Origin of the sequence: Flavobacterium dankookense (assembly GCF_004362665.1) — a bacterium.
GTDB classification, from domain to species: Bacteria; Bacteroidota; Bacteroidia; order Flavobacteriales; family Flavobacteriaceae; genus Flavobacterium; species Flavobacterium dankookense.
The window spans coordinates 346,030-403,700 of the sequence record NZ_SNXR01000011.1 but is presented as its reverse complement, the minus strand read 5'-3'; the positions used below and the strand labels follow the sequence as shown (position 1 = coordinate 403,700).

The 57,671-nt window shown below is 31.3% G+C and carries 51 protein-coding genes (2 of these 51 only partly in view); 19 read left to right on the top strand and 32 right to left on the bottom strand.

What is annotated here, in order from left to right:
• Positions 1 to 379, top strand: the 3' portion of a protein-coding gene (locus tag BC748_RS03050; RefSeq protein ID WP_133531986.1) for a DUF4199 domain-containing protein. Its footprint begins 194 nt before the window's first position; the window shows 379 of its 573 coding nt (coding positions 195–573); its start codon lies beyond the left edge, outside the window; its stop codon occupies positions 377 to 379.
• A gap of 57 nt (positions 380 to 436) precedes the next feature.
• Here BC748_RS03050 and BC748_RS03045 read toward each other — a convergent pair whose 3' ends face one another.
• The 12 genes from BC748_RS03045 to BC748_RS02990 all read right to left on the bottom strand — a co-directional run bounded on the left by BC748_RS03045 (position 437) and on the right by BC748_RS02990 (position 11,365).
• A complete protein-coding gene (locus BC748_RS03045) occupies positions 437 to 1,951 on the bottom strand; it encodes a S8 family peptidase (protein ID WP_133531985.1) in 1,515 nt (504 codons plus the stop codon).
• A 93-nt stretch (positions 1,952 to 2,044) separates the two neighbouring features.
• Positions 2,045 to 2,521, bottom strand: coding sequence for a 4'-phosphopantetheinyl transferase family protein (locus BC748_RS03040; RefSeq protein ID WP_133531984.1), 477 nt, complete (start codon positions 2,519 to 2,521; stop codon positions 2,045 to 2,047).
• Positions 2,518 to 2,772 (bottom strand): acyl carrier protein, encoded by a 255-nt coding sequence (locus BC748_RS03035; protein WP_133531983.1) that lies wholly within the window; start codon positions 2,770 to 2,772, stop codon positions 2,518 to 2,520. The genes BC748_RS03040 and BC748_RS03035 overlap by 4 nt, the downstream gene beginning before the upstream one ends.
• Before the next feature lies 1 nt (position 2,773).
• Positions 2,774 to 2,953: a hypothetical protein gene (locus tag BC748_RS03030; RefSeq protein WP_133531982.1), complete on the bottom strand. Its 180-nt coding sequence runs from the start codon at positions 2,951 to 2,953 to the stop codon at positions 2,774 to 2,776.
• Positions 2,954 to 2,957: 4 nt separating this feature from the next.
• Positions 2,958 to 4,232: a beta-ketoacyl-[acyl-carrier-protein] synthase family protein gene (locus BC748_RS03025; RefSeq protein ID WP_133531981.1), complete on the bottom strand. Its 1,275-nt coding sequence runs from the start codon at positions 4,230 to 4,232 to the stop codon at positions 2,958 to 2,960.
• A 6-nt stretch (positions 4,233 to 4,238) separates the two neighbouring features.
• Positions 4,239 to 4,667, bottom strand: a complete 429-nt coding sequence (locus BC748_RS03020) for a 3-hydroxyacyl-ACP dehydratase FabZ family protein (RefSeq protein WP_133531980.1) — start codon at positions 4,665 to 4,667, stop codon at positions 4,239 to 4,241.
• Between the two features lie 3 nt (positions 4,668 to 4,670).
• Entirely contained in the window at positions 4,671 to 5,723 is a 1,053-nt protein-coding gene (locus BC748_RS03015; protein ID WP_133531979.1) for a type III polyketide synthase, read from the bottom strand.
• Positions 5,720 to 6,433, bottom strand: coding sequence for a methyltransferase domain-containing protein (locus tag BC748_RS03010; RefSeq protein WP_133531978.1), 714 nt, complete (start codon positions 6,431 to 6,433; stop codon positions 5,720 to 5,722). The genes BC748_RS03015 and BC748_RS03010 overlap by 4 nt, the downstream gene beginning before the upstream one ends.
• The gene (locus tag BC748_RS03005) at positions 6,434 to 7,567 is read right to left on the bottom strand and encodes an NAD(P)/FAD-dependent oxidoreductase (RefSeq protein WP_133531977.1); all 1,134 of its coding nucleotides are present in this window, start codon (positions 7,565 to 7,567) and stop codon (positions 6,434 to 6,436) included.
• Between the two features lie 107 nt (positions 7,568 to 7,674).
• Positions 7,675 to 9,582 (bottom strand): acetate--CoA ligase, encoded by a 1,908-nt coding sequence (gene acs, locus BC748_RS03000; protein ID WP_133531976.1) that lies wholly within the window; start codon positions 9,580 to 9,582, stop codon positions 7,675 to 7,677.
• 17 nt (positions 9,583 to 9,599) lie between these two features.
• Positions 9,600 to 9,815, bottom strand: a complete 216-nt coding sequence (locus BC748_RS02995; RefSeq protein ID WP_133531975.1) for a DUF6814 family protein — start codon at positions 9,813 to 9,815, stop codon at positions 9,600 to 9,602.
• Between the two features lie 11 nt (positions 9,816 to 9,826).
• Positions 9,827 to 11,365: an MFS transporter gene (locus tag BC748_RS02990; RefSeq protein ID WP_133531974.1), complete on the bottom strand. Its 1,539-nt coding sequence runs from the start codon at positions 11,363 to 11,365 to the stop codon at positions 9,827 to 9,829.
• A gap of 182 nt (positions 11,366 to 11,547) precedes the next feature.
• Between BC748_RS02990 and BC748_RS02985 the strand changes: the two genes are divergently transcribed.
• Together BC748_RS02985 and BC748_RS02980 are read left to right on the top strand one after the other, a co-directional pair.
• Positions 11,548 to 12,996 (top strand): MBOAT family O-acyltransferase, encoded by a 1,449-nt coding sequence (locus tag BC748_RS02985; RefSeq protein WP_133531973.1) that lies wholly within the window; start codon positions 11,548 to 11,550, stop codon positions 12,994 to 12,996.
• Between the two features lie 3 nt (positions 12,997 to 12,999).
• Positions 13,000 to 14,142, top strand: a complete 1,143-nt coding sequence (locus tag BC748_RS02980; RefSeq protein WP_133531972.1) for a hypothetical protein — start codon at positions 13,000 to 13,002, stop codon at positions 14,140 to 14,142.
• A 7-nt stretch (positions 14,143 to 14,149) separates the two neighbouring features.
• Here the strand turns inward: BC748_RS02980 and BC748_RS02975 are convergent, their stop codons facing one another.
• From BC748_RS02975 to BC748_RS02965, 3 genes are all read right to left on the bottom strand, one after another.
• Positions 14,150 to 14,809, bottom strand: coding sequence for a response regulator (locus tag BC748_RS02975; RefSeq protein ID WP_133531971.1), 660 nt, complete (start codon positions 14,807 to 14,809; stop codon positions 14,150 to 14,152).
• 5 nt (positions 14,810 to 14,814) lie between these two features.
• Positions 14,815 to 15,579 (bottom strand): sensor histidine kinase, encoded by a 765-nt coding sequence (locus tag BC748_RS02970; RefSeq protein ID WP_133531970.1) that lies wholly within the window; start codon positions 15,577 to 15,579, stop codon positions 14,815 to 14,817.
• 669 nt (positions 15,580 to 16,248) lie between these two features.
• Positions 16,249 to 16,830 carry a hypothetical protein gene (locus tag BC748_RS02965; RefSeq protein ID WP_133531969.1) on the bottom strand — a complete coding sequence of 194 codons (582 nt, stop codon included), beginning with the start codon at positions 16,828 to 16,830 and terminating at the stop codon, positions 16,249 to 16,251.
• A 626-nt stretch (positions 16,831 to 17,456) separates the two neighbouring features.
• Here BC748_RS02965 and BC748_RS02960 point away from each other — a divergent pair.
• The 3 genes from BC748_RS02960 (at position 17,457) to BC748_RS02950 (ending at position 22,816) form a co-directional block, all read left to right on the top strand.
• On the top strand, positions 17,457 to 19,439 hold the full coding sequence (locus BC748_RS02960; RefSeq protein ID WP_133531968.1) for a hypothetical protein: 1,983 nt from the start codon (positions 17,457 to 17,459) through the stop codon (positions 19,437 to 19,439).
• A gap of 631 nt (positions 19,440 to 20,070) precedes the next feature.
• Complete coding sequence (locus BC748_RS02955) at positions 20,071 to 20,409, top strand: transcriptional regulator (RefSeq protein ID WP_133531967.1); 339 nt, start codon at positions 20,071 to 20,073, stop codon at positions 20,407 to 20,409.
• A gap of 331 nt (positions 20,410 to 20,740) precedes the next feature.
• A complete protein-coding gene (locus BC748_RS02950) occupies positions 20,741 to 22,816 on the top strand; it encodes a hypothetical protein (protein WP_133531966.1) in 2,076 nt (691 codons plus the stop codon).
• Between the two features lie 107 nt (positions 22,817 to 22,923).
• On the opposite strand, the gene mdh is transcribed toward BC748_RS02950, so the two are convergent.
• The 7 genes from mdh to BC748_RS02915 form a co-directional block, all read right to left on the bottom strand.
• Positions 22,924 to 23,859, bottom strand: coding sequence for a malate dehydrogenase (gene mdh / locus BC748_RS02945; protein WP_133531965.1), 936 nt, complete (start codon positions 23,857 to 23,859; stop codon positions 22,924 to 22,926).
• A gap of 137 nt (positions 23,860 to 23,996) precedes the next feature.
• The gene (gene gyrB, locus BC748_RS02940; protein ID WP_133531964.1) at positions 23,997 to 25,937 is read right to left on the bottom strand and encodes a DNA topoisomerase (ATP-hydrolyzing) subunit B; all 1,941 of its coding nucleotides are present in this window, start codon (positions 25,935 to 25,937) and stop codon (positions 23,997 to 23,999) included.
• A gap of 216 nt (positions 25,938 to 26,153) precedes the next feature.
• On the bottom strand, positions 26,154 to 27,845 hold the full coding sequence (asnB, locus tag BC748_RS02935) for an asparagine synthase B (protein WP_133531963.1): 1,692 nt from the start codon (positions 27,843 to 27,845) through the stop codon (positions 26,154 to 26,156).
• Positions 27,846 to 28,054: 209 nt separating this feature from the next.
• A complete protein-coding gene (locus BC748_RS02930) occupies positions 28,055 to 28,498 on the bottom strand; it encodes a hypothetical protein (RefSeq protein WP_133531962.1) in 444 nt (147 codons plus the stop codon).
• A gap of 94 nt (positions 28,499 to 28,592) precedes the next feature.
• The gene (locus tag BC748_RS02925) at positions 28,593 to 30,362 is read right to left on the bottom strand and encodes a TonB-dependent receptor (protein WP_162846393.1); all 1,770 of its coding nucleotides are present in this window, start codon (positions 30,360 to 30,362) and stop codon (positions 28,593 to 28,595) included.
• Positions 30,363 to 30,364: 2 nt separating this feature from the next.
• Positions 30,365 to 30,730, bottom strand: a complete 366-nt coding sequence (locus tag BC748_RS02920) for a four helix bundle protein (protein ID WP_133531961.1) — start codon at positions 30,728 to 30,730, stop codon at positions 30,365 to 30,367.
• A gap of 58 nt (positions 30,731 to 30,788) precedes the next feature.
• Entirely contained in the window at positions 30,789 to 33,803 is a 3,015-nt protein-coding gene (locus tag BC748_RS02915; protein WP_133531960.1) for a tetratricopeptide repeat protein, read from the bottom strand.
• Between the two features lie 190 nt (positions 33,804 to 33,993).
• Between BC748_RS02915 and BC748_RS02910 the strand changes: the two genes are divergently transcribed.
• Positions 33,994 to 34,677: a cell division ATP-binding protein FtsE gene (locus BC748_RS02910; RefSeq protein WP_133531959.1), complete on the top strand. Its 684-nt coding sequence runs from the start codon at positions 33,994 to 33,996 to the stop codon at positions 34,675 to 34,677.
• Between the two features lie 10 nt (positions 34,678 to 34,687).
• Here BC748_RS02910 and BC748_RS02905 read toward each other — a convergent pair whose 3' ends face one another.
• Positions 34,688 to 35,512, bottom strand: coding sequence for a 2OG-Fe(II) oxygenase (locus tag BC748_RS02905; RefSeq protein WP_133531958.1), 825 nt, complete (start codon positions 35,510 to 35,512; stop codon positions 34,688 to 34,690).
• A complete protein-coding gene (locus tag BC748_RS02900; RefSeq protein WP_133531957.1) occupies positions 35,502 to 36,620 on the bottom strand; it encodes a glycosyltransferase family protein in 1,119 nt (372 codons plus the stop codon). Before BC748_RS02900 ends, BC748_RS02905 begins: the two co-directional genes overlap by 11 nt.
• A gap of 72 nt (positions 36,621 to 36,692) precedes the next feature.
• Between BC748_RS02900 and BC748_RS02895 the strand changes: the two genes are divergently transcribed.
• Positions 36,693 to 37,520: a hypothetical protein gene (locus tag BC748_RS02895; protein ID WP_133531956.1), complete on the top strand. Its 828-nt coding sequence runs from the start codon at positions 36,693 to 36,695 to the stop codon at positions 37,518 to 37,520.
• Here BC748_RS02895 and BC748_RS02890 read toward each other — a convergent pair whose 3' ends face one another.
• From BC748_RS02890 to BC748_RS02880, 3 genes are read right to left on the bottom strand one after another with little or no spacing between them, the layout of a single operon-like run.
• Positions 37,521 to 38,618 (bottom strand): glycosyltransferase family 4 protein, encoded by a 1,098-nt coding sequence (locus BC748_RS02890; protein WP_133531955.1) that lies wholly within the window; start codon positions 38,616 to 38,618, stop codon positions 37,521 to 37,523.
• A complete protein-coding gene (locus BC748_RS02885) occupies positions 38,615 to 39,007 on the bottom strand; it encodes a sugar 3,4-ketoisomerase (protein WP_133531954.1) in 393 nt (130 codons plus the stop codon). The genes BC748_RS02890 and BC748_RS02885 overlap by 4 nt, the downstream gene beginning before the upstream one ends.
• A gap of 6 nt (positions 39,008 to 39,013) precedes the next feature.
• Positions 39,014 to 40,105: a glycosyltransferase gene (locus BC748_RS02880; protein WP_133531953.1), complete on the bottom strand. Its 1,092-nt coding sequence runs from the start codon at positions 40,103 to 40,105 to the stop codon at positions 39,014 to 39,016.
• A gap of 122 nt (positions 40,106 to 40,227) precedes the next feature.
• Here BC748_RS02880 and BC748_RS02875 point away from each other — a divergent pair, with 122 nt between their 5' ends.
• Positions 40,228 to 41,124, top strand: coding sequence for a glycosyltransferase family 2 protein (locus tag BC748_RS02875; RefSeq protein WP_133531952.1), 897 nt, complete (start codon positions 40,228 to 40,230; stop codon positions 41,122 to 41,124).
• On the opposite strand, the gene BC748_RS02870 is transcribed toward BC748_RS02875, so the two are convergent.
• The 4 genes from BC748_RS02870 to BC748_RS02855 all read right to left on the bottom strand — a co-directional run bounded on the left by BC748_RS02870 (position 41,121) and on the right by BC748_RS02855 (position 45,546).
• Positions 41,121 to 42,155, bottom strand: coding sequence for an acyltransferase family protein (locus tag BC748_RS02870; RefSeq protein ID WP_342772700.1), 1,035 nt, complete (start codon positions 42,153 to 42,155; stop codon positions 41,121 to 41,123). The genes BC748_RS02875 and BC748_RS02870 overlap by 4 nt on opposite strands.
• Positions 42,156 to 42,250: 95 nt before the next feature.
• Positions 42,251 to 43,525 (bottom strand): O-antigen translocase, encoded by a 1,275-nt coding sequence (locus BC748_RS02865; RefSeq protein ID WP_133531950.1) that lies wholly within the window; start codon positions 43,523 to 43,525, stop codon positions 42,251 to 42,253.
• On the bottom strand, positions 43,526 to 44,605 hold the full coding sequence (locus tag BC748_RS02860) for a DegT/DnrJ/EryC1/StrS family aminotransferase (RefSeq protein WP_133531949.1): 1,080 nt from the start codon (positions 44,603 to 44,605) through the stop codon (positions 43,526 to 43,528). It lies immediately after the preceding gene.
• Positions 44,602 to 45,546, bottom strand: a complete 945-nt coding sequence (locus BC748_RS02855) for a FemAB family protein (protein ID WP_246013990.1) — start codon at positions 45,544 to 45,546, stop codon at positions 44,602 to 44,604. The genes BC748_RS02860 and BC748_RS02855 overlap by 4 nt, the downstream gene beginning before the upstream one ends.
• A 118-nt stretch (positions 45,547 to 45,664) precedes the next feature.
• On the opposite strand from BC748_RS02855, the gene BC748_RS02850 reads away from it, so the two are divergent.
• Positions 45,665 to 47,479 carry a T9SS type B sorting domain-containing protein gene (locus BC748_RS02850; protein WP_133531948.1) on the top strand — a complete coding sequence of 605 codons (1,815 nt, stop codon included), beginning with the start codon at positions 45,665 to 45,667 and terminating at the stop codon, positions 47,477 to 47,479.
• Here BC748_RS02850 and BC748_RS02845 read toward each other — a convergent pair whose 3' ends face one another.
• Complete coding sequence (locus BC748_RS02845; RefSeq protein WP_133531947.1) at positions 47,480 to 48,223, bottom strand: RDD family protein; 744 nt, start codon at positions 48,221 to 48,223, stop codon at positions 47,480 to 47,482.
• Between the two features lie 20 nt (positions 48,224 to 48,243).
• Here BC748_RS02845 and BC748_RS02840 point away from each other — a divergent pair, with 20 nt between their 5' ends.
• The 9 genes from BC748_RS02840 to BC748_RS02800 all read left to right on the top strand — a co-directional run.
• Positions 48,244 to 49,206 (top strand): stage II sporulation protein M, encoded by a 963-nt coding sequence (locus tag BC748_RS02840; protein WP_133531946.1) that lies wholly within the window; start codon positions 48,244 to 48,246, stop codon positions 49,204 to 49,206.
• 2 nt (positions 49,207 to 49,208) lie between these two features.
• Positions 49,209 to 50,144 (top strand): hypothetical protein, encoded by a 936-nt coding sequence (locus BC748_RS02835; RefSeq protein ID WP_133531945.1) that lies wholly within the window; start codon positions 49,209 to 49,211, stop codon positions 50,142 to 50,144.
• On the top strand, positions 50,137 to 50,898 hold the full coding sequence (locus BC748_RS02830; protein WP_133532175.1) for a DUF4129 domain-containing protein: 762 nt from the start codon (positions 50,137 to 50,139) through the stop codon (positions 50,896 to 50,898). Before BC748_RS02835 ends, BC748_RS02830 begins: the two co-directional genes overlap by 8 nt.
• Positions 50,895 to 52,103 carry a DUF4350 domain-containing protein gene (locus BC748_RS02825; protein ID WP_133531944.1) on the top strand — a complete coding sequence of 403 codons (1,209 nt, stop codon included), beginning with the start codon at positions 50,895 to 50,897 and terminating at the stop codon, positions 52,101 to 52,103. Before BC748_RS02830 ends, BC748_RS02825 begins: the two co-directional genes overlap by 4 nt.
• Positions 52,103 to 53,116 carry an AAA family ATPase gene (locus BC748_RS02820; RefSeq protein ID WP_133531943.1) on the top strand — a complete coding sequence of 338 codons (1,014 nt, stop codon included), beginning with the start codon at positions 52,103 to 52,105 and terminating at the stop codon, positions 53,114 to 53,116. The genes BC748_RS02825 and BC748_RS02820 overlap by 1 nt, the downstream gene beginning before the upstream one ends.
• A 98-nt stretch (positions 53,117 to 53,214) precedes the next feature.
• Positions 53,215 to 54,546: a DUF58 domain-containing protein gene (locus BC748_RS02815; RefSeq protein WP_133531942.1), complete on the top strand. Its 1,332-nt coding sequence runs from the start codon at positions 53,215 to 53,217 to the stop codon at positions 54,544 to 54,546.
• A 98-nt stretch (positions 54,547 to 54,644) separates the two neighbouring features.
• Positions 54,645 to 55,433 (top strand): TrmH family RNA methyltransferase, encoded by a 789-nt coding sequence (locus tag BC748_RS02810; protein WP_133531941.1) that lies wholly within the window; start codon positions 54,645 to 54,647, stop codon positions 55,431 to 55,433.
• Between the two features lie 124 nt (positions 55,434 to 55,557).
• Complete coding sequence (locus BC748_RS02805; RefSeq protein ID WP_162846392.1) at positions 55,558 to 56,223, top strand: L,D-transpeptidase family protein; 666 nt, start codon at positions 55,558 to 55,560, stop codon at positions 56,221 to 56,223.
• A gap of 91 nt (positions 56,224 to 56,314) precedes the next feature.
• Positions 56,315 to 57,671: the 5' portion of a serine hydrolase gene (locus BC748_RS02800; RefSeq protein WP_133531939.1), read on the top strand. Its footprint extends 185 nt past the window's final position; only the first 1,357 of its 1,542 coding nucleotides appear in the window; its start codon is at positions 56,315 to 56,317; its stop codon lies beyond the right edge, outside the window.

Genomic DNA, 57,671 nt, shown 5'->3' with positions numbered 1-57,671 from the left:
TTTTGTTTTTTTGGGAATTAAAAACTTCCGAGACAAACATAATAACGGTATAATATCCTTCGGAAAAGCTTTGAAGATTGGCTATTGGATTTCGTTTATTGCTGCAACAATATATGTTGGTGTTTGGCTAATAGAATACTACTGTTTCTTTCCAGACTTTATGGATAAATTTGTTGAGGGAAGTTTGAAAAAACTAGACAAAGCCACAATGACTGCTGCTGAAATAAAAGCCAAAACAGACGAAATGAACATGTACAAAGAATTATATAAAAATCCAATTTGGGTTATTCTACTTACCTATATGGAAATTTTAGTTCCTATTGGTTTATTAGTTCCTTTAATTTGTGCCTTAATTTTGAAGAAAAAAGAAACAGTATAAAAAATAAATAAAAACGCCCAATCAAATGATTGGGCGTTTTTATTTTATATTGATATATTACTGAACTGCTAAAAGCGCATTTATATTTCCATATCCAAATTCTGGATGTTTGTTTGGGTAAAAAGTAGCTGATTGACGCATTTTTGTCAAAACTTGATCTCTTGTCCAAGTAGGATTTTTTGACCAAACCAAAGCAGCAATACCAGCAGTTGTTGCTGTAGCCACTGATGAACCGCCAACATAATCATTTTCATTATTATAATATCCATTAACTGGAACAGTATTTCCTGAACCAGAACGTTGCATAACCACTGTAAAATCAATTTTACTTCCTGTATGACAAACATCACATTTTTGATAAGATGCACCTTCTTTTACACCCGTAACTGCAACAGCTTCGGCCATTGATGCTGGGAAAATAACACCAACAAATGTTGTGAAACTTGTAGAAGTTCCGCCAGCGCAAAATATTAATTTTCCTTTGCTATAAGCATATTTTATACCATCAGAAATTTTACCTACTGAAAAAATATGTCCCATTGACATAGAAATAATTTTTACCGAATTAGTATTTCCTAAAGCAGTAAATGCATTTTTTACGCCATTTTGTTCGTGATAACCATCTACAACTACATTTGATGCTGCACGATAAGTTATTAAATTAGCATTATATGCAACACCAACAGGAAAACCATTGTCATTTCTTGGTGCTGCAGCTACTGATGCCATACTAGTTCCGTGACCACATTTATCCGCTGAACCATCAGTTCCTGTGCTCCAAGGCCAAATAGAATCCACATAAACACCATATTTTTGTATACTTCTTCCTGAAGAAAATCCGTCATTAAAACTTGAACCTAACAACGTTTGACTTGAAGATGTTCCTGTGTCAACAATTCCTATTGTTATTCCACTTCCTGTGCTGTAATTCCAAGCATTAGTAATATTGTGTTGATAAAAAGTCCATGGTGCTTTTGCATTTGGCGTTACAGTTGTATAATCAACAGCATTTAATGTAGTTCCATCAAAACCACATCCAGAACTAGTCGAAGAAGAATCGGAACGTTCTAAATTATTTCCAACACTGAAATACTTAAAATCACCAGGTTCAATATATCGTATAAATTTACTTTTTCTTAGTGCAATAATAGTCTCTTGTTTTTTAACAACAACATCTATAATATTTAAATATTCATCTGCATTAATCAAAACGTTTTCAATATCTTGACCTTCATATTTAAAAATAATATCTAGCAATTGTTTTTGTAAACTAGCTTGATTTCTACTTTTAGTTCTATCAAAATCATTTTTAGAATTACCAAAACCAATAGTCAAAACATTTTGACCATGAACACTTGCGCTCCAAAGCATGTGTGATGATGACTCGCTCCAATCAAAACTTCCTTTGGTTTCTATAGCATTATCAATGCTGTTCTTAACTTCCTGAGCCGAAAGTGGAAGTTTATAGGCTTCATCAATAGTAATAGTTTGTTCATTTAAACTGTCATCCTTTGAACAAGAAGTAGTAATTAGTAATAAAACAAGGGCTAATTTGAGTAATTTATTTATCATATTTTTATAATTTTAGTAAAGTTATTACGAATATACTAAAATGAACTCGCGATAAGTAAAAAACTTATAAACAAATAGCCAACAAATTGAGGCTTACTTTTCTAAAGAAATCAATTTCTCAAAACGACCATGATGTGTTATCGATGCTGGATTTATTTTGTTTTTAAAATAACAATTCCAAAAAGGAAAGCCATCAATTTTAGTAATATTATCTCTATTATCAAGATGAAAAACACAGTCAAAATCATCAGGTGAAGTTGTGGCTATTGTGTAAATGAAATCAGAAGTAAGTTGTGTTTTAGTATAAAAAACTATGTCTTCAAAAGTTACCGTATTTTGAAAACATTCATATTGAATTGGGTTAAAAATACGTTCGCCACTTCTTCGATTTTGGATTTTATAACAAGATTCTTTCATAGTCCAAAATTGCCAAACGATGTGTTCAGGATTTCTAGAATTTTGAATGCGTTTTTGTTCCAAAGGAGTAAAAACTTTATCTAAAAAGCGTTGTCTATTCCAATTACTTTCTTTTTTTGCTAATGCCAAATCGACTATGTCGTTACCTATCATTTTTGAGCTAATTTGGTTTCAATAATATCCAATGTAGCTTGAATATTCAACATTTTTTCCATTGATTGGTTGTCTATTTCAATTCCAAAAGCATCTTCAATATCAAGAACAATATCCACTAAATTAGCTGAATTTATCTTCAAATCGGTCAAAAAATCAGTAGATTCAGTTAAGTTTTCAAAAGCATTTTGGTCTTGAACAAATGGCTTAACAATCAATTTTAATTTTTCTATAATTTCTGAGTTTGTCATATTATTTTTTTTCTAAATGAAATTGTATAGTGTTTTTTATAAACTGCTTTTCATAATGACGATCGCGTCTTGACTTTTTCTCATCGGCACGTTTTGCATTTCGCTTGTCGTGAACAATATCTTGAAGCCGATTTAAATCGTCAAGTTCTTTTATATCTTTTGGTGAATTTCTCCTAGGCATAACATTACTCTCTAAATTTCTTAAAAACAACACAACCATTAACATCTCCAAATCCGAAACTGGCTTTTACTAGAATATTAATCTCTTTATTGATTATTTTTTGAGGAATACATTCAGCATAGATAATCTGAGTAATTTCAGGATTCAAATCTTCACAATTGATGTTTGGAAAAATAAAATTATGATATAATTCTAAAATGGAAGCCACACATTCAACGCTACCCGAAGCTGACAAACAATGTCCAACCATTGATTTTAAAGAATTGATATAGGGGAAATTTTTTCCACTTAATTGCAAAGCTTCACTCCAATTGGATATCTCCAAAGCATCTTTTGAAGTAGCTGTCAAATGACCGTTTATAGTATCAATTTCGTTTGGTTCAATCTTCGCATTTTCAAGTGCAGTTGTAATGCATCGTTTTACTGCAGTTGCGTTTGGAGCTGTCATTGTTCCACCATTTCGTTGTCCGCCAGAATTCACATTACCGCCCAAAACCTCAGCATAAATTCGTGCGCCACGTGCTAAAGCTGTTTCTAAATCTTCTAAAACAAAAGCTCCTGCGCCACTTCCTGGAACAAACCCCGAAGCAGTTGCCGACATTGGTCTTGAACCACTTTCTGGTGTTGAATTGTGTTTAAAAGTGCATACTTTTATGGCATCAAAACCACCCCAAATATAAGGTCCAGAGTCGCTTGTACTTCCTGCTAAAATCCTTTTCGCTAAACCCGATTTAATTCGTTCATAAGCCATTAAAATGCTTTCTGTTCCTGTGGTACAAGCTGATGAATTAGTGGTTACTTGATTGCCTAACCCAAGTTTTCCACCAAGATAAGCACTTACACCGCTATTCATTGTTTGCGCTACAGCTGTACTTCCTAATCTTCGGGTTTGAAAATCGTCTATCAAATAAATACTTTCCCGAAATTTATCAATTCCCGAAGTTCCAGTTCCAAAAATGGTTCCGCTATCCCAATCTGGATTTTCTTGAATTTCAGTGGATAATCCAGCATCCTTCCAAGCATCCATTCCAGCAATAACTCCATATAAAATTCCTGTTGAGTTGAAATTACGTAACTCTAACTCAGAAAAATAATGCAGTGAAAGTTCGGCAGAGATTTTAGGTTTTCCTGCTATTTGACATGAAAACTGCAAACGTTCCAACTCAGAATCGTGTTCAACACCCGAAATACCATTTTGAATTGCATTTGTAAACGCTTCAAGTCCTACTCCATTTGGAGCAACAATTCCTAAACCCGTTATAACAACTCTCCTATTCATTACTTTTTATTTTATCATTCCAGAGATGAAACCTCTACAAACTTCTTCTTTATTCTGATTCATCATGGACACTTTACACTTTAATTTTCCAAAACGAAAATAGATTTTTTGTGAAAACACAGTTACTTTTTCATTAGGAAAAACTGGTTTCAAAAATTCTATTTCACTTGATGTTAAAGCAATTAGATTGTTTTTTGAAATGGTATCATTAGTGAGATAAATTCCTAAACAAACTACTCCAATTTGTGCCATAGTCTCAATTAAAATAACTCCTGGCGTTATTGGATTGTCAATAAAATGTCCTTTGTAAAAATCCAAATCATCACTAAAAGTATAATTTCCTTCGACACCATTTTCATTGATAGCAACTAGTTCATCAACAAACAAAAAGGGTTTTGAATAAGGAAGAAATGCTATAATCTCGCTTGAACTCATGGTTTAAAATTCTAATAAAATTCGTTGAGCCGAAAATCCTGGACCAAAACTGAGCATCAATCCTTTTTCACCTCTACTTGGTTTCTTTTCCATAATGCGTTCTAAAACATACAGCACTGTTGCGCTGGACATATTACCATACAATCGTAAAACTTCCTTAGTGGCATCGATGTTTTTACCTTGTTCTGCAAATAATTCTTCCACCGTTTGGATTATTTTTTTTCCTCCAGGATGAAAAATTAAATGCTGAATATCGTCAATTTTTAAATTATTTTTTTCTAAAAAAGGATGAATGATTTCAGGGAAATGGGCGGCAATCGTCTCTGGAACTTCAATATCTAAAACCATTTGCAAACCCATATTGGTTAATTTAAAACCCATCATGTGCGTGTTGTCATAAAAATGATACATGGCTTCATCTATGATTTTTGGTCCATTATCATTCTCCTCTGACGATAGCAAAACACAAGCAGCACCATCTCCAAAAATGGCTGCACTCACAATATTTGCCATGGAATAATCGTCAAGCAAAAAAGTAGCTGTTGGACTTTCAACTGCAATTACTGCTGCACGTTTTCCGGGATTGGCTTTTAAAAAGTTTTTGGCATAAATTATTCCAGAAATTCCAGCGGCACAACCCATTTCTGTTACGGGAAGTCGCACTATGTCTTGTCGTAAACCAACTTTATTAATTAGATATGCATCCAATGATGGTATCATAATTCCTGTGCAACTGACGGTAATTATAAAATCTAAATGAGTTGGTTTCCAATTGGATTTTTGAAGGGCTTTAACCAATACTTTTTCGCCCAAATCAATCATTTCTCTTGCATAAATATCGTTTCGTGCCTCGAAAGAGTTAGTAGAAAAAACTTCTATTGGATCCATGATAGAATATCTTTTATCGACCATTGCTCCTTCAAAAATTTTCTTTACTTTCCGAATAAAACGCTCTTCTTTTCCATTGAGCCAAACATCAAGAAATGGCAGAATTTCATGCGTTTCTCTTGAATATTGTGGCAACTGTTTGGCTACTGAAATAATTTTTACACTCATATTTTTTGAATAATCCATTGATAACGGAAAGCCCATTTCCACTGAATTGTATATTTTTTTAAATGACTATTTTTTGAGAATGCTTCCAATTCGCTTTTTTTAAAACCCCGAAGTATAGAAACTAACCCATCACTTTTCGACATTGGATTTAATTGAAAAACAAAACACAATAATTGAAACAATCGATAAGCAATGCTACTTCGCTGTAAATCATTAATAACAACACCTATTTTTGCATTTTTAGTAAAGGTAGTTAACAAATTGGTAATTTGATTGTCATCAAAGTGATGCAAAGTCAAAGTACATAACAGTATGTCATATTGAAATGATTTAAAATTTTCATCAAAAATATCCTCACAACTATAGCTAATATTTGTGAATTTTTCGGATAACTTTTTAGCATGATTTATCGTAAATTCATTGGCATCTATACCAATCAAGTTAAAATTATATTTTCTTTTTTGCCCATATAATGCGACCTTTCGAAGCATATCACCATTACCACAACCAATGTCAACTATTGTAATTTGCTGATTTTTTGGAACCTTTTTTAGCAATTCATTAATACCATCGAGTGTTATTTTATTTCCTCCCAAAAGTTGATTTATTGACGCTATTTTATCCAATGCATCTCTCAAAACTTCACCTTTCATCTGAAAATCATCCATGATTTCGGGCTCAGTGGTTCTATGTTTTGTATTTATAAACATTTAGTTGTCAATTTCGATAGTTTTCCCATGAGTTTTAGCAATGATTATTGGTAATAAAAATGGCGTTTTAGTTAAGATTTTAAAAAGAAAATTAAACGACTTTGGTTGTAGCAAAATGGTTGCCAAAAATCGGCCAAATCGTAATCTGTTTTTAAATAATGAATTCCATTTTTGACTGTATTTTTTTTCCATTTCAATCCGATTGATGTTTTCATTTGAAAAGAAATCATGAATAACTTCTGAAGCAATTTTTGCACTATGAATAGCCATTGCCATTCCGTTTCCACAAAGGGGATGAATTAATCCAGCAGTATCGCCAATCATTAATATATGATTTTCGACTGCTTGTTTTTTTTCAAATGAAATTTGACCAATAGTTAACGGTTTTTCAAAAAGAGGTTTTATATTTTGAAAAATAGCTTTTAAAATCGGGTTTTGCTCTAGAACATTTTTCTGGAATTCATCACTATTTTTATACTTCTTAAATTCGTCATAACTTACTAAATAACAAATGTTAATCTGATTATTTTCTACTTTTGAAATCCCACAATAACCACCTTTAAAATTATACAAACCAACCAAATCATCTGTAAAATTCCCTTCAAAATGCGCTTTAACGGCTAACCATGAAGATTTCTTTTGAATAAAATCTCTTTTTATTTGAATGTCTAAATTCGATCTTTTCCCAAAAGCACCAAGAACTAAATCGGCTTGATATTTAATAGCATTGGCGGTTTCAACGGTAAAGATTTCATTATCAAAATAAATATTCTCTACCGTTTCCTGAACCATTTGACAACCATCATTTTGTGCTTTTTCAAATAAATAATTATCTAAAGTATAACGACTTATTCCAAAACCTCCTAAAGGTAATTTAGTCGAAATTGTTTTTCCAGTTTCTGAAGAAAGTGTGAGATTTTTAATTTTTGAAGGTGTTAAATCTTCTATAGAAATGTTTAACCACTCAAGATAAGGAAGTACTTCATTTGATATATATTCTCCACATACTTTATGCTTTGGATACTGATTTTTTTCGATTAATGTAACGGAGAAAAGAAGCTTACGTAAATGAATTGCAGCTGTTAAACCTGCTAAACCACCGCCAATAATGATTATTCTTTTTTTCTCGTTCATAACAAAGTAAATTTAATGAAATGAACCTAATAAATGTTATATAATTCTGTTAAAGTGATTAAATAAAAAATCCAATTCAATGAATTGGATTTTTTATCTGTACTTCTCTAAATCTTTCCCTGTTTTATTTCCTCTACAATTTCTGGATTTAATAATGTGGAAATATCGCCAAAATTGGAATAATCTCCTTCAGCGATTTTGCGAAGAATTCTACGCATAATTTTTCCAGATCGAGTTTTAGGCAAACCAGAAACAAATTGTATTTTATCTAATTTGGCAATTGGTCCAATTTGATCCGAAATTAATTGATTGATTTCTTTACGTAAATTTTCTTGGTTTCTGCTTTCACCTATTTCTTTTAGGATAACATATCCATACAAAGCATTTCCTTTAATATTATGAGGAAAACCTACAATGGCACTTTCTGCAATAGCTGGATGTTCGTTGATAGCATCTTCAATTGGTGCCGTTCCTAGATTATGACCAGAAACTATAACAACGTCATCTACTCGACCTGTAATTCTGTAGTAACCAACTTCATCGCGCAAAGCACCATCACCAGTAAAATATTTTCCCGGAAATGCTGTAAAATAAGTTTCTTTAAATCGTTGATGATCGCCCCAAATTGTTCTTGCCATACTTGGCCAAGGAAACTTAATACATAAACTTCCTGTTACTTGATTTCCCTCGATTTCGTTTCGTAATTCGTCCATCAAAACTGGCTGAACTCCTGGCAATGGCAATGAAGCATAAGTCGGTTTTGTTGGAGTTACAAATGCAATTGGTGAAAGCATAATTCCGCCAGTTTCCGTTTGCCACCAAGTATCAACTAGTGGACAACGTTTTCCTCCAACGTGATCATTATACCAATGCCAAGCTTCTTCATTTATTGGTTCACCAACAGAACCTATTACTTTTAACGATTTCAACGGAAATGGTTGAACGAAATCAATACTTTCTTTAGCAAGCGAACGAATAGCTGTTGGCGCTGTATAAAATTGAGTGATTTTGTGCTTTTCGATTACTTCCCAAAAACGACTAAAATCTGGATAAGAAGGAACGCCTTCAAAAATAACAGTTGTAGCTCCGTTTAGTAATGGTCCATAAAGTATATAAGAATGTCCTGTTATCCAACCAATATCGGCAGTACACCAAAAAATATCATTCTCTTCATAGTTAAAAACATTCTTAAAAGTGTAAGCAGTATAAACCATGTAGCCAGCAATAGTATGAAGCATTCCTTTTGGTTTTCCTGTTGAGCCAGAAGTATAAAGAATAAACAACGGATCTTCTGCGTCCATAATCTCAGCAACATTATTAGGTATTGCGTCATCTAATAATGGTTGAAGCCAGAAATCACGACCTGATTTCATAGTAACTTCGGTGTTAGTTCTTTTTACAACTAATACTTTTTCAATAGTTGGACATTTTTCCAAAGCTTCATCTACGATTCCTTTTAAATTTATGGTTTTATCACCTCTAAAACCGCCATCAGAAGTAATGACCATTTTACATTCGCAATCGTTAATTCTTGCGGCAACTGCTGATGCGGAAAATCCAGCAAAAACTACAGAGTGAACAGCACCAATTCGAGCGCAAGCTAAAACAGCTACTGCCAATTCAGGAATCATGGGAAGATAAATACAAACCCTATCGCCTTTTTTTACACCTTCATCTCTAAGAACATTTGCCATTCGTGCAACTCTGTCATAAAGTTCGTTGTAAGTTATGTGCAATGCAGCTTCGTTTGGATTATTTGGTTCAAAAATGATAGCCGTTTTATCGCCTCTTCTAGCTAAATGTCGGTCGATACAGTTTTTAGTGATGTTCACTTTTGCATCAATAAACCATCGGAATTTAGCCTCTTGAAAATCAAAATCAAATACTTTTTCCCATTTTTGATACCAAGTAAAATGTTCATCGGCTATCTTATCCCAAAATTTTCTTGGTTCACGCACCGATTTTTTGTACATTTTAAAATAATGCTCCAAATTCAATATTTTGTAATAGCTCATTTTTTTTTGATTTATAATTAATCTTCGTATTCGTTTGTAATGGCATACCATCCAAAGATAGTTAAACCTGTTACCACCATTGGTAAAAGTATAAAGAAAACAATGATACCAAACACTAAATCTTCTTGTTTATCGGAATATAATTTATTACCAAATATTTGAATGGTATAAAATCCAATGGCAATGGCTACTGCCATCCAAACTATTCCTAAATATTTTTTTAATGCGTTCATAGTTTTATTTTTTAGTCGTGTAGTGTATTAATTTTTCTATCGATGTATATCATTCCGATTACAAAACAGAGTGCTGCAATCCCAATTGGATACCATAATCCTTCGAGGTAATACTCTGGTGTTCCATTGTCTTTAGCACTAGTTACAAAATAAGTTGAGATAGCTGGAAGTAAACCACCAAAGATTCCATTTCCTACGTGATAAGGCAACGACATTGATGTATATCTGATTTTTACGGGGAACATTTCTACAAGGAAAGCTGCGATTGGTCCATAAACCATGGTAACAAAAATCACCTGTATAAATACCATAAAAACTAAAAACCATTTATCCGAACTATTGATTGTCTTAGTTACTTTAGTTTCTATTTTATCCTTTCCCCTATCATCCAGCATTATTTTACCATTTTGAAAATGCAGTGTTTTTATTTCTTCAACTGCTGTTCCATCAGTATATATTTTAGTTGTTGTATAAATAGAATCTAATTTGCCAGCATCAATCTCTTTCAGACTAGGAACAACTTTTGTTTGCTCAACAATTTCTACTTTATTAGCTAAATCTGTAGAATTATACATAGCACGATAAATAGGTCTGTAGAGCAAAATAGCCAACAACATTCCTGTCATCATGATTGATTTTCTACCAATTTTATCGCTCAACCAACCAAAAACTACAAAGAAAGGCGTTCCTAAAATCAATGCAATACCCAATAACATATCCACTTGCGAAGAATCTATATTTTGAACGGTTTTCAAGAAATTCATGGCGTAAAATTGTCCTGTGTACCAAACAACTCCTTGTCCCATCGTTGCTCCAAATAAAGCTAAAAGCACAAACTTTAAATTGTATTTATTTCCAAAACTTTCTTTTAATGGATTAGTCGCTGTTTTACCTTCTGCTTTAGCTTTAGCAAAAACAGGCGATTCATCCATATTTTTTCTAATCAAATAAGAAACATAAACCATCAAGATAGATACCCAAAACGGAACACGCCAACCCCATTCATCAAAGGCTTCTTTAGACAATAGACTTTTAGTGATTAAAATTACCATCAACGAAATAAATAGTCCAACTGTAGCCGTTGTTTGTATCCAAGAAGTCCAATAGCCTTTTTCGCCTTTTGGAGCATGTTCGGCTACGTAAGTTGCTGCACCACCATATTCGCCTCCAAGCGCTAAACCTTGTAATAATCTGAGGATTAAAACCAAAACTGGCGCGGCAAAACCAATGGTTTCATAACTTGGAATACAACCAATAACAAAAGTTGCTCCACCCATTAGCATTAATGTAACCATGAAAGTATATTTTCTACCAATCAAATCGCCAAGCCTTCCAAAAAATAATGCTCCAAATGGTCGAACAACAAAACCAGCAGCAAAAGTGGCTAGCGTTGATAAAAATGCTGCCGTTGGATTATCCGTTGGAAAAAATTTAGTAGAAAGAACAACAGCTAAACTTCCAAAAATGTAAAAGTCATACCATTCAATCATTGTTCCCATTGAGGATGCTGAAATTACTTTCCATATCCCTTTTTTTGATGTTTGACTCATTAGGTATTTGATTTATATTAAACCATAAAAATATCTATTTATATGATATAATGATGTATGATTAAAAAAAAATACACAAGTTATTTACTTATTGGATAAAGTAATTATATTTAAACCTTTTTCAATTATGTTTTTATTCAAATAACAATTAAAAAGAAAAGAGTAATAAAACAGCCTAAAACATGCTTTTCAACTCCATAAACTTTGCCTTATTCTTACCGATAGTATTTCTATTATATTGGTTTGCAACTAAGAAAAATTTACGCCTGCAAAACATTCTACTACTAGTTTCTAGCTACTTTTTTTATGCCTGTTGGGATTGGCGTTTTATGTTCTTATTGATTTTTTCAACTTTATTGGATTATTATACTGGTATAAAAATTCACGAAGCTATAAGCCAGCGAATGAAACTCATTTGGCTTTGGATTAGTATTGGTATCAACCTAGGATTTCTTGGCGTTTTTAAATACTATAACTTTTTTGCCGAGTCGTTTTCTGAAGGTTTATCATTATTAGGATTGAAAGCAAATCTTGGAACTCTCGAAATAATTTTACCTGTTGGAATATCATTTTATACTTTCCATGGATTGTCCTATGTTATTGATATTTATAAAGATAGGATAAAACCTGAAAGAAATATTATTGCCTATTCTGTTTTTGTTAGTTTCTTTCCGCTTCTTGTTGCAGGACCAATTGAAAGAGCGACTCATTTATTACCGCAAATTCTAAAGAAAAGAGAATTTAATTACTCTAAAGCAATTGACGGTCTGCGCCAAATATTGTGGGGTTTATTTAAGAAAATTGTCATTGCCGATAATTGTGCCGAATTTGCTAATATAATTTTCAATAATTCAGAGGAGTATTCAGGAAGTACTTTAGTTCTTGGCGCATTATTTTTTACATTCCAAATTTATTGTGACTTCTCGGGTTACTCTGATATTGCTCTAGGAACTGCTCGATTATTTGGCATTGACCTGCTGAGAAACTTTGCTTTCCCTTATTTTTCTAGAGATATTGCCGAATTTTGGCGACGTTGGCACATATCGTTATCCTCTTGGTTCAAAGATTATTTATATATTCCTCTTGGCGGAAGCAAAGGTGGACTTTGGTTAAAAGTGCGCAACACATTTATTATCTTTATAGTTAGTGGTTTTTGGCATGGTGCTAACTGGACTTTCATTGTTTGGGGATTTCTAAATGCTCTTTTTATAATGCCATCTATTATTTTTAATACCAATAGAAATAACATGGAGATTGTAGCCAAAGGAAAATATTTACCATCAGTTAAAGATTTTTTTGCAATAGCTATTACCTTTAGTTTAACTGTTTTTGCTTGGATATTCTTCCGTGCTACTGATGTTAGCCATGCTTTCAGTTATATTTCTGAAATATTTTCTCAATCGCTGTTTACTATTCCTGATTTTCCGAAAATTGGAAAATCGGTACCTATTATTTTACTTACTATAGCGTTTATAATCATTGAATGGATTGGAAGAGAAGAACAATTTGCCATAGCAAAAATTGGCACAACTTGGTATAAACCTGTACGATGGGCAATGTATTACACCATTATTATAGCTATCTTCTATTTCACAGGTAAAGAACAACAATTTATTTATTTTCAATTTTAATCCATGAAGAAATTTTTATTTCAACTGTTGGTTTTCAGTAGTCCATTGCTAGTTTACTTGGTCTATCCATCTTATGTTTTATGGAAATCTGAAGAAAATTTCCATCAAATTGATGCCACTATTTCAAGCAAAGAAAAATATCTTTTTGGATATAATTATAACGAAAACAACTATGGCTATATCAAATGGAGATACCTCAACGATAACGAAAAAAAAACTGTTTGGGCTTTGGGTTCATCAAGAGTTTTACAATTTAGAGAGAATATGTTTGACAAATCGTTTTACAATGCAGGTTACACCTTAGGCAAGATAAATGATTTTAGACCTTTTTTAAATAGCATTCCTAAATCTAAATATCCCGATTATATGATTATCAATCTTGATCAATGGATGTTTAATGAAGCGTTTGACGATTTAAGAACAAAAGCGTCTTCTACCGTTTGGGAAAAGAGCTTTACGTTTTTTCCAAAAATAGTTCCAACATACAATACAATTTATTCAGAAGCATTCAACAATAGTAAAAATTCAGAAAATACAATTGAAACCGCTAGTCCTTACAGAAAGATTGGAATGAATGCAAAGCGAAATAACACTGGTTTTAGAAATGATGGCAGCATGTTTTATGGCAAACAAATCAAAAATCTAATTGATAAAAATCCTGAGGCTGAAGATTTTAATTATGCTGAAACCTTTATTCGAATTAGAAAAGGAAGTAGTCGTTTTGAATATGGTGATTCTATAAACGAAAGAGCGTTTGTGGAGTTAAACGAATTATTAAAATTCTGCCAAGAAAATAAAATCAAAGTAATTGCTTTCCTTCCACCGTTTGCGGATAAAGTTTACGACAGAATGGAAACCAGTACTAATTATGGTTATCTGAAAAATATGCACAAAAAGATAAAACCCTTCTTTGACAACTATAATTTTGAAGTGTATGATTTTTCAAAAATGTCGTTATGCAATTCTAATGACAATGAAACCATCGATGGTTTTCACGGAAGTGAAACTACCTATCAAAGAATGCTTATTTCAATGCTAAACTCAGGTTCTGTTTTAAATAAAGTTACCTCTTTAGAGCGTTTAAAAACTGATTTAGCCAATAGAAAAAACAACTACGTTGTCTATGATGATGAAAAAACAGATTAAGTTTTTATTATAAAAAAGGTTCTGTCAGCTTGTATTTAAAAGAGAAAAGCACTAAACCTACTTTTGATTTAATTCCATATCGGTCGAATAATGCGGTTCGGTAAACATCAATTGATTTTACAGACAAACCCATTTCTTCCGCCATTTGTTCATAGGTTAGTTCGTTTTCGTTACAAACAAGTTTTAGAAATTGTAATTCCCTTTCGGACATCGTTAAATCAACCTGCTTTATTTCGAGAGTTGATGGGTCTAAATTCCTAACTCGTTTCAGTATTTCGGCAACGTTATAATAACCCACTTTAATGATGCTGTCAATGGCAAATTTTAAATCGTGGGCAGAACAGTTTTTGTGCAAAAATCCTCTTGCGCCATGATGGTAGGCTTGGTTTATTATTTGTTCATCAAAATGTTGGGTTAGCAACAAGACTTTTAGTTGCTCTTGCTTTTGCTCTAACGCTTGGAGCACTTCTACTCCATTCTTGTGTGGCATGGAATAATCCAGAATATAAATATCAGGTGCTGGTGATAGCGGTAATGCGGCAAGAAAATCATCACCGTTGTCAAACTCTTTTATGACTTTGTAGTCTCCAATCTTTTCTAGTAAACCTTTCAATCCTTGTCTTACGATGGCATGGTCATCAATGATGCAAATGGTCGTTTGTTCCATAGTTTTTAGGGTTGGTTTTGAGTTAATGTTATCGTTGTTCCGTGGTTAATTGCTGATTGAATGGTTATATCATACTCTATTAGTTTGGCTCTCGCCTTTAGGTTTTGTAAACCTAATGTTTGTCCTTTTTTAGAAACATCAAAACCTTTTCCGTCGTCGGTTATTTCCATGAAGAAATGGGGTTTTGTTTTAATTTCTATTCTAATGTTCTTCGCTTTCGAATGTTTGAAGGCGTTGTTTATTATCTCTTGAAAGATACGATAAATTACTATTTTTTCATTAGTTGAGAATTTTTTGTTTCCACTATTGTCTAGTTCGAGATGGAACTTCACCAAATCGTTTTTTTGCATTCGTTCGACTTCAGTTTGAATAGCCTTTAGCAAATCTTGTTGCAATAGTAGTTGGTGATTAAGTGAATGACTAATACTTCTAATAGACTGGGATAAATTACTGATAGATTGCGAGATAGGCTCTAATTGTTGTTGCAACTCGGGCGAGTCAAACTTTAGGTTTTCTATCTGAAAGTTAATGTAGGTCAATTGTTGCCCAGCATCGTCGTGAAGGTCTTGCGAGATGTTGTTTAAAACCTGTTCTTGGGTTTCAACAATGGTTTCTGTTAGTGACTTTTGAAAATCAATATCTTTTTGATACAGTTTCTGGGTATAGTTTTTAATTTTAGTAAAATATAATTTGATTAAAACCACAAAAAATAGCAGTAACAAACTGATAAATAGTGTTCCAATGATTATTCCTATTACGATGGTATTCATTTTTTGATTGTTTTTTCTCTGTATATGTAGATGTTTAATAGGGTATAATAAACTAAACAGACAAGATTGATTATAAAATTATAAAGCGTCATACTATTGAAAACAATAGTAGAAGTGATTGATTTGTTTTTAAAGCCAAAGAGCAAACTCATTCCGAAGAAAAAGAGCAATGGTGCGGTTGTTAGTATAAAATTATTCGAAATAAAGAACGGCAGGTTTTCTTTTTCCAGTTGATGGAAACTTTCATAAATAAAAAAGACTACGTAGAAAAAAGCGCCTAGCGTAAAAGTGTAATAATTGTAGCTAGTTGTAGTTTCAATAAAGAAAAAATTCAAGATAGAGAACAAGACAAATATTATCGTGAACAGTGTTAGTGTTTTTTTTGGCGATATATTTTCTCGGAGTACTAATAGCCATAGCAGATGATGAAACACCATACTTATTGAATTTAATATTCGTATTGATATGCCATGATAAATAAGAATAGAATTCGTCAATTCTGTACTGAAACATATTATCAGTATCAAAAGTAAAAATCGGTGCAATCGTGTTTTGAACGATAGACTATAGATAGCAAAAAGCAACGTTATAACTACACTTACTTTTATTGGATTTATATAATCATAAATATTCGCACTCATTGACTGGTATTCTATTGGCTATTTTTGTTTACTTCGGATCGTTAGAATAATCATAATATGCAGTTCCCATATCGTTGTTTACTATTACTATTACTCTATCGTTTGTTGCTATTTTTCCAAATTTGAATTCTATCTCGCTTGTTGGTTTTAATTTGTTTTCGGCGGCTATAACTTTAAAAAACGGAACAGAATAACACGGATAGCTTGTCGTGAAGGTTGGTATTAGTTTTATGCCTGTTATGTTTGTTTTATAAATATCAAAACTCACATAAGCGTTGTAGAAATTTTGGTCTAAGAAAGCATCAAGATCTTCCCATTTGATTTTGAATGGCACACCAGTAGAAAACGTCACATCACTAGCTCTCACCGAATGGTCTTTGAGGATGGCAGCATGCAATGTGTCCTCGCAAACAGCTTTACCATAGTCGCGAAGCCATTGTGCTTTGTCTTCTAGCGACGTTTGTTGGTTATACTTTTTTAGGGTTAAACAATCTGCGGCGGCAGAATCTACTGCTGTGCCATCTTCATCCGACATTGATTGTCCATGCTTTGCTTGATTGCAGGATGACATCGCTACTATCAAAAGTACTAGTGCTAAACATTTTTTCATTGCTATTGGTTTTATTGGTTATTGTTTTGTTTGGCACAAAGTTTAGGGATTTATTTATACCGGTCAATAGGGAAAACCCTAATTCCAATTAGGGTTTTTCCTAATTGGCGTGTTTAGGGCTAATGTAGCACTTTTTTGAATGCAACGTGCTTATTTTCAACAAATTTACTCAATTAGGGTTTTTCCTAATACGAATTAGGGTTTTCCCTATTGTGAGGAATTGTGGCTTGCGTAATTTTGGACTATAGAAATTAACGTTGATGGTTTTTCTTTTAAAATTGTGGATTAAAAGAGTTAGTTGGTTTACTCCTCAACGGCAAAAGCTAGTTAGTTTGGTTTTTGGAAATCTTTGTACTAGTTAGAACCCAAGCGTAACAGCTTGGGTTTTTTTCTCTTAAAAAAAATTACTCTAATTACGGAAACCCGTAAAATGGTCTGCTTTATTTATTTTAGGTTTGTAAAAATTACGTAGAAATACGGAGATATAGAATTGTAATTAAATTTATATTTGGAGAGTAGAAATGCGTTAAAGTTGGGAGATTTTGCGGAGTATGTGACACTTCCGAATATAATCAAGTAATTTTATAAACATATTAACGAGATAGCCTTCAGCCTAAAATAAACACATGAGAAATTATGACCATAATAGAGTAGAATTTTACTCAATAGAAGATATGGGTGCTGGTCATCAATTATCTAAAGCTGAGCATATTTTAAAAAATGATCTACTTCAAAACTACACAGACATAAATGATGTAATTGAGTTATATAATATTAAAAAATTCTTTGATTGTGAATTAAGACTTAATAAATGGAGCGATAATGAATTCATTGATTTTAAAAATAAAGTTTCAACTTTTGGTAATATTATAGGAAGATTTTTATCAAAAATTAATGACGATAATATTATAGTTTTCTACAATGACTTACTTGGAGGTTATATTAGTACTTTCTGGGAATTAATAAGTAATCAAGGAGTTTATAAAAAAATAAGTGCTGAAAATTTTTCTTATATCCTCACAATTGATTCTCATTATATACAAAGTATACTAATCCATAAAAAACTAGTCGAACATTTCAAAGCAGTGATAAGAAGTTTTCTTTTAGATTATTCAAAAAGTGCTGAAATAATACTTTCTATTTACGAAATCAAAAATGAATTTAGGAACAAAGAAATGTTTTTACCCAAAAACCTAAATAATACAGACAAAGAAAATATTATCAAAAAATATCTTGATTCTAACTGTAAGAACATAAACTATATTGAAATAATTCAAAATATAAGAAACAGAGTTGATTTTTTTATATCTGATAGAATAAGATTAAAAGCTAAACGCGTATTCCAAGAAGAGACTGATAAAATATTTAAAGACAGAAAAGATGACTCATTTTTAAAATTTGGAGTTTCTGTAAGTTTCAAACGAGACGCAAAAACTGTTAAGGATACCAAAATGAATGATGGAAAAGCAAGTTTTATATATAGTTTTGACTATATAAAGCAAAACAACGACTCTTACATCTTATTTCAAAATTTTCGAATTTTATTTGAATATGTAGATGAACAAAATCGAATTGAACTAATCAGCAAAAAGAATTCTTTGGGTGTTATGGAGAGAGTCATAGGACTAAAATCTCAGAATGAATATTTGATTAGTTTTGGTTTTAAATTTTCAGAAATGGCTTCTCATGCACATATAGTTGCGTATGAACAAGTCTTAAAAAATGAATTAGGTAACACATTAGAGAATATATTGCAAGAAATTTTTACTTCATTTTTTCACGAGAAATACAATTTTGCGAGTAATTCTAGAATATTGATGCCATCGAAAGAAACTACAAGTTTTGAAAAAGTAAGATTACTGGCCCCAGAATTTGAATCAGTTTTGAAACAATATAAACTTTTTATCGAAGATGGATTTATAGACTTCGAGCTATTGCAAATTTCTTCCTCGCCAACTTCTATAAAAGACATTCCAAGTTTAAATGAAAAAAAATATATCTACTTCAACAATGAAAATATAGAGTTCCTTGGATGTTCTAATTTATTTTTTTCAGATCAAACTATGCTTGCGTACGTTAATCCACACAAAGAGAAACATTATAAATGTTTTTTTGATTTATTAGCAAATGAAGATGTAAACATTAAAAACTATGAAGATTATCAAATCCACAATATAAATTATTTGATAGATAAAAAACTTATTAATCTTGACGACTATGGCTACATAAACATTACTAATTTTGAACGAGTACTTATTCTCAAAGATTTATATGATAATGAAGTCGGTGCATATTATCATTATCCAGACAATTTTAAAAATGAATCAGAAAATATGGCTTTTGAAAGTATAGTTAGATTCAGCAGTTCTCTATTTTCGACACCAGAACAAAGTTATTTAAACTATTTTTTAAACAAAAGTGAGTTCACTAATGGGCTAGATTTAAGAAATAGTTATCTACATGGAACACAAGCTAATCCAGAAGAAAATCACAAACATGATTTTGCTTATTTTACATATTTAAAATTACTTGTTTTGGTTCTTTTAAAAATAGAAGATGATTTATATATTGCACAAATTGAAAATGAATTTAAACGGTTGAACGGCTAACTACGGATTAACCCGATAGGGAGGATTTCCAATCCCAACCCACAAACAAAACCCAATAAAAAACATCACCACAAAACCCCAACCTTTGCCAACCTTTAAAACGGTAGCAAAGGTTTTTTTTTGTCTGCAACTTACTCCCACAAGCAGAAAAACCAGCAAAACATTGTTTTGTATAGGTAAAAAAGGCGTTTTATAACTCCTTCATTTTCAATATTGAAAATTAAAAACAATAGTATAAGGCATAACAAACAGTAGTATAAAGCATAACAAACAGTAGTATAAAGCATACCTTAGTTTAGCCTTATACTATACTTTGTTTAGCCTTATACTATACTTTGTTTAGCCTTATGCTCAACTTAGTTTAGCCTTATGCTCAACTTAGTACAGCCTTATACCCAACTTAGTTTAGCCTTATACTCAACTTAGTACAGCCTTTTGCTCAACTTAGTACAGCCTTATGCGCAACTTAGTACAGCCTTATGCGCAACTCAGTTTAGCCTTATGCTCAACTTAGTTTAGCTTTATGCTCAACTTTATTTAGCATTAAACATAAGTAATTACTTTATTTATTACATTTGTAGTAATTAAAGCACAATAAGTTATGATAGATACAAGTAAACGGTACCAAAAAATGCGCGATAACGATCCGAATGACCTTGGAAATTACATCCAATGGCACATTGAACAAAACAAAATCAAGAAAAAAAGTGTGTCGGACTATTTGAACATACAGCCCAATACACTCAACCAATATTTCAAGCAAAAAAGTTTTCAATTCAGCATCTTGTGGCGGATTAGCCTTGCGGTGAAGCACAATTTTTTAATGCAGCTAGGCGAAGAACTCGGCATTGCCTATGAAACCAAAGCAGAAAAAGAACTCAAAGCCCAACTGCTGGAAAAAGAAGCCGAAATCGAAAAACTAAAAACGCAAGTGGAAGTGTATAAAGAGATTTCGGCGGCTAGAGGTTAGAAGTTAGAAGTGATTATAACATCGAATTAGCTCATAAATACTACTATAAAAATCCATTTCACGGGATGTAGTTGAAACTGAAAACATCTTGGAAGAGAAAAGACTTTCACAAAATAATTGAAAATCCAAAAGACAACGCTTTTTTGGTATCCCTGCGAAGGCTTAAAAACAAACAACAATTACTTTTCAATTAGGGTTTTACCTATTCAAAATTAGGGTTTTACCTAATCAACCATTAGGGAAAATCCTAATACGAATTAGGGTTATCCCTATAGGATGGTTTTTTGGGTTGGTGTAGATTTGATATGTCAAACTATAAAACATATCTATTATGAGAACAAAATTATTACTATTGCTGATGCTCTACATCATGAGTTTTATTTCCAATGCTCAGGAAACAAAAATATTAGACAATTTGAGTTATGATAATATTACCTACTTAGTTAATATTAAAACTGATGAAGAAAATAAAAGTTTTGTTTTAGAAGTTTGTAAAAGCTCGACAGAATGTCAAGAAAGTATCACTTTAACTAATTCTATAGATGAAGAAACCTTTATCAAAACACTTGAAATGTTACTTAAAAAGAATTCTCCAAGTATTGAACTTGATAAAGATGATACATTTTATAACAAAGGAGTTAGTATGTACAACAAATTAAGTATTGCTCTGATAAGTAAACCTAAAAGAACATTAGGCATTTTTAAGAAAACAACTAAGCCCAAATTATATAATTTCAATAACACAGATCCAGTAACTATAAATCAAAAAACTTCTGGAATTACCAATACCTATGAAATAATATATAATTTCAAAACAAAAGTATATGATAGAAATCTTTTGAGCCCAAAAAATAACCACCCTGTTGTTTTTAAAATTGATAATATCAATAGAATTGCATATGATATAAAAATTTCTTCAAGGGACTCTACATTAACTAAAGGAGTTGAAGAAAATCAAAATGACAAAACAGCACCCGGAAATACAGAAAAAAAGAATACAATTGAAACTATAGAGGCCGAGTCGATAGCTATTGGAGAAGTTGAAACTAAAAATATTAAATTAAGTCCTGATAATAAACTAAAGTTTAATACTCTTTTAGATATAAAGAAATCACTTTTAGGTCAGCTTAATGATAGTAATATTGAAATTGAAAAAATAAAAAATGAAATCTCTCAGCAAGAAGTAATAATAAAAAATGATACTTCAAGCGATAAAAAAAATTTGACAGACGAATTAGAAAAAAAAACCAAGTCTCTTGATACAGAAGAAAAAAAATTACAACAACTAAAAACTGATTTTTTAAAAAACGAAAGTGAGTTAAAAAATATTGATGAGAAAGTAAAAAAATTCATTGAGTTTGATAAAGAATATCAAAAGTTATATGCTGTATTTAATACTATTTCATCTTCGATAAGAGATATAAATGAAATTATTACAAATAACAATATATTAATTTCAATAGCAAGAAATCCACAAATTTACTCTGTTGATGACTTCAATAAAATAGCTAGAGACTCTATAAGTGATTATACAAGTAATACTAAAATAAATTCTCAAAAAGCGTTGATTTCAAAATATCAAAATAATGTATTGCTATTTAAAGAAACTTATTCAAAACTTAAAAATGATTATGAAATATTATCTGTAATTACTCTTGAAGATTATAAAGCGGCAATTAAATCAATGGATGCAATGAATGATAATGTAAAGAAAAATGATATTGAGTTATCTAAACAAAATCCAAAACAAATAATTGTAAACATGATAACTTGGATACAGTATTTACAAAATCCTGAAACTTATAGAATAACATCGGCACCTATTCAACCAAATAAAGATTTAGTAATTTTTGATATAGATATAAAAACAAAAAAGGGGTTAGACTATAATAACGAGCGGAAATTTAGTTACAAAGAATATACTAAAGGTGGTGTTCGATATGATTTTAGTACTGGTCTAGTTTTAGGATTGGGAATTAATGATTATAGTTTTACAAAACAATTAGATAATACAACTAATCTAGAAAGAATTATTGAAAAGAAAAACACTAACCAATATTTACCTTCAATTGGAGCAATGCTTCATGTTAGTTTGCGAAGTCACAAATTAGTTTCATTTGGTCTTACTGTTGGTGCTTCTATAAGCACAACAGAACTTGATCTAAATTCACTATATCCCGGAATAAGTGTACTTATTGGAAAAACTGAAAAAATAATTATAACAGTTGGTCCTGCTTTAAAAAAAGTGCAATATTTAAAATCGGAGTTTAGTATCAATAAAGATTATCCCGTAGGAACACTGCCTGACAGTTTCGAAACTGAACCAGCATTTAGACAAGGTTGGTTTGTTGGATTAACTTATAACTTAACAAATAATCAAAAAAGTAATTATACAATTGTAAAATAATACCAAACAATTCCCCAACCCAAGCCAAAAGCTTGGGTTTTTTATTAAAAAAAAGAGATTGCAGCCAAGCTACAATCTCTTTCTATAAATGTAAATCTAAAAAAATATTATGCTAAATGCGAACCTAAATCGTTGTTCATGCTTCTAACTGCATCAGCACTTTTAGCAAACAACGCTTTTTCAGCATCATTTAAATTAATGTCAACGATTTGTTCTACTCCATTTTTACCGATGATACATGGAACACCGATACAAATATCGCTTTGACCATATTCACCTTCTAAATAAACCGAACAAGGAATCATTTTCTTTTGGTCGTTCAAGATAGCATCTACCAAATAGGAAACACTTGCTCCTGGCGCATACCAAGCCGAAGTTCCTAACAATCCTGTTAAAGTTGCTCCACCAACCATAGTATCAGCAGCTACTTTTGCTAATGCATCTTCTGATAAAAATTGAGAAACTGGAACACCATTATAAGAAGCCAATCTCGTCAATGGAATCATTGTTGTATCACCATGACCACCAATTACCATTCCTGAAATATCATTTGCAGGTTTGTCTAAGGCTAATGACAAATACGTTTTGAAACGTGAACTGTCTAAAGTTCCACCCATTCCAATAATTCTATTTTTAGGCAATCCTAATGATTTGAATGCCAAATAAGTCATTGTATCCATAGGATTTGATACAATCACAAAAATAGCGTTTGGAGAATGTTGCAATAAATTTTCAGCAACCGATTTTACAATTCCAGCGTTGATACCAATTAGTTCTTCACGCGTCATTCCTGGCTTTCTTGGAATTCCTGATGTAATAACAACCACATCACTTCCAGCCGTTTTTGTATAATCGTTTGTGCTTCCAACAACTTTAGTATTAAATCCTAAAGTGGTTTGCGTTTGCGTAATATCTAACGCTTTTCCTTCTGCAAAACCTTCTCTAATATCTACCAACACAATTTCGCTGGCAATTCTTCTATAAGCAATAGCATCAGCACAAGTGGCTCCAACGTTTCCTGCTCCTACAATTGTAACTTTCATTTTTATAATATTTGTTGTTTGTTTTATTTTTTGGGCAGCAATTCACGCTATCCGCTATATCTTTTTTGCTTGTTCTCGATACTTGCTTCGCCAACTCGAACTGACGCAAAAAAGGATGTCGCTGCTATCGTGGCTGCTTAAGCGTCAATATTAGCATAAACCGCATTCTTCTCGATAAACTCTCTACGTGGTGGAACTTCATCACCCATCAACATTGAGAAAACTCTATCGGCTTCAGCTAAACTATCAATAGTAACTTGACGTAAAGTTCTAAAGTTTGGATCCATCGTAGTTTCCCACAATTGCTCCGCGTTCATTTCTCCAAGACCTTTATAACGTTGAATTCCTGCGCTTCCACCCATTCTTTCGTTGGCAGCATCGCGTTGGTCATCGTTCCAAGCGTATTCTTTTTTGTTTCCTTTTTTAACTAAATATAATGGTGGTGCAGCAATATAAACGTGTCCACCTTCAATTAATTCTTTCATAAAACGGAAGAAGAACGTTAAAATCAAAGTAGAAATGTGACTACCATCGACATCGGCATCACACATAATAATTACTTTATGGTAACGAAGTTTTTCTAAATTCAATGCTTTAGAATCTTCTTCTGTTCCAATAGTAACGCCTAATGCGGTGAATATATTTCGGATTTCTTCGTTTTCAAATACTTTGTGGTGCATTGCTTTTTCTACGTTCAAAATCTTACCACGCAAAGGTAAAATCGCTTGAAAGTTTCTATCACGACCTTGTTTTGCTGTTCCACCAGCCGAATCTCCCTCGACAAGATATACTTCACATTTTGCTGGATCTTGTTCTGAACAATCAGACAATTTCCCTGGTAAACCACCACCGCCAAGAACGGTTTTACGTTGCACCATTTCACGCGCTTTTTTAGCTGCATGACGTGCTTGAGCTGCAAGGATTACTTTTTGAACAATGATTTTAGCATCATTTGGATTTTCCTCCAAATAATTTTCTAACATTTCTGCAACAGCTTGTGAAACTGGAGAAACTACTTCTCTATTTCCAAGTTTAGTTTTTGTTTGTCCTTCAAACTGTGGTTCTTGCACTTTTACCGAAATAATGGCTGTCAATCCTTCACGGAAATCATCACCAGAAATTTCGAATTTTAATTTTTCTAATAATCCTGAAGCATCTGCATATTTTTTCAACGTACGTGTTAATCCCATACGGAAACCTTGCAAGTGCGTTCCACCTTCGTGTGTATTGATGTTATTCACATAAGAGAAAATGTTTTCAGCATAACTTTCGTTATAAATCAACGCTACCTCAACAGGAATTTCTCCTTTTTCATTTTCCATGCTAATAACATGGCTAATGATTGGAATACGGTTTCCATCAAGAAAACGAACGAATTCTTTCAATCCTTCTTTTGAATGGAAAACTTCTCCTTCAAAATCGCCGTTTTCTTTTTTATGTCTTCTATCAGTTAATGTAATAGTAATTCCTTTATTCAAGAACGAAAGCTCACGCATACGACCAGCTAAAGTATCATAAGAATACTCTAAAGTCTGTGTAAAAATTGTAGCGTCTGGTTTGAAAGTTACCGTTGTACCTCTTTTGTCTGTTTCGCCAATTTGCTTAACAGGATACATTGATTTTCCTTTTTCATATTCTTGTTCATATACTTTTCCATCGCGAAAAACGGTAGCACGCAAATGATCAGAAAGTGCGTTCACACATGAAACACCTACTCCGTGCAAACCTCCGGAAACTTTGTATGAATCTTTATCAAATTTACCTCCAGCACCAATTTTAGTCATTACAACTTCCAATGCTGACACGCCTTCTTTTTTGTGCATGTCAACTGGAATTCCACGACCATTATCTTCAACGGTTACTGAATTATCTTCGTTTATAATTACGCTAATGGTATCACAATGTCCAGCTAATGCTTCATCAATTGAGTTATCTACAACTTCATAAACTAAGTGATGCAAACCTCTAACTCCAGTATCGCCAATATACATGGAAGGACGCATTCTTACGTGCTCCATTCCTTCTAACGCCTGAATACTATCGGCTGAATAATTGTTCTTTTTAATCTCGTCGCTCATATTATTTTATCGTAAAAATTGTATTTTTTGTCTAACACGCAAATATATAAAAACACATAGGATTTCTTCTTAAAAATAGCTTCTAAAACGTTTAAGTTATTAACATTTTGACTAGGATTTCAACAAAAAACGTCCGCCAAAAAATGACGAACGTTTTTAACAAACAAACTAAACTTCAATCTAAACCAATCCTTTCGAATTGACTTATTACTTTTGCTATTCTACTTCAACAGCTTTATTTTTTACATAAGCATCGTCGTGAACATTTGCCACTGCTCTACCCGATGGATCATTCATATTTTTAAAGGCTTCATCCCATTCTAGAGCGATTTTTGTACTACAAGCCACACTGGCTTCTTGTGGAACACAAAGTGCCGCTGTATCGCTTGGAAAATGCTCTGTAAAAAGTGAACGATAATAATATTCTTCCTTTGATGTTGGTGTTTGAATTGGGAACTTGTATTTCGCATTCGCTAATTGCTCATCCGAAATTTCTTTTCCAACCATTTCTTTTAAAGTATCAATCCAAGAATAACCAACACCATCACTAAATTGTTCTTTTTGGCGCCAAGCCACACTAGCTGGCAACATATCTTCAAATGCTTTTCGCAACACCCATTTCTCCATGCGTTCACCATTTATCATTTTGTCTTGCGGGTTAATGCGCATGGCAACATCCATAAACTCTTTGTCTAAAAATGGAACTCTACCTTCAATTCCCCATGCGGCAAGACTTTTATTGGCTCGTAAACAATCATACATATGTAATTTGCTTAGTTTACGAACTGTTTCTTCATGAAATTCTCTAGCATTTGGTGCTTTATGAAAATACAAATAACCACCAAACAATTCGTCTGAACCTTCACCAGAAAGTACCATTTTTATTCCCATTGATTTGATAACTCGCGCCATTAAATACATTGGAGTTGAAGCTCTAATGGTTGTCACATCATACGTTTCTAAATTGTAAATTACATCGCGAACTGCATCTAAACCTTCTTGAATAGTAAATTTTATTTCATGATGAATAGTTCCTAAATGATCGGCTACTTTTTGAGCAGCTGCTAAATCAGGTGAGCCTTCTAAACCAACTGCAAACGAATGCAATTGTGGATACCAAGCATCAACAGTATCGCCTGATTCTATTCTTTTTTGCGCATATTTTTTGGCTACAGCCGAAGTAATTGACGAGTCTAATCCACCTGAAAGTAAAACGCCATAAGGAACGTCGCTCATCAACTGACGGTGCACAGCTGCTTCTAGTGCTTTTTTAATTTCATCAATGCTGGTTTGATTATCTTTTACAGCATCATATTCTGTCCATTCTCTCTTGTACCATTGCACAAATTCGCCGTCTTTGCTTGACAAATAATGGCCTGGAGGAAACAACTCTATTTTAGTGCAATATCCTTCTAACGCTTTCAATTCGGAAGCTACATAAAAAGTTCCGTGTTCATCCCAACCGATATATAAAGGAATAATTCCCATGTGATCTCGTGCGACAAAGTATTCGTCTTTCTCAACATCATAAATAGCAAAGCCGAAAATTCCATTCATTTCGTCAATAAAATGAACTCCTTTTTCTTTGTAAAGAGCTAAAATTACTTCGCAATCACTTTCGGTTTGAAATTGGTATTTACCTTCAAATTGTTTGCGTAATTCTCTGTGATTGTATATTTCGCCATTGGCAGCTAAAACCAATTGTTTGTCTTGACTAAACAAAGGTTGTTTTCCCGAAGCTGGATCAACAATAGCTAATCGTTCGTGAGCCAAAATAGCTTTATCGTTACTAAAAATACCACTCCAATCTGGTCCGCGATGACGGATGATTTTTGACATTTCTAATACTTGAGGTCTAATTGTTTCTGATTTTTGCTTTAAATCAAAGGCGCATACTATTCCGCACATTTTATTCTAGTTTATAAAGTTTAAAAAAGTTTAAGAGTTTATAAGTTTTTAAAAGCCACACTCTTAATTTGATAAAGCAAAATTGAGGCAACACTTCAAATATTAAAACTAATGCAGAATAATTAGTTATAAATTGTAACTAAAAATAATAAATATTGGAAATAATGAAACTAAAACAAATGAAAAAAGTGAACTTCAGTTAGAAAATGTTATTCGACACTCTCAATTTTATATTGTTTTCCATTTACTTCCGCTGAAAAACCAGTTGAATTTCCCATTAATTGACTTCCTAATGGAGATTGTGGAGATAGCGCAAAAATAGTTTTTCCATCCAGTGTAATTTTTGGCAAAGCCGTAGAAATAAAAAGTAACATTCCATTTGTTTGTACTAAACTGCCCAAAGCTACTTTATGATGTGTTGAAGAAACATCAATTCTATCAAGAATGTTTTTTTGGTCTAAAACTTCTTTGAGTTTGTGATTGAGTTTTTCTTGTTCTATGTGCATCATTGATAATGCAGTTTCGTGCTTGTCGCCAGCCGAACCTTTAGCATCGTTTTGAGCATCGATTGTAAGTCCTGAAATCATGTCTTGAAAAACATCAATTCGGTCTTGAACAAGTTGTTTGTAGTAATTTAGAATTTGTTGTTTCATAAAAGACGAAAAGATGATAGACGAAGATATAATAAATGTTTTCTGTTATTCAAAATTGTCTATTCTCATTTCGTCTATCATCTATTATCTATGTTTAAAAGTCAAATTTATAACTTGCTCCTGCCATTACTTGAATTCCTTGTACTGGGAAATATAACCAACGTTGGTAATCTTGATTAGCCAAGTTATTTCCTTTCAAGAAAAACGTCAATCGCTCGTTGTGTTTGTAACCAATATGGGCATTTAAATCAAAATAGCTTTTTAAAGTGAAATTCTGAAAACCTTCTGGTTGAGAAGCATCTGCAAATTGTTCCTCTCTTTCACCTACGAAGAAAAATTTCAATCCTGCATACCATTTTGGCGTTATTGTTACATCCAATGTTGAAGCAACATTTAATTCAGGTAAATTCCAAGCATCCTTCTCTACATCGGTTGAAAAACTATTGAATGTACCATTAATTCCGAAAGAGACGTTTTTAGAAAAATCAGCTTTTAATTCACCGAAGAAACCAATTGTTTTCAAGTGATCATACACTACTCCAAATGAATTTCCAAAAATGTAACCATCAGTACTAGCATTAGTCGTAGTTAGACCATTACTTTTGAAAAGTGCTTTGTTTTGTTCATTTAAATAAGAAGCGCGAACATTATAGCTAACTGAATTGGCGAGCTTACCTTTTAATCCAAGATAGATATCATACTTTTGATCGGTTGGAGCAATTCCTAGAGTTGGCGAAACAAAAAAGTTTTGATCTACAAATTCTTTATATGAATTTTGTTTTAATGAACCTTCAATTCCAGCGTAAGCAATCATCAAATCACCAACTACTTTATAAGAACCTGTTATTTGTGGGTAGATAAAAAACTTACTTTCACCAGATTCTTGTGCTGCACTATAGAAAAATCCAACACCAGCATTTAGAGATAAATCGTCTTTATTGATAGCAATACTAGGTTGTACTCCAAAATTTGTAAATCCATAATCAATTTGATTTAAACCAGAAAAATCTTTTTCAAATGAACCACTGATATAATCTACAATTAAATCTACATTGATTTTTTCTTCAATAATATCAAATTGAAATGACGGTTTTAAGACAAAACGGTTTTCGGCAGAACCAAAAGCATCCCAAAAACGATTGAATTTAATACTGCTTTCTTTTACAAACGAATCGCCAAGACTTAACCTTCCGCCAAGGTAAAGATTGTGATAGGTTTGTTGTTCGTCAATTGCATTAATTATAGCTTGGTCAAAATAATTTGGACGAATTCCATACCAATTATATACCTGGTGTTGATAACCTGCATCGGCATTCCAAGATAAAGTACGCGTTCTACTTCCATAGGTTAAATCGAGCGCAGTATTGAATAATTTATCATCCAAAACAACCTCTTTAATTCCACCTTGAGATGAATTATGACGAAGCATTCCGCCAAAATAATCGGTATTACTGATATTTTCGGTAACAAATAATTCCGCATTTACTGTTCCATAATTCCCAGCAGCTAAAGTCAAATAATTACTAAATATTTTCTCTTGAGCAGATTTATCTACATTGGCAGCTTTTCCTTTAGAAGGCGTGAATGTTGAAGCTACAGGAAAAGAAAAAATATTGTATTGAATATTTTCTTTTTTTGAAGTTTCTTCGTCTTCTAATGTTGGTGTTTCTTTCACTTTGAAAGCATCAGAAATTGTTGGTGTATATGGTTTTACCACATTTACTACTTCAGTTCCGATGTTTTCGTCTTTTTTCTGAGCAAAAATTATTTGAGAAAATAGACAAAGAGAAAATAGACAAAGAGATGATAGACGACTATTTGAAAATAGACGAATTGATGGATATATGTTTACTATAAAATTCATTCTTAATTATTTAAAGTGTTTTGAAATGTCATTGTTGCTTTCTGAAATTCTTCTATTTTATTTTCCAAGAAACTTAAATTCTCCTCAGAAATATATTTTTTACTATTTGCAAGTATAAGTTGTGTTTGTAACTCGAATGATGAACCAAGTGAAATATCTAAAAAATGACTAAATGATTTATTTGTTCTACTTGAACCCTCAGCAATATTTGATGGAATTGAAATAGCACACCTATTCATTTGAGAAATTAATCCAAACTTTTCATCATTAGGAAAGTTTGAAACTAAATCAAATGTGTTTCTTGCTAATTCCATTGCCATCTGCCAAATTTTCAATTTTTTAAAATTATGTCTTTTAAAATCATTCATTCCAATTGTCTTTTATCTATCGGTCTATCATCTATTTTCAAATAATTAACTTTCATCGTTACTCTGTGATTGACGAATTCGTTTTAGATTCTTCAGATTTAATTTTTTGTAATTCAACAGTAGCTTCATCAACTACATCTTGAAACTCTTTGAAGTTTTTTATAACTGCATCCAAAATAACCGTAGCTTGATAACTATCGTCCATCTTATAAAAATTATTTGCCATTATAATTAATCCTTTCGAACCAAAATATTTGTAACCCGAATAATCTTTGGCTAATTTTTGAACCGTTTTATTAGAATCTTCATATTTCCCATCTTTGTTTTTGAAGAAAGCGTCATAGTATAATGCTTCTGCTGCTAATTCTCCTTTTGCGATAGTCAATAATTTGGCGTAAGCAGTTCTAGCCTTGGCTTCGTCATTGGCTTTAACGGCAGAACGAGCAACGATGATTTGCGCATCACTTTTCACATTATTATCAGTCTTTGGATTTTCTAAAACTTTGTCGGCATAAATCACTGCATTTGGATAATCTTTTTGTTCAAAATAAGCACGCATCAAATTGGCTTGTGCAAATGTTTTGTTTTGAGGAAAATCAGCTTCAGTTTCTAATCGTTTTAAAACAGGAATAGCTTTAGCAAAATCATCTTTCTTTAAATGAATTTCACACAAACGAGCCAATGATTGTTCGGTAAACTCATTTCTTGGTTTACTGACAACAAAATCATAATGAGCAACAGCATTATTAGGCAAACCATCTGTAAAATAAGATTGCGCTAAATAGAAATTGGCTTTTAAAGAATGAATACCATTTGGAAATTTAGAAACATAACCACTTAAACTTGTGATAGCTTGTTTGGTATTATTTTGTAAAAATTGTTTTTCTGCCGATTCATAAGTATCATTATCCAACTCAGCATCAGAAACTTCGACAAAATCTAGTGTTCTAACCCATGATGCATATTCATCTACTTTTCCGTTATCCATATAAATTAATCTGGCAGTTGAAACAGCTTCTAATGCTTCTGGACTTCTTGGATATTCTGCTGCAACTTTCTTGAATTTTGCCAAAGCTGATTCGTCTTTTTGTCCATTGTAATATACTAAACCTTGACGCAAAATAGCTTTTGAAGCAAAAGAACCATTTTTAAATTCTGCTAATAATTGATCATACGTTTTAACAGCTAAATCTGTTTTATTTTCAGTAACATAAGTATTTCCTAGTTCGAACAAAGCATCATCACGGTATTGAGACGATTTGAAATTTTGTAAATACTTATTGAAATCGTCAATTTTTTTATCATTTTTCCCAACAAATCCGTAACTAATTGCTTTTTGGAATGCCGCATAATCTGCATCGATACTTTTCATTTCGATTACTTTATTATATGCATCCATTGCTGGCCAGTATTTTGAAGTTACAAAACGGCAATCACCTAATCGTAAATACGAGTCATTTAGTCTAACCTTATCGTCTTTGACAGCCTCAATCTGCTTTTGAAAAAAATCGCCTGCTTGATCGTATTCTTTTTGTTTGAAATGTGCGTAAGCAATATTGTAATTGATGTTTTTATATTCCGGAGTTGATTTTGATTCGGGCGCATTTTCAAATTGTTTAAAACTCAATAAAGCATCGCCAAAACTATCTAAAACATATTCGGTTTCACCTTTCCAAAAAGTAGCTCTAGCTGTAAATTTGGCGTTTCTAGGTGTAGCAATTGATTTTTTAAACATCTTCATTGCTTCTTGATAATTGCCATCAGTGTATAATTCAATTCCACGATAAAACGTTACTTTTTGATAAGCTGGTTTGTTCTCGGCAGAATTATTTTTTTCAAGCAAAGCCAATGCTGCTGAATAATTTTTCGATGTGATATACGAATTAATTAACAACGTTTCAATCTCAAGTTTATTGGGAGTATTTGGGTATTTGTTCAGAAAAGAAGACAAAACATCAGGAACACTTTGATATGAATTTCCTATTTCATAGCTCAATTTAGCATAATTCAAATGAGCATCTTCCTGAATTTTTGCATCAAAATTCATTTCAGAAGCATTTTTGAACGCATTCAGCGCTTGTTGTTTTTTATCAGTTTTAAGATAACTTTCTCCTAAATGATAATAACCATTTTGTGCCACAGAGTCATTTCCTCCAATAATTTTATTGAACTGTGAAATGGCATTTTCGTAATCTTTTTGCTGATAATACGTGTAACCCAATTGATAAAAATCGGTGTTATTCCATTTTCCTTTCTTTCCTTTATATTCTTTTAGATAAGGCAATGCTTTGTCGTATTGTTTTAAATTAAAGTAACTTTCACCAATAATTTTATTCAATTCTGATTTTTCTAAAGCATTTGACTTGGGCAAAGCTGCAATTCCTAATTCGATAGCTTTTTGAAAATTACCTAACTTAAAATTCATATCTGCTTGAAAATAAGACAGTTTTTCTTTGTATTTTTCTTCGCCTGAAACCTGGTCAAAATATTTGGTAGCTTCTTCATAATTATCATTTTCATAATTCATAAATCCTAAATAGTACTTGGCTTGTGAACCATATTCTTTAGAATTTGCTACTTTATTGAAATATGTTGTGGCTTCTTTTTTGTTTTTTGCCGTAAAATAAGCGTAACCTTTTTGAAAATTGAATTTTTCTTCCTCTTCATAAGTTAATGAAGATTCGTCTACTTTATCAAAATATTCCATCGCCTGAGGATATTTTCCTTGCTCAAAATAATATTGTGCTACTTCTTTGAAAGCTTGATTTTGTTTTGAACTTGTTGGATAATCCGCTACGAATTTCTCCATCATTTCATCAGCATTGGATTGATTTAATCGAATAGCACAAGTTGCAATATAGTAGGAACAGTCGGCTTTAACGTCTTGTTGATTGTTCTCTTGCTTTACACGTTCAAAAAGAATTTGAGCGGATTGATATTGCTTATCTTTAAATAGCAAAATGGCTTTGTCAAGCTCTGATAATTGATTGGTATAAATGGCAGATTGTTGCGCATTAACGTTCACTATTCCGATGATGGAAACGAGAAGAAATACTATTATTTTCTTTTGCATTATATTAAATTTACTTTGTTCAAAAATATCACTCTAATACTATAAACGTAAAAATAACTCGTTTTATTATAAACATTCTTTTGAACAATTTATTTATTAACTAAATGCGAATAAAATATCAGTTTTAAATTGGAAAATGAGGTTTGATAATTAAAAAATATCTTTAATTTTACCCAATAAACAAAATACCATGTCAGAAACCGTTTTATCTTTAAAAAATGTAACCATTTATCAAAGCAACAAAGTCATTTTGTCGCAAGTAAACCTTGAAGTAAAACATGGTGAATTCCTCTATGTTATTGGAAAAACTGGAACTGGTAAAAGTAGTTTTATGAAAACTTTGTATGGTGATTTGCCACTTACGCAAGGTGAAGGAGCTATTGTTGGGTTTAATTTAGTCAAATTAAGCGAAGATGAAATTCCTTTTTTGAGAAGAAAAATTGGAATTGTTTTTCAAGATTTTCAATTATTGCCAGACAGAAGTGTTTTTGAAAATATGTTGTTCGTTTTGAAAGCAACAGGTTGGAAAGATGCAAACGACATGAAGTCTAAAATAGACAGTGTTTTAGAAAGTGTCGGAATGCTAAGTTTTGCTTCCAAAATGCCACACCAACTTTCTGGTGGAGAACAACAACGAGTTGCTATTGCTAGAGCTTTGCTCAATGATCCAGAAGTAATTTTAGCCGATGAACCAACTGGAAATCTTGATCCACAAACAAGTGTTGAAGTAATGAATGTTTTGAAAAAAATTAACGACAGCGGACGAACTATCATCATGGCAACCCACGATTATGCTTTGATTATGAAATTCCCTTCGAAAACATTGAAATGTGAAGACAATACTATTTTTGAAGTGGTTCAAAAAACGGTTTAATTTTAAATCTTTATTTATTTTTTTTATAAACGTGAGGATTTTCTTTTATTCCTTTTTTAAAGAATTTTCTAATCGTCATTCGCAACCATGTATCTGTTCTTAAAAGAAAATCACTTAGTCTATTCTCAGGTCTTCCACGAAAAGAAGTAACATGAAAAGTATCCGTTTCTAACATTGGTGTTTTTGAAAAATAATAGTTAGAAACACATCTTCTGTAACCATCATAAACTACGGGCGAAACTGAATGCAATGAATTATTATGCGTTGCCATCACGGCCAAACGATTAAATTTACTATGAATAGTGATTTGTTTCTCTTTTAAACCATTAGGCCAAAGTTCAAGATTTCCACCATAGCTTTCTTCCCAATTAGGAGTAACATAAAACAGTAAATTCAATATCCGCCAACGGTTTCTATCCTTATCGTGAGAGTTATCAAGATGCGGATTTAAAAATTGGTTTTTTCCCATCATTGAAATTCCACCAGCATAAAGAAACTCATCTGGAATAACTTCATCAATTTCACAAATTTCGCCAATTAAATCAACTACCTTTTTTTCTTGAAAAGCATAAATAATTTCTTCAATTAAAGGATGATATAAATTCATTTGAGCCGATACAAATTTTCTTTCTCGTAAATTTTTCTTTAAAGTCATTTCATCCGATTTTGGAAAAACTTCATGAATTTGATTTGAAATAAACTCAGGCAACAAATCATCAATAAAAAAATAACCTATTTGATTTTTTGAATTCAAAAACTGTATTTGCAATTGCTCCTTTTGACTTGAAATTTTCTCCACAATCAAATCAGCTAATTTTGTTCTATCATATTTCATAACCAATAATTTTTTCGATTTTTTTGGCATTATCAATATCACTCAAAACACTTTCTAAAACTAGATTTCTCCTCTCACTTTCTTGAAATGACTTTAGTTTAAGCTGGTTTATTTTAGAAATAAATTCTTCTTTTGAATTGGCTAATTCACATAAATTTAAAACTTGTTCATCATCAACCATATTATGATTAATTAAACAAAATCTACTCTTAAAAAGAGCATTAATAACTTTCAATTTTGTTCCTGACTTTTGAAAAGAAAGCATCACATTTATATGTGCGTTTAGAAACAAATTATTGAGTTGTGCATCATTTTGAAGTTCAAAAAAAGTAACATTCGATTGGTTTTTTGATTTTTTTTCAACCAACTTCTTTCCGTTTGAGGAAGCAATAATCAGTTGATAATCTGGAATATTTTTAAAAACCTTAATCAAGAATTTTGCTGCTTTTTTGTTATCAGCAAGACGTAAATCACCATGATATAAAGCATATTTGCCAAATCCATCTATGTTTTTTATTGAATTTCCATGAAAAACAGGAATGTAACTTACGCTGTCTGTCATTGATTTTACAATGTCATTTTCAAAACACGAAAGAGAAAAAGTATGATCAAAATTGGGAATAGTTTTTTGATATTCAATAAATTTTTTTGAAGCAAAATGATAGGCTATTTTCTTGAAGTAATTGGTCTCATTTTTACTCATTCCTGCATAGAAATTAGACTCTATGTTATGCAGTCGTAAAAACTTTTTATTAGCTAAATTTGTCTTCTGAAGAATCATTGTTGTATGCAATCCTTCAAAAAGAATTGGTGCATCAATAGTAGCAATATTTCGAGTTAACTCATCACGAAAACGGCAAACTACTGGAAAAGGGAATTTAGAAAAAAGAAAAAAAGGGTTTCTATTTTTTTTATACAAAAAAACGCGCTGAGTTATAGCTTTTAACTCATCCGAAACCACATTTCTATCTTGATAAAAACAATGCAAATAAATAGTAAAACCTATTTCATGCAAAGCCTTTACTTTAAAAAAAACATCAATCACACCACCAAAATCTGGCGGAAATGGATTGTCAAAACTGATAATATGAATAGGTTTTTTGAGCATGAATTTGAACAAAAATAACATATTTTTGATGTTCTAACTAAATTAAATTACATTTGAAATAAATAAAAAAATATGCTTAAAAATTTATTAATAAATTTTCTAAAGAAAAGATTTTATAAAATTAAGCTTTACAGACAATTATCACCTTCTACTCAAATTCAGCAAGTAAAGTTGTTTCACTATTATATTGATTGTCTTCGCTCAAATAATTTACCCAATTTTAATGCTACTGGTTTTAAAGTTTTCTCACAATTTGAAGAAGATGGTAAACTATTGTATATTTTTTCTATTCTAGGAATGGGAAAAAAAACTTTTGTTGATTTAGGTTCAAATGATTGCGTAAATAGTAATTGTGCCAATTTAGCAGTTCATTTTAATTGGAAAGGATTGTTTGTTGATGGTGATAAAAATTTAATCGAAATTGGTAAAAGGTTCTACAAAAAGACACCAAATTTTTGGAGTTATAAACCAAAATTTGTTCATGCTTTTTTAACTAAAAAGAATGTGAATAATATTATTCAGTCTGAAGGTTTTGAAGGTGAAATTGAGTTGCTTTCCATTGATATCGACGGAAATGATTATTGGATTTGGGAATCGCTAGAAATTATTCAACCAAAAGTTGTGATTATTGAATGTCAGTTGGCTTTTGGATTAGAAGAAAAAGTAATTCCTTATCGAGAAGATTTTAGAGAAGATGTTAGAAATTCCGATAATTATGGTGCTTCCGCATTAGAATTACAAAAATTAGGAAAGCAAAAAGGTTATCGACTAGTTGGAGCAAACGAATATGGTAATAATTTATTTTTTATAAAAAATGGTTTAGCAGAAGTTCAACTGCCAGAAGTAAGTGTTCAAAGTCTATTACAACATCCTTTTGCAACAGAAAAATATTCAAAATAATTATTCTTTAAAGTTCAAAAACAAATCATTCCACTGCTCCATAATTTCATCCAGTTGATACTTGCTTTTTATCTGCTTTGCATCAGATCCAATTTTAATCCGCAAGTCTTTATTTTCAATCAATTCAATCAATTGCTTGGCAAAAGCAAAATAATCGTCATCTTCAATTAAAAAACCATTTTCTTTGTTTTTAATTAAAGCTCTTGGTCCAACAGGACAATCGAATGCAACAACAGGTAAACCACAACTCATAGCTTCTAAAATTACCATTGGAAAAGATTCTGACCTTGAAGTCATTGCATAAATAGAAGCTTTATTATACTTTTCTTCAATATTTTTTGTTGGCGACAAAAACTTAACTGAATTTACAATTCCCAGTTCTATCGATAGTTTTTCAAAATCTATGCTAGTAGTAGTTTTGCCATAAATTTCAAGTGTCCAATCAGGATGTTTTTCGATTACTAGTTTCCAAATTTTCAATAATCTATCAATACCTTTTTCAAAAGAATATCTTGCTGCAGCTATGACGACTTTTTTATCCAATGCTGATGATGAAAACTCATTTTTCCAAAGTGGATTAGGAATAACTATTCCATTTTTAACATCCCATTCCAAAAGTGCTTGGTCAGAAAGCGCAACGAATTGATTGAATTTTTTTGCACTGTGATTGCGGAAATAGTATTTAAAATTGTGTACTATGTTATTTAGAAAATGCTTTTTATAGTTAACTGGCTCATTAAATCTAGATGCATGTGCTTCAAAAATTACTGGTTTAGAAGTTTTGATTATATATGGAAACAAAAACGCTTTATAACCAAAATCACAAAGAACAATAATATCTGGATTAACTGTTTTTACTATTGCTTCCACTTGTTTTTTATATTGCAATAAAAAGGAAATTGGATTACCTTTTAAAGTTATATCATGCAAATGAAGTTTTGGACTAAATTCAAAGAAAGGTTTAGAATGTCCATCATTTTGAGTTATTAGGTGAATCGTATGATTGAATTTCTCTGCTAAATAATTTAACTTAATTGATAGAATTCGGGCAACTCCACCTTCGTTGTTAATTTTTGGAGTTATGTATAAAATCCTCATTTTGAATTGGCTAAGAATTCATCAAAATCTCTGATGTAATCTTCTTCTTTAAAAACATCAGAAGCAAGAACTAAACAAACGGAACCTGAAGAAAAGTTTTCTAACTCACGCCAAGTATTTTCTTTAATTAATAAACCCTTGTCAGGTTTATTTAATGTTACTGTTTTTGTTTCATTTCCATCATGTAAAACGACATCAAAACTACCTGAAAGCGCAATCAAAAACTCAAGTTGTTCAATATGAGAATGTCCACCACGACTTGCTGTGCTTGGAATATCATACAAATAGTAAACTCGCTGAACCTTAAATGGAATTACGTCGTTTTCTATAACTGCTATATTTCCTCTGATGTCTTCAATTTTTGGAATGGTGATAATTTCTATATCCATGATTTTTTATTTAATCTTTAGTAAATCCAACCATTTTTTTCCGATATAATCTATTTCGAATTTACTAATACTCTTTTTTGCATTGGATTTAAAATGTAAATATAAGTCATAATTTGAAATTAGTCTTTCCATAGCAAATTTCAAATGTTCCCAATTTTGATTTTCTACTAAAATACCATTATCTTTAGTGATGATTTCACTTGGACCAGAATCGCAATCAAAGGCAATAACTGGTGTTTCGCAAGCCAACGATTCAATAAGCACATTTGGCATTCCTTCATTTTCACTACACAAAACTAAAAACTTAGCTTTACTAATAAATTGGAATGGATTTTCTTGATAGCCTAGTAAATGTACTTTGTCTGAAACTGAAAATTCATTAATTGATTTTTCTAAAAAATTTCTATCTCCATCACCTAATATCACCAAATGAATATTTTTTTTGGGCAAGTCAGATTTTGAATACGTTGCAATTAATTTATCAAACTGTTTTATTGGGCTTACATATTGTCCAACTGCAATTATAAACTTAAAATCTAAATCAATTGGAGAGACTTTAAGCAAATCAATCTCTTCTGAATTCACTGGATTAGCAATTATTATCACATTTTTTAGCTGATGCTTTTCATTAATTAGCTTAGTCATCTTTTCCGTTAGCGAAACAACGGCTAATGAATTATCGTAAATCCTATTTGTTAGCCAAGTATTATTAGGCATATAATGATCAATCAAATAACTATGAACCGTAAAAATGACTTTAGTATTATAAATAAATCTAGAAATAATTAGCTCTTGAATAGGTTTTGTTCTAAACCTAAAGTCTATGATATAATCAAAATTGTTTTGATTTAAATAGCTTCGCAATGCCTTTAATCGTTTGAATTTATTAAAAAATCCATTCGTTTCATCTTTCAATAAGCCAAGATTTACAAGCTTTCCAGAATACGGATAGGAAACTTCATCGATGACAATAATATTATGAATTTCAATATTGTTTTGTTCAAAAAAAATGCTCAATCTAGCCATAACTCTATCGCTTCCGCCTGAACTTAGACGATAACCAATTAATGCTATTTTATATTTTTTTTCTTGTATCAAAAGTAGGTTTCAAATTATTGGCTAATATAAATCGAATAAATAGTATATTTTTACATCAAAACAAATTTAAGAATTAAATCATGTAATAAACTTCAAAAAAATTACATGAAAAAAGAATTAAAATGAGCCAAAATCCTCTTGTTACTGTAATTTGTCTTTGCTACAATCATGCCGATTATGTAGTTGAAAGTTTAAATTCAGTAATAAATCAAGATTATAAAAATATAGAGTTGATAATCATGGATGATTGTAGTAAAGATGATTCGGTTATAATTATTGAAAGCTGGCTAAAAAATCATCCGGAAATACAATTTATCAAGAATTCTGCTAATAAAGGAAACACAAAAACGTTCAATATTGGATTACAACATGCTAAAGGCGATTTTATCGTTGATTTTGCTGCTGATGATGTGTTGAAAAAAGACTGTATATCGAAACAAATTCATCGATTTCAAACAACTTCATTTGAAAACGTCGGTCTTGTTTATGGAAATTGTGCTCTTATTGATGAAAAAGGAAATTTTTTAGAAGCATATTTTGAAACCAATTCAAATGGAAAAGTAGTTTCAAAAAGAGTGAGCGGAAATGAATATCTTAGAATTCTTGCTGGAGGAAAAGATGCTATTTGTAGTGTAAGCTCTTTGATTAGAAAAGAAGTTTTTGAAAAACTCAATGGTTATGATGAAACCTTGGCTTATGAAGATTTGGACTTTTGGATTAGAGCATCACGAGTGTATAATTTCGATTTTATCGATGAAATCATTATTGAAAAAAGAGTGTTAAAAAACTCAATGGGAAGTAATTTTCATAAAAAAAACAACGCACTTACCTACTCAACTTATAAAATCCTAAAAAAAGCACTTTTACTAAATAAAACCAGAGATGAGGATTTAGCACTGCAAAAACGAATTCATTACGAAATAATAACTACTTTCCAAAGTGGAAGTTATGGTTTGTGTTTGAAAAACATTGGATTAAGAATTCAGATTGGTTTTAGAAAATGGTTTTATAAAAATTAGTTTTTAGCATATTTATTTTTGATGAATAAATGAACAGGATGTTCAAAAAATTTATAAAACAAAAACGCTATACAATTCAAAACTATGAAATGAAAAAATAGATTGGTCGTTACTTTATTTAACAAAGCAACAAAAACTCCCATATGTATTAAATAAAAAACATAAGAACTCTTACCTAATTTGACCATCACACTGTTGCTTAAAAATCTTGAGAAAATAGTTTTTTCTCTAATTAACCCGAGAAAAAGCGTGGTAATACCTAGCAGTGGTAATATTAAATTATTAACTGTAATTGCAATTTGCCCTTCATAATTTTTTTTATTTATATCAAAAATTGTCAAAAGATATAAGCTAACAATTATAAAAAATAATCCTAGATGAGTAAAGTATTTAAATTTCAATTGTTTTTTATTTTTTAAAAAAAATATAGCTAATCCAATTCCGCAAAAAAACTCGGTTGCTCTACCAAAAAAAGTGTAATTTAACACAAAGAAAAAATCATTCATAAAACCCAGTGGCGCTTTATCGAATAGAAAACTACTTGCTAACCAACTTATGACGAGAAATCCAATAGGCAATATGAATAACCAAATTTTAGATTTTTTAATTAATAAAAACATAATTGGAGCTAACAAGTAAAATACTTCCTCGACAGTTAATGACCAACTTTGAGCTATTCCAGTAAATTTCAAATCATTAAAAAAACCTTTTAAAAAAGTAATATTGAATAAATAATCTCTAAAATCAATATTTATTCCTTTTGAAAAATAGAAATAGTGATAAAAAAATGTCAAAGTAGTTAATAAAAAAAAGACTGGATATATTCGAGCAAATCGTTTTATAAAATACTCTTTAAAATTTATTTTTTTTTCATAATAATTATAGCAAATCAAAAAACCACTCAGTACGAAAAAAATAGTAACACCAATATGAAACTGATTGATAAAAGAATGAAACCTTTCGCCAAATACTTCTTTTGAAAAAGGATTAAAATGATGAATAAAAACCATGTAAGCAGCAATAGCTCTCACTCCTGTTAATGCTGGTAAACTTGGTTTATTTTCCAAAATCTGTTTTTAAAAACTTACTCTTTGTAAAAGTATCATTTTATCTTTAAGAAAAATGATTAAACTAAACTCTTTCTAAAATAGATCACTAAAATAATAAGATAACATAAAAAAGTTAAAGAATGAGCCATCACTACACCTTCAATTCCATAATGATTTATAAAAATTAAACTTAAAATATAAGTTAATCCTAAAGAAAAAAGCTCTGTCAAAACATAAACTAGCGTATTCTTTTTGGCCAATAAATTAAAAGCTAAAATCCAAGAAGTGATTTTTAAAACATCACCAATTAATTGCCAAAAAAACAAAGATGTTACTGGCAAAAATTCTTCTGTAAACAATATCTTGACTAAATAAAATCTAAGAAAATAAATAATAATCAATCCAATAACAAAAATGGGAAGTATCGATTTATAAAAACTTAAAAAAATTAATTTAGTTTCATGATTATTTTTAGCTAATGATAGTTTTGGTAAAAAGTATATAGATAAAATTGTAGTAGCAAAAAGTAAATAATAAGATGATATTCTCGTAATTGCTTCCCAATATCCAGCTTCTTGTAATCCTACTGTTTGTATGACATAATTTCTAACCGCCAAAAAAACAATTGGTCCAACAACAGATGAAACAAAAGCCATTAATGAAAATGAAGATAAATAGTGAATTATTTTGAAATCTAATTTTTTAAAGTCTAGTGATTGAAAAAAATTAATTTCTTTATTAATTTGGTAATATGTTACAAAAAACAAAACGGAAGGTGCAACTATAATTGATAATAATGCGCCAAGAGTTTGAAATTTTATAATCAATAAAACAGATGTAATCAGTCCTATAAAATTAGCAATAATGTTGATGTAAATTACTTTTTTATATTTACCTAAACCATTTATAAATGATAGAAAAAATATAGAACTTGCATACCAAGGAAGCAATAATGCTAAACATTTAAATACAATTGAATACTCGTAATGGTTTCCAAATATTTGAAAATTCCAATAATCTGAAAATAAAAAAAGTATAAAAGATAAAAAAATTGAAACTGAAAATAAAACAGAAAAAACAACAGAAAAAATAGCTTTAACTTTTTGTTTATCTTCTTTATTATCAGAAACATATTTTACAATTCCGTTTTGAAATCCAAGAGTGACAATGCTTTCTACTGAGTTAGTAAAATTCCGAAGATTACCAACCAAAGCCATTCCTGATGGACCAACATAAATAGCAATAATTTTTGAAGTTATAAAGCCAATACAAATTTTTAATAATACACTCACTCCATTTAAAGAGGTTATTTTAAAAATTTCGGTTGATGCTATTTTTTTTAAAATTTTCAATTAATATCTATTTAAAACCTCAATAACCTTACTAACTTCATCATCAGTCAAAACAGGACTAATTGGTAAACTCAACACTTCCCGATGGATTTTTTCTGTAATTGGAAAAGATAAATTATTCCATTCAGCGAGAGCATTTTGCTTATGCGGTGGAATCGGATAATGTATAAGAGTTTCAATGCTATTTTCTTTTAAATACTCATGCAAATGTTCTCTATTTTCAGTTCTAACCACAAATAAGTGAAATACATGTTTTGCAAAGTCGCCACAAAATGGTAAAACAATTTTATCATTCTTTATTTCAGAAATATATCGTTTCGCGATTTGTCTTCTTCTATTATTTTCAGTTTCTAGATTAGGTAATTTTACATTCAAAAAAGCCGCTTGCAATTCGTCTAATCTAGAATTAACCCCAATAATTTCATTGTAATATTTTTTCTCCGAACCATAATTACGCATAGCAAAAAGTACTTCGGCTAAAGTATCATCATCAGTTGTAATTGCACCTGCATCGCCTAATGAACCTAAATTTTTTCCTGGATAAAAACTAAACGCTTTGGTGTTATTTCCTCTAAATGTCAAACCTTGCGCTTGTGCTGCATCTTCAACTAGCAATAAATTGTGCTCCTTTCCAATCGCATTAAGTTTATCCATATCAGCTAATTGTCCATACAAATGAACAACTAAGATTCCTTTGGTTTTATTTGTAATTTTTTCTACAATTAAATCCGGATCAATGTTATAGGTTTTACTATCTGGTTCCACCAAAACTGGAATTAAATCTGCCTGAAGAATAGCCAAAATACTAGCAATATAAGTATTTGCAGGAACTATAATTTCGTCACCTTTCTTCAAAATTCCGAGTTGGATATAAGCTCTAAAAATCAAAACCATCGCATCCAAACCGTTTCCAACTCCGATACAATGTTTCATTCCACAATAGTTAGCAAAACTTTTTTCAAACATTTTGACTTCCTCTCCAAGAATAAACCATCCTTTATCTATAACCTCTTGCATTTTATGATGCAGTGCTTCTTGATAAGGCAAATTAATTTTATGTAAATCGAGGAATTTTATCATAACAATAACTCATAGAAATTTTGTTCAAAAACGCTGCAACCTAATTCTTTTTTCTGATTGAATAATCCAATATTATACCCTAATTCACTATCGTCATCTACTGTTCCCATATCAAAAAAATCAAATTCATCTTTGAACTCATTGATTAAATTGAGATAAAGAAAGTCTAAAGCTCTGTACTTTTGACCGTTTTCAGTCGTAGCTCCATATTGAGATTTAATTATTTTTTTTGTTTTAAAAATAGTAATTCCAGCCAAAACTTCATCGTCTAGATAAACATTATACTGATAAATATTTTCAGGGAATTTAGCTTTTAATTTTGCTATTTCATCTATTGAATGCACCGGTTTTGAACTAAATTTTTGATCTAATCTTGGAATTAAAACTTCTTTCCAAAAAACACTTAAATCGTCTTCTTTTTTAATTTCTAAACCAATTGTATTTATTCTTTTAAAATGCTTCAACTTACTTTTTGAAACTCTAAAATTTGATTTAAAATCAATAGCCAAATTCATTTTTTTTGAACTTATTATCGCTCCATTATCTAGTAAAAATGAACTTATTTCTTTATAACCATCATCACAATATATTGACACTATTTCTTTGATTTGTAAAACTTTAAAATTATTTTCTTTAAAAAAAGACAACACCTTTAAAATAACAGATTTAATCTCGGAAGAAGTTACATTATTTTCAAAAACAAAACCTCCAAAAGTCAATCCTTGATGAGAAAAAATCGTATCGTCTACTCTATTTGCTGGCAAAATGGAAATTAATTTTTCATCTTCAAAAACCAACAATGAATAATCTTCAAACCTATCCGAATGGTATTCCATAAAATCTCGATAAAATAGAAATGTAGCATTACTTGAACTGCTTACAAAAGCATTCCAAATCATAAAATATTCTGAATTATATCTCTTTATGGTATAGTTCTTCACTAGTGAATTTAAAACATTGGAAAATTAAACATTTATTCTATTATATCAGCTGAAGTTGTTAAAAATTCCCTTTTTAAAAATAAATTACTAACTTTAGAACGTTTATTAAAACGTTGTTGTGAAATTAAAACGCTATTTTATTCTTTTTATTGTTTTGATAAGTTATCAATCGAAACTATTTTGCCAAGATATCTCTTTATTTGAGCAATTTAACGGGCGTTATGATTTTACTTTTATCGGAAAATCAATGAATACCGAAGAGAATAACAATACCACAAACCTTGTAACAACGGCATCTTCCTCAACAAATCTGAATTTAAATAGTAATAACAGTATTGAAAAAGCTTATTTATATTGGGCTGGTAGTGGCGATGGTGATTTTGAAATTAAACTAAATGAAACTACCATAACTTCGGAACGACAATTTTTTTATTCAGGAAGTTTTAATGATTTGACACTTACCTTTTTTAGTGCTTTTGCAGACATAACCAACCTTGTTCAAACCACTGGAAATGGAACTTATACACTTTCTGAATTGGATATTTCTACTTTTGAAGAACTTCATAAAACTAGAAGAAGTAATTTTGCGGGTTGGGCAATTTTAATTATCTATAAAAATGACAGTTTACCGATTAACCAAATTAATGTTTATGATGGCCTAGAAGGTTTGATGGTAAATTTTGTAGGAGAAATTGATACCGTAACTATCAATCTCAATAATTTAAATGTATTAGATGATGTTGGTTCTAAAATAGGATTTTTAGCCTGGGAAGGCGATAATTTACTTGCTACTGATGAGTCGCTAAAAATTAATGGTGATGTGTTGAGCAACTCGCAAAATCCACCAACAAATGCTTTTAATAGCACAAACTCATTCTCTGGTGAAAATAATTTATTCAATATGGATTTGGATGTTTACGACATTCAAAATAACATTCAAGTTGGCGATAATGAAGCGATTATAGAAATAACAACAGGTCGCGATTTTGTGATGATCAACACTATTGTAACAAAACTCAGCAATCAATTACCAGATGGAACAATCACAATTGATACTATTAACAAAGAATGTAATTCAAGAGTTATAGTTGTTGATTATACTATTTACAATTTAAATTGTACAAATGTATTACCATCTGGAACACCAATTGCGATTTACATTAATGATGAATTTTTTGAATATTTAGAAACGACGCTTCCAATCCCAATTGACGGACAGTTTTCTGAACAAATTACACTAGTTATTCCAGCCGATTTTCCAAATAGTTTTGAATTAAAATTTGTGATTGATGATTTAGGAACTGGAACTGGAATTGTAAACGAATTGATAGAAGACAACAATAGTTTTACCACAACTTTTGACTTTTTTGTGCCAATAGAATTTAATCCTTTACAAGATTTACTTGGTTGTAATGAAGGATTAACTCAAGGCACTTTTGATTTTTCAACCTATGAAGAATTAGTCAAAACAAATCCTGATCATATGGTTCAATTTTTTGAAAGTCAAGAAGATGCGACGCTTCAAATTAATGAAATTTTGACAACTACAAGTTATGTTGCAAACACAACTCCAAAAGAAATTTTTGTTAGAATAAACGATGATTTTTGCTTCACTACAACTTCCTTTTTTTTGAAGACAAGAAATTGTCCACCAACAGTTTATAATTACATTTCAGCAAATAATGATACTGTTAATGATAGCTTTTTTATTGATGGTTTGCGAGATGTTTTCTTGGATTTTAAAATTGAAATTTACAACCGTTGGGGAAAATTAGTTTGGACAGGAAACCAAAACACCGAAGAATGGAATGGTTATATTCAAGACGGTTTTAGCACAAAAATTGCTCCTGATGGAACTTATTTCTATTTAATTTTTCTAAACGATATTGATTATCCTGAACCACTGAAAGGATATTTGTATATAAATCAATGACTACATATTCTGAGTATAATAATTGTAATCTTTCAAAATCGTTTGAATAAATTCTCTGGTATTTCCCATTTCGTTTTTAATGCCGGTAACTTCCTCAATTTTAGCCGTTAATTTATTTAAAACAACAAAATCAGACGTTTTTGCCGCAGTAGTAAATGTTTCTTTAATAATTCGAACATCATTATCCGAAAGCTTTATGACCAATGGAAATCTTGGCTGATAAACATCTTCAATTTCTTCTAAAATCGTACTGTTAATGGAAATTTTACTCTTCAAAGTAATCACAGCCGTTCCAGCCGAAATATCACCTAAACGTTGTGTGTTTTTATTCACAACCATTGCAATCAAACCAACAATTCCGCTACTAATCGAAATATCAATCACTCGAAATAACCATCGAATTAAATAATCCCCAAACGATGCTTGGTAACCATCCAATTTTACCACTCGAATTTTAACTAACTTTTTTCCAAAAGTTTGTCCTTCAAATAGTAGTTCCAAAACCAAAGAATAGATAACAACCGGCAAATAAAACAGCATAAAAATTGCTCTTTGCGACCAAATATCGAGTTGATTAATAATAAGATTGAGATTTAACAAATAAAAGAAAATGTAAAAAACTGTAATTCCGTATGCTATTTTTATCAGTAAATCAATTAGATACGCACCAATTCGTTCACCAACCGATGCAGCTGTAAAACTTATCGTAACATTTTGCGTTGTATTTATTGCTAGTTGTGACATAATTTTTATATTAGCAATCCATGAGAGAAGTTGCATTCATAAAACAAAATAAAGAAAAATGGCTTGATTTTGAGCAAGCAATTTTTGGTAAATCTATAAAAAATCCTGATGAAATGGCAAGTTTGTACATTCATTTGGTAAATGATTTGTCTTATGCGCAAACGTATTATCCAAAAAGTAAAACCGTAGTTTACCTAAACTATTTGGCTTCACAGATTTATCAAAAAATTTATAAAACCAAACGAGAAGAAAAAAATCGCTTCATTTATTTCTATAAAACCGAAGTTCCGTTGCTAGTTTATCAATACAAACGTTATTTATTATATGCTTTTGTTTTGTTTTTTGCTTGTGTTGGCATTGGTGTTGTCTCTGCAAAATATGATGACAACTTTGTTCGATTAATTCTTGGTGACTATTATGTCAACATGACTTTGGACAATATTAAAGACGGAAATCCAGTTGCAGTGTATAAGTCAGGAAGCAATTGGGGTGGATTTATCGCCATTACTTTAAACAATCTTTTCGTTGGTTTGAAATGCTATATCTATGGAATTTTTGGCGGAATTGGTACGTTTTGGGTATTAATTCAAAACTGTATTATGCTCGGTTCGTTCCAATATTTCTTCTATCAACAAGGTGTTTTTTGGGAAAGCGTTCAAGGCATTTGGATTCATGGTTCAATGGAAATTTTTGCAATGGTTGTCGAAGCAGGTTGTGGATTTATTCTTGGTGCTTCTATCCTATTTCCTAGAACTTTTTCGCGATTGAATTCCTTTAAAATTGGATTTAAAGACAGTTTAAAAATATTTCTCGGAACAGTTCCGTTTACTATTGCAGCCGGAATTCTAGAAGGTTTTGTAACACGTTATTCGCTTGAAATGCCGAATTGGTTGAATGTTTTCATCATTTTAATCACATTGTCTTTTATATCATTTTACTTTTTAATTTACCCAACCATTGTTCATAAAAAACTAAACAAATAACTATGTTTCAATTATTTAAAAATAGAGATTTCGGCGATTACATCAGTGATACATTTGGCTTTTTCAGACAAACTGGAAAGCATTTTATGAAAGTTTACTTCACCATCAATGGCATTCCGTTGATGATTATGATGGTGTTATCGTATTTTCTGTTTCAAGTTTATTTTGATTTTCTTAAAACTAGCATGAGCGGACAAGATTTTAGCGGTTTAGAAAACTCAATGACCGAAAATTTCCCGTTTATTATTCTTTTAGCACTATTCCTGTTTTTATTTTTAATTTTTATGTCGATGCTTAACTACACAATTCCAATTATTTACTTGGATTTATACGACAAGAAAAAAGGGAATAACTTTAGTGTTGGCGATGTGATTAGTGTTTTAAAATCTAATTTTGGCAGAATGCTTGTCTTTTTTATTGCATCCATTTTTGTCATTACTCCGATAGTTTTAATCGTTTTTGGATTATTATTTTTAATGATTTTCATAATCATTGGAATTCCACTACTGTTTTTTGCAATCCCAACAGTGTTTAGTTGGGTGACATTAAGTTATTACGAATACTTCAATTACAAAAAAGGTTATTTCGAAGCACTTGCAGATGGGTTTTCTAAAATGAAATCGCAATATTTTCCAATAGTCGGTTCCTTGATGGTTATTTATATTATTATACAAGTTACGTTGACGGTTTTCTCTATGGTTCCTTATTTCATTGGAATTGCTTCGATGTTTACGTCATTACAAGAAAATCCTGGAAGTACTGATGGATTGGCAACTTTTGGAATAATGATGTCAATTGTAATCGTAATTTCCATTTTGATGAGTTATATTTTGAATAATCTGATGCTAATTAACCAAGGCTTAGTTCATTATAGCCGAAGAGAAAACGACGAAAACATTAATGCTCAAGACTCAATCGATTTAATTGGACGTGAATAAATTGCTGCTTCTTTTTTGGTTGTTCTTTTCTGTTTCCGTTTGGTCGCAGGATTCTTTGGCTATAGCCAAAAAAGATTCTGTGGTTTTTACCGAAAAAGACATCATCGTTGATACCAATTCTGAAGTTTCACAACCCAAATTCGAAACCAATTTCAAAGAAAAATATAAGTCTTCCGAATTTCAATACGAAGCAAAAATCACAGAAAAATCGCTTTGGGATAAATTTAAAGAATGGTTGGCCTATTGGTTCAAAAAGATTTTTGGGCTTTCCAATATGAATGTTTCTGAAAAGTATGTAGAATATACGCTGAAAACATTGGCGGTTTTAATAGTTTGCTACGTTATTTATATGATAACCAAACTAATTTTAAACAAAGAAGGTCAATGGATTTTTGGAAAATCAACCACCAAAAAGATTTACACCGATGAAGAAATCGAAAAAAATCTTACGCGTATTGATTTTGAAAAACTAATCAAAGAAACATTAACCGACGGAAATCATCGTTTGGCAATTCGTTATTATTATTTGTTCGTTTTAAAACGGCTTTCCGAAAAAGAAATCATCGAATGGAACACCGAAAAAACCAATACCGATTATTTATACGAAATAAAATCAGCCGATTTAAAAACTGATTTTCAATACCTTTCTTATTTGTACAACTACATTTGGTATGGCGAATTTGAAATGACCGAAGACAGCTTTTTACAAGCCAAAAACGCATTTGAAAAAACCCTTCAATCACTGAAAAAATGAGTAGAACATTAAAAATATATGTTTTCTTTTTGCTGATATTGATTGTTGGCGTAATCTATATTGATGCCGTTCGACCAAAACCAATAGATTGGTCGCCGAGTTATTTGTTGAAAGATAAAATTCCGTTTGGACTGTATGTTTTTAACGAAGAATACAAAACACTATTAAAAGACCGCAAGGTCGAAAAAATTAGCCAAACATTTTACGAAGCTTTTGAACCTAATTATTATGACGATGATACCTTAAATGTTTATGATAAAAGAGGAACAGTTCTCAATATTTGTGACGAATATGTAATTGATGAACAATCAACTCAAGAAATTTTAACCTATGTCGCCGAAGGAAATAATGCGTTTTTAAGTGTTGAAAAATTGCCTCAAACGCTAATCGACACTTTAAAATTAAGTTTAGATTTTAAATCCAATTTCGACTTAAAAAACAAAACAGAATGTTGGTTTGTAAACACGAATTTGGGTAACCAGAAATACAATTTAGCTAAAGGAGCAAACAGTTATCATTTCTCAAAAATCGACACACTTAAAACTTCGGTTTTGGGTTATCAAGGAAGTGAAAAAGAGAAACAAATCAACTTTATCAAAACACCTTTTGGTAACGGATTTTTCTACATTCATTTGCAACCTGTTGGGTTTACCAATTATCATTTATTAAAAGACAACAATGCGGAATATGCCGAAAAAGTATTGTCCTATTTACCAAAAGATGACATCTATTGGTTAGTCAAAGACCAATCGAGTTTGGTACAATCCTATTCGCCAATGCGTTATATTTTGAGCCAACCAGCGTTAAAATGGGCTTGGTATATTTTCTTAATTGGAATAGTAATTTTCATGATTTTCAACGCTAAAAGAAGACAGCGCGTTATTCCAATCATAAAACCATTGCCCAATACAACTGTTGATTTTACCAAAACCATTGGTAATTTGTATTATCAAGAAGGAAATCATCAAAACATAATTGACAAAAAAATTATTTATTTCCTCGAAAGAGTTCGAAACGAATATTTGATGGATACATCAAATTTGGATGAAAATTTCATTAAAAAATTACAATTAAAAACAGGTAAAGACCTAAAAGATATTGAACACTTGGTATATTTGATAAATTATCAGCGACGAAGCTACAATCAAAGTATCGAAAGTGATTTAATCGAAATCAATAATGCAATAGAAAAAATTATCAACTAATGGAAAATATTGAAAACATAGAAAATATCGAAAGTAACGAAAATTTAAATTTTCAATCTCGACTAAACCTTGAACCGCTTCGCGAAAGTATTGACAAAATAAAAGCCGAAATGGAAACCGTAATCGTTGGTCAACACAAAATGATTGACCAATTGTTAGTGGCAATTTTAGCCAATGGACACGTTTTAATTGAAGGCGTTCCAGGTGTTGCAAAAACCATGACTTCAAAGATTATTGCCAAAACACTTTCGGTTGGTTTTAGTCGCATTCAATTCACGCCCGATTTGATGCCTTCGGATATTTTGGGAACTTCGGTTTTCGACTTAAAAAAATCAGAATTTGAATTCAAAAAAGGACCAATTTTTTCCAATTTAATTCTAATTGACGAAATCAATCGTGCGCCAGCAAAAACACAAGCTGCGTTGTTTGAAGTAATGGAAGAACGCCAAATCACTATCGATGGACATTCATTTCAATTGGACAAACCGTTTATCGTTTTGGCTACGCAAAATCCAATCGAACAAGAAGGAACGTATCGTTTACCAGAAGCACAATTGGATCGTTTTATTTTCAAAATCAACATTGATTATCCAAAGTTAGACGAGGAAATCAGTATCATTCAACGAGAGCATAATCTTCAAAATACTGGAAAATTAGAACACATCAAAGCCATTCTTTCTGCTTCGGATATTATGAATTATCAAGCGTTGGTAAAACAAATTATTGTGGAACCAAACCTGCTGGAATACATTGCAAAATTGGTTGTAAACACTCGTGAAAACGCGTTTTTATATCTTGGTGCATCGCCAAGAGCTTCGATTGCTATTTTGAATGCTGCCAAAGGTTTTGCTGCCATTCGCGGTCGTGATTTTGTTACACCAGAAGATATTAAAGAAGCGGCAATTCCAGTTTTACAACATAGAGTTATCGTAACTCCAGAACGCGAAATGGAAGGTTTAACCAGCGTTGAAATCATCAAACAAATTATAGAAAGTATTGAAATTCCGAGATAGTTAAAAAAGTTGTCGGTTATCAGTTGTCAGTTACCAAAAATAATATAACTGATAACCAACAACCGATAACTGAAAACCGACAACCGACAACAACAAAAATGAACTTTTTCAAAAAACTATATATCAACAACTTCTTTTTCTACTTGCTAATTGGCATTGTAGCTTTGTTTTGTTTGGCGTTTATGTTTCCATCGCTTTACAACGCAACTTGGTATATTTTGCTTGGAATAATGGTGTTTTTTGTATTGGATATTATCATTCTTTTCAGCTCCAAAAACGGAGTTGATGCCGATAGAACAATGCCCGAAAAATTATCGAATGGCGATGAAAATCCAATCGTTTTAACACTAAAAAACTTTTATACTTTCCCAATACAAGTCAAAATTATTGATGAAATTCCAGAACAGTTTCAAGAACGAAATTTTGAACTAAAACGCAAAGTAAAAACGGCTTCTCAAGACGAGTTTCAATACTATTTAAGACCAACACAACGTGGCGAATATCGTTTTGGAAGTTTGAATGTATATGTTTCCTCTCCTTTGAAATTGATTTCTAAACGCTATAAATTTTGTTCGGATGTAATGGTACCAACTTATCCATCGTATATTCAATTGAGAAAATACGATTTGATTGCGTTTTCGAATAATCTATTCCAATATGGTGTGAAAAAAATTCGTCGAATTGGTCACACTATGGAATTTGAACAAATCAAAGAATACGTTCCTGGCGATGACATCAGAACCTTGAATTGGAAAGCTACAGCCAAGAAAAATAGTTTGATGGTTAACCAGTTTCAAGACGAAAAATCACAGAATATTTATATGGTTATCGACAAAGGCAGAACAATGAAAATGCCTTTCAACGGGATGAGTTTGCTGGATTATGCCATCAATGCAACGCTGGTAATGTCGAATGTAATTTTGAAAAAACAAGACAAAGCTGGAATGTTTTCGTTTTCCAAAAAAGTGGATAATCGTGTCGTAGCCGAAAAACGAACGTCGCAAATGCAAAAAATTCTGGAAAATCTGTACAACGTAAAAACTGATTTTTTCGAAAGCGATTATTCCCGATTGTATGCAGATATTAAGAAAAACATCAACCAACGAAGTTTGATTATTTTATACACCAATTTTGAAACGCTGGATGGATTGCATCGTCAAATGCCTTATTTGAAAGGAATTGCCAAAAGTCATTTATTAGTAGTTGTCTTTTTTCAAAATACCGAATTGTATCAAATCACCAATAAAAAAACCGAAACAATCCAAGAAGTTTATGATAAAGTAATTGCTGAAAAATTCATTTTCGAGAAAAAACTCATCGTTACTGAACTCAAAAAATATGGTATTCATTCGGTGTTAACCCAACCGGAAAACTTAACTTTGGATACCATTAATAAGTATTTAGAGATTAAAGCAAGAGGAATTTTATAATAAAGTTGTCAGTTATCCGTTATCAGTTATCAAAAGTTTATTAAAATAATTGCAACCGAAAACAGACAACTGACAACTGGCATCTAAAAACAACTATTTTGAAACAAATCACTTCAGCACAAAATCCTTTCATAAAATCATTGGTTTTACTACAAGAAAAAGCCAAAGCTCGAAAGCAATCGGGAACATTTTTAATTGAAGGAATTCGTGAAATTGAGTTGGCTATCAAAGGAAATTATGACATTGAAACTATTTTAATTTGTTTTGAAGTCATCGAAAAATCTTTCAATCCTTCCATCTTTCAATCTTTAAATTCCATTGAAATCTCCAAAGAAGTCTATCAAAAACTCGCCTATCGCGATACAACCGAAGGAATTATTGCCGTTGCAAAAACCAAATCTCATCAACTTCTTGACTTACAACTTCCCGAAAATCCATTGATTTTAGTTATGGAAAGCATCGAAAAACCGGGAAATATAGGTGCAATGCTTCGAACATGCGATGCGGCAAAAGTTGATGCTGTGATTATAGCCAATCCAAAAACTGATTTGTATAATCCAAATATGGTTCGTTCCAGCGTTGGTTGTTTGTTCACCAATCAAATTGCAACCGCTTCTACCGAAGAAATCATTGCTTTTTTACAACAAAATAACATCAACTTTTATAGCGCAACGTTGCAAAATTCAACATCCTATCATACTCAAAACTTCACCAAACCAACGGCTTTAGTCGTTGGAACCGAAGCAACTGGACTAACTGAACCTTGGCGAGAAAAAGCTACCCAAAATATTATAATTCCAATGCAAGGCGAAATCGACAGTATGAACGTTTCGGTTGCTGCAGCTATTTTACTTTTTGAAGCAAAAAGACAACGGGATTTTAAGTAATTTAAAATTAGAAATTAAGAATTAAAAATAATTTAAACTTTGTCATTCCGACGAAGGAGGAATCTCATCAATATTGACAATGAAATTGAAACTGATTTATCTTATATTACTAATTGTACTATTTTTGGTTCTTTACGTATTAAGAAACCAAATCATTAGTTTATTTTTTTCATCAAAAGAAAAGCAATCTGTAGAAAGTATCGCTAAAAAATATGGTTCAAAAGTTGAAATTTCGCTAAAAAATGCTTTTGAAAAAACTCAAATTGACAGCACTGATTTTGAAATGGCAATTCTTGCTTTCAAAAAAGAACAAATTTTGGAAGTTGTAGTTCGAAAAAACAAAACCGAAAGCTGGAAGTTGCTAAAAATATATCCTTTTACAGCATTCAGTGGAAAAATTGGTCCGAAACTTAAAAACGGTGATAAGCAAATTCCCGAAGGCATTTATCAAATGGAATATTTAAACCCAAACAGCAAATACCATCTTTCAATTAAAGTAAGTTATCCGAACGCCTTTGATAAAGAAAAAGCAAAACTAGATGGACGAACCGATTTAGGTGGCGACATTATGATACACGGAAAAAGAATAACCATAGGTTGTATTCCGGTTGGCGACAAAAATATTGAGGAAATTTTTATTTTAGCCACTAAAACTAAAAACAAGCATTTCCCTATTATCATTGCACCACACGATTTTAGAACCAATAAAACATTTCCAGAAATCGAAGCAATTTCTTGGGAAAAGGATTTATACGAAGAAATTTCAAAGGAACTCACTAACTTTGAATAATTAAAAATCAGTAATTAAAAATTAAAAATCTTCGCGAACTTTGTCACCCTGAGCGCAGTCGAAGGGCAAAATAATTACAAATAAAAGAATAATGAAATACTCAATTTTACTAGCATTACTACTTTTACCTTTTGGTAGTATCGCACAAATCACCGAAAAAGAAGTAGATATTTTGGTCGAAAATACCATGAAAGCGTTTGATGTTCCTGGAATTGCCGTTGGAATTATCAAAGATGGAAAACTGGTTTTAGCCAAAGGTTATGGTGTTTCGAATATTAATACCAAGCAAAAAGTGGATGCTAATACGTTATTCGGAATTGCTTCTAACAGTAAAGCTTTTACTGCTAATGCTTTAGCAATTTTGGTTGACGAAGGAAAAATAAATTGGGATGATAAAGTCATAAAATATTTGCCTGATTTCAAAATGTATAACGATTATGTCACCAATGAATTCACAATCAGAGATTTGCTAACCCATAAAAGCGGACTTGGACTCGGTGCTGGCGATTTGATGATTTGGCCTGATGGACATGATTTTACACCCAAAGACATTGTAAAAAACATTCAGTATCTAAAACCAGTTTCAGGATTTAGAACCAAATATGATTACGACAATTTATTGTATGTTATTGCTGGAGAAGTAATTGAAAAAGTTTCGGGTAAATCGTGGTGTGATTTTGTGGAAGAACGTATTATGAAACCTATCGGAATGAAAAACAGCGCGGCTTCGTGGAACCGACTAAAAGACACTACAAATGTAATTGTTCCGCACGTTCCAACCAATGGAAAACTGGAAGTAATAAAACGCTATACTAATACAATTTTTGACGCAGCAGCAGGTTTGTATGCTTCGGTAAACGACATTAGTCAATGGCTTAATTTTCAAATGAACAAAGGAAATTTTGACGGAAAGCAACTCATCAGCGAGAAACAAATTATGGAAACTTGGTCATCACAAACTATTTTACCCAACCGAAAAAGTCATCCTTATACAACCAATTTTAAAACCTATGGTTTAGGTTGGCAATTGACGGATATCAACGGTCATTTACAAGTTTCACATACTGGCGGTTTAGACGGAATTGTGACACAAACCATTATGTTTCCAAACGAAAAATTAGGAATTATTGTTTTGACCAACCAGCAAAGTGGTGCAGCATTTAACGTAATTTCAAATACAATTAAAGACAGTTATTTAGGTCTAGAAAAATTTGACCATTTGGCCAATTTAACCCAAGACAGAAAACAAGCCGAAGACAACGCTGATAAAATTACGGATGAAGTTTGGGCACAAGTTGATAAAAACCTCAAAGCCAAAACAAAAATCGATTTCCAAAAATACATCGGAACCTATCAAGATAATTGGTTTGGCGAAATTTCCATTTATGAAAAGAAAGGAAAATTATATTTCACTTCTAAACGTTCGCCTCGATTAACTGGAGAAATAT

Bases quoted from the DNA above. Each gene is read 5' to 3' on its own strand.
- BC748_RS02835 (WP_133531945.1), top strand. From the start codon at position 49,209: ATGTTTCAATTATTTAAAAATAGAGATTTCGGCGATTACATCAGTGAT.
- mdh (WP_133531965.1), bottom strand. From the start codon at position 23,859: ATGAAAGTTACAATTGTAGGAGCAGGAAACGTTGGAGCCACTTGTGCT.
- BC748_RS02910 (WP_133531959.1), top strand. From the start codon at position 33,994: ATGTCAGAAACCGTTTTATCTTTAAAAAATGTAACCATTTATCAAAGC.
- BC748_RS02975 (WP_133531971.1), bottom strand. From the start codon at position 14,809: ATGGAACAAACGACCATTTGCATCATTGATGACCATGCCATCGTAAGA.
- BC748_RS02930 (WP_133531962.1), bottom strand. From the start codon at position 28,498: ATGAAACAACAAATTCTAAATTACTACAAACAACTTGTTCAAGACCGA.
- BC748_RS02895 (WP_133531956.1), top strand. From the start codon at position 36,693: ATGCTTAAAAATTTATTAATAAATTTTCTAAAGAAAAGATTTTATAAA.
- BC748_RS03035 (WP_133531983.1), bottom strand. From the start codon at position 2,772: ATGACAAACTCAGAAATTATAGAAAAATTAAAATTGATTGTTAAGCCA.
- BC748_RS02900 (WP_133531957.1), bottom strand. From the start codon at position 36,620: ATGCTCAAAAAACCTATTCATATTATCAGTTTTGACAATCCATTTCCG.
- BC748_RS02845 (WP_133531947.1), bottom strand. From the start codon at position 48,223: ATGTCACAACTAGCAATAAATACAACGCAAAATGTTACGATAAGTTTT.
- BC748_RS02885 (WP_133531954.1), bottom strand. From the start codon at position 39,007: ATGGATATAGAAATTATCACCATTCCAAAAATTGAAGACATCAGAGGA.
- BC748_RS02825 (WP_133531944.1), top strand. From the start codon at position 50,895: ATGAGTAGAACATTAAAAATATATGTTTTCTTTTTGCTGATATTGATT.
- gyrB (WP_133531964.1), bottom strand. From the start codon at position 25,937: ATGAGCGACGAGATTAAAAAGAACAATTATTCAGCCGATAGTATTCAG.
- BC748_RS03025 (WP_133531981.1), bottom strand. From the start codon at position 4,232: ATGAATAGGAGAGTTGTTATAACGGGTTTAGGAATTGTTGCTCCAAAT.
- BC748_RS02990 (WP_133531974.1), bottom strand. From the start codon at position 11,365: ATGAGTCAAACATCAAAAAAAGGGATATGGAAAGTAATTTCAGCATCC.
- BC748_RS02920 (WP_133531961.1), bottom strand. From the start codon at position 30,730: ATGAATGATTTTAAAAGACATAATTTTAAAAAATTGAAAATTTGGCAG.
- BC748_RS02925 (WP_162846393.1), bottom strand. From the start codon at position 30,362: ATGAATTTTATAGTAAACATATATCCATCAATTCGTCTATTTTCAAAT.
- BC748_RS03010 (WP_133531978.1), bottom strand. From the start codon at position 6,433: ATGTTTATAAATACAAAACATAGAACCACTGAGCCCGAAATCATGGAT.
- BC748_RS03030 (WP_133531982.1), bottom strand. From the start codon at position 2,953: ATGCCTAGGAGAAATTCACCAAAAGATATAAAAGAACTTGACGATTTA.
- BC748_RS02890 (WP_133531955.1), bottom strand. From the start codon at position 38,618: ATGAGGATTTTATACATAACTCCAAAAATTAACAACGAAGGTGGAGTT.
- BC748_RS02960 (WP_133531968.1), top strand. From the start codon at position 17,457: ATGAGAAATTATGACCATAATAGAGTAGAATTTTACTCAATAGAAGAT.
- BC748_RS02875 (WP_133531952.1), top strand. From the start codon at position 40,228: ATGAGCCAAAATCCTCTTGTTACTGTAATTTGTCTTTGCTACAATCAT.
- BC748_RS03040 (WP_133531984.1), bottom strand. From the start codon at position 2,521: ATGATAGGTAACGACATAGTCGATTTGGCATTAGCAAAAAAAGAAAGT.
- BC748_RS02970 (WP_133531970.1), bottom strand. From the start codon at position 15,579: ATGAATACCATCGTAATAGGAATAATCATTGGAACACTATTTATCAGT.
- BC748_RS02840 (WP_133531946.1), top strand. From the start codon at position 48,244: ATGAGAGAAGTTGCATTCATAAAACAAAATAAAGAAAAATGGCTTGAT.
- BC748_RS02955 (WP_133531967.1), top strand. From the start codon at position 20,071: ATGCGCGATAACGATCCGAATGACCTTGGAAATTACATCCAATGGCAC.
- BC748_RS03045 (WP_133531985.1), bottom strand. From the start codon at position 1,951: ATGATAAATAAATTACTCAAATTAGCCCTTGTTTTATTACTAATTACT.
- BC748_RS02915 (WP_133531960.1), bottom strand. From the start codon at position 33,803: ATGCAAAAGAAAATAATAGTATTTCTTCTCGTTTCCATCATCGGAATA.
- BC748_RS03015 (WP_133531979.1), bottom strand. From the start codon at position 5,723: ATGAGTGTAAAAATTATTTCAGTAGCCAAACAGTTGCCACAATATTCA.
- BC748_RS02965 (WP_133531969.1), bottom strand. From the start codon at position 16,830: ATGAAAAAATGTTTAGCACTAGTACTTTTGATAGTAGCGATGTCATCC.
- BC748_RS02985 (WP_133531973.1), top strand. From the start codon at position 11,548: ATGCTTTTCAACTCCATAAACTTTGCCTTATTCTTACCGATAGTATTT.
- BC748_RS02905 (WP_133531958.1), bottom strand. From the start codon at position 35,512: ATGAAATATGATAGAACAAAATTAGCTGATTTGATTGTGGAGAAAATT.
- BC748_RS03005 (WP_133531977.1), bottom strand. From the start codon at position 7,567: ATGAACGAGAAAAAAAGAATAATCATTATTGGCGGTGGTTTAGCAGGT.
- BC748_RS02860 (WP_133531949.1), bottom strand. From the start codon at position 44,605: ATGATAAAATTCCTCGATTTACATAAAATTAATTTGCCTTATCAAGAA.
- BC748_RS02995 (WP_133531975.1), bottom strand. From the start codon at position 9,815: ATGAACGCATTAAAAAAATATTTAGGAATAGTTTGGATGGCAGTAGCC.
- BC748_RS03020 (WP_133531980.1), bottom strand. From the start codon at position 4,667: ATGAGTTCAAGCGAGATTATAGCATTTCTTCCTTATTCAAAACCCTTT.
- asnB (WP_133531963.1), bottom strand. From the start codon at position 27,845: ATGTGCGGAATAGTATGCGCCTTTGATTTAAAGCAAAAATCAGAAACA.
- BC748_RS02815 (WP_133531942.1), top strand. From the start codon at position 53,215: ATGAACTTTTTCAAAAAACTATATATCAACAACTTCTTTTTCTACTTG.
- BC748_RS02820 (WP_133531943.1), top strand. From the start codon at position 52,103: ATGGAAAATATTGAAAACATAGAAAATATCGAAAGTAACGAAAATTTA.
- BC748_RS02950 (WP_133531966.1), top strand. From the start codon at position 20,741: ATGAGAACAAAATTATTACTATTGCTGATGCTCTACATCATGAGTTTT.
- acs (WP_133531976.1), bottom strand. From the start codon at position 9,582: ATGAGCTATTACAAAATATTGAATTTGGAGCATTATTTTAAAATGTAC.
- BC748_RS02980 (WP_133531972.1), top strand. From the start codon at position 13,000: ATGAAGAAATTTTTATTTCAACTGTTGGTTTTCAGTAGTCCATTGCTA.